This is a genomic window from Bacillus sp. EAC (genome assembly GCF_002156875.1).
In the GTDB taxonomy this organism is placed as follows: domain Bacteria; phylum Bacillota; class Bacilli; order Bacillales; family Bacillaceae_G; genus Gottfriedia.
This window is the reverse complement of the sequence record NZ_NCSY01000004.1, coordinates 576,715-634,385: the sequence shown is the minus strand read 5'-3', so window position 1 is coordinate 634,385 and position 57,671 is coordinate 576,715. Positions and strand designations below refer to the sequence as shown.

The window sequence follows — 57,671 nt, the reverse complement described above, 5'->3', positions numbered from 1 at the left end:
ATTTTTTCATTTGTACCTACTGGAACCGTACTTTTAATAGCGATAATCGTTTCTGAATTTAAATGTGATGCAATGTTTAATGCAGCGCTCTCTATATAGGATAAATCAGCCGCTCCATCATCACTTTGTGGTGTTCCTACAGCAATAATAATAATTTGAGCATTTTCTAAACCTTCGTTATATGAAGTTGTAAATAATAACCGACCAGCTGATGCATTTTTTATAATTAGATCTTCTAATCCTGGTTCGTAAATTGGTGAAATTCCTGCTCGTAATTTATTAATTTTTTCCTCATTGATATCTAAACATACTACATCATGACCGATTTCAGATAGACAGACACCGGTAGTCAAACCAACATAACCAGTACCTAGAATGGCAATTTTCATATTAATCTACCTCCTGATCATTATCTGGGAGAGTATCATTAATATCTATTTCCTTTAAAAAGGCAATTACTTCTTCTTTTATATCCTCTCTATGAATAGCAAAATCAATGGTTGCCATAATAAAACCAATCTTATCTCCTATATCATAACGTCTTCCTTCAAAGTCAAATGCCATTACTTGTCGCTTCTTATTTAAAACATTTATCGCATCTGTTAATTGCAATTCACACCCTTGTCCAACAGAAAGTACTGATAATATATCAAATATTTCCGGAGTTAGAATGTATCTCCCCATAATTGCATAATTTGAAGGAGCATCTTCTATTTTTGGCTTTTCTACAAGATAATCTACTTGAAAAAGGTCAATTTCTTCATGAGTCGTTTCTTTTGGCTTTATTACACCATACTTGCTTATCACATGATCAGGTACCTTTTGAACTGCAATGACTGGATTTTGAGACTGTTCGAAAACTTCGATAATTTGTTTTAAACACGGAGTTTCTGATAAAACAATGTCGTCGCCTAATAGTACAGCAAAAGGTTCATTTCCAATAAAGCTTTTAGCACATAAAATGGCATCACCTAAACCTCTAGGCTCCTTTTGTCGCACATAAAATATTTTCACCATATTAGATATTTTTTGAATTTCTTCTAGTACTGTAAACTGATTTTTTCTTGATAGTGCTTCTTCCAGTTCATAGGATTTATCAAAGTGATCTTCAATTGATCGTTTACCTCTACCACTAATAATGATTATTTCCTCGATACCTGAAGCAACTGCTTCTTCTACAATATATTGAATAGTTGGCTTATCAACTATTGGTAACATTTCCTTCGGCTGGGCTTTCGTTGCTGGTAAAAAACGCGTCCCAAGACCGGCTGCGGGAATAATAGCCTTTCGGATTTTCACTATGGTTGCCTCCAAATCTTTCTTCAATAATACTGTATATGTAAATTGTCGAAAAAGGTCACCATATAAGCCTATTAATATCCGAAACTTCACTATTTACAAGGTAGATTGTTAACCCTATAAGATAATAACCTATTGGGCTTTTGATATATTGGAACTTTTTAATGAATAAATTTTCAAAGTTGTTACAAACTATACCGAGGTGATTTTTGTGCTTAAAAAGATTTGGCCAACATTTACTATATTAACCTTACTTTTTATTTACTATATGTTTATCATGCCAATCATCATAAAATGGAAGGATTAATGATAAAAAATGCTTTTACTCAATAGAAATGAATAAGTCTATTAAACGTTTCGTTTTATGATTTCCTAATTACAATCAAGAACAAAAAAGAGCAAGTATAAACACAAGCCCTTCATTTGTTATTTTCTAATTCTAATACCTCTCAGTTAATCTTCTTATATTCCCTAATCTCGTCTGACCATTATTGCCTCTTGTTACTTGAGTTTTTGATTCTTGAGCTCTTGTTTCTTGAACTTTCTCTTGAGCATTCATCATCCTAGTTGTAGTAGCTTTTTCAGTTACTTTTCTAAGTGGCTTTAATTTCCTAGGCATATTGGCATTTAAAATTTGTTCTACTATTACATTTTCTTGCTTAACTTTTACAACTTTTTCTTGTTCAAAATTAGCAACTTTTTCTTGTTCGACAGTTACAAGTACTTCTTCAACATGCTTTTTCTCTTTCTTCATTTTCGTTTTATTTTTAGTTTTATCTTTAGTAACATTATTTGTTGTCTTTTCAGTTACTTTCACAGAATCCTTGTTAGAATCTGCCTGTGTCATTTGATCTGTGTTAATGACTACTTTTTTAGGTTCCGCTGTTCTAATTACTAACTTCGATTCGTATGATTCTAATTGTTCTGTAGTAATTGTTGATGAAAATTCAGATTTCTGCCAAACTTCTAATAATTCACTCGCTACTCTGCTAAATAAATATTTTTCATTTGCTAGTTCTCTACCTTTTTTGCCCATGCTATTCATTAATGATTTATTTGATAATATTTGAGTTATCTTAGTTGCGAACTCACTAGGGTCTTCTGGATTTTCAACAATAAAACCATTTTCACCAGAAATGATTACTTCAGCATTTCCACCTCTTGCAGTTGTTACGATTGGAAGCCCTGCTGACATCGCTTCATAATGAACCCTTGCTAAAGGTTCCTGCCATAAAGATGTACAGACAAACAGATCAGCGACTGCAAACCAATTTTGCATTTCAAAAGGAGAAACGAATCCTGTTGTTATAACTGGTACTTGTTGTTTTTTCGAGATAGCTCTAACATATGCCACGTAATCTGTTACATTATTTTGACTAAACCAATTGCTCCCTACTATTACTAATGCTAAATTTTTAAATGAATTCGAAAGTTGTGGTAATGCTCTGATTAATCGGTCTACACCTTTGTTTTCAGATAATCTTCCGGCAAATAATAAAACCGTCTTATTTTCAAGACCAAATTCTTGTCGAAGTGAGTTACGCGTAGCAATCATTTTCGGGTCAGTACCTGGTAAAAAACGGTTGGTGTCTACACCAGAATAAATCGTTCTGATTTTTGAAGCACTCTGAGGATAAAGCTCTTTAATCACATTACCTACATAATCACTAACAGTTACAATACTAGAAACCTCTTCGATAACTAAATTTGCTTCATAGTCATCTATTTTCCCAAAATTGAACATATCATTATGCATACTTAAAGTGATTTTTGCTTTAGGAGCTACTTTTCTGATAGGTAAGACAAGACGTGGTCTGTTAAAAATGTGGATTAGATCAAATTGATTTGATTCGATATATCGAACCACACCATCTCGATATAATTCAAGTACCCTTCCAGGTACACGAATATAATTTACACCATCTATCGTTTCTTCGTCAGGAAGTGATGGATCATTAATTCCTATAATTGTAATATCATGACTTTTGCTTAAATAAGGTAAACTTCCAGAGATATAAGTTTGTATTGCACCACCTAATACTGGAGGTACAGGGAGATTTTCTGTACAAACCATTAATATTTTCATGATTTTCCACTCCAGTCATTTCTAATTTCATTAATAGTTGCCCATTTCGATTGCTCTAAATCAACGATTGATTTAATAAGTTGTGAAGTAGTTAGATCACTTAAAAATAATTCTGGTTCATATAATACTTCTTTAATATTTTTATAAAATTCATTTGGTAAAGATAAATCGATTACTAATATGTCATATAATTCCGCAGATATTGGATTTGCTTCATGATAGGCCATAATCATTTCTCTTACCCAATTTACGTCCCACTGGTATAAATCTGACATCGTTCCAGAAATCAATTTTCGTAAATCACGAATTGGTAGGTCATATGCAACACCATCTAAATCTATGATCCACATACCATTTGGTCCCATTTGACCATTTGACCATCCATAATCTTGATGAACTAACCCCCAACTTGCATTCCCTTCACTGACCATGGAAAAATAATTTGAGTTATTTAATTCATCTATACTTTTTTTGGCTTGTTCCTGAAACATGTCAACAACACTTAATAGATCCTTACTTGCTGGATATTCTTCATATGCAAGTGCAACATTTCGAAACCAATTCATTTTAGAATATATTTTCGCATAGCTTTTTGGCCATTTGTAAAGTCTACTTGCATTTTCTGCTTGACTTGGTGGCTCATACCCTTTACTTAAACGATGAAATTCTCCTAGCGCATAACAGAGAAGTTTTGCTCCTTCTAAATCCTTCGATACAGGAGCAAGTTGTTCAATCCATTCGGCTACAAACCATAGTTTACCGCCAGCCTCTATATATTCCTCACCATTATTTGCTTTAATAATGCCTGGAACTCGTGCTTTTTGTACTTCAACTAAATACTTTTGTGCGCCAAGACTGAACATACTTCTAGTTGGTCTTCTGTGTAAAAGCTTAAAACTTTTTGGGCCTTTATTTGTTTCAATTTTCCAAATGGCCCCCCCTTTATCAGGTTTTGTTGTAACCACTTGCATACTACTGACTTGAAGATCATAATACGTAAGCACTTCAAGTGCTATCTTTTCAATATATTCAGGTACATAAAACTCATGATTAAGTTCATCCTCTAACCATGGTTCAATCAATATATTATCCAATTTCTCCCTCCTACTATTTAGAGCCCATTAAAAAATAAACATTTCATGTTATTGAAATGAATTGAATAACTTTTATTTCGACAACATTTAAAGCTCTAAGTCAGTTTAGACCTAATGTAATAATATGACTTTGTACAAGTATGGTGAGGGCTATAATGTATATCCACTTTAAAAAGAAGAAGATTAAATTTGATGTTAAAAATAATCTAGTTATATGCATATTTATTTTCGTATTCGAACTTTGTTGATTCTAGATACATATGATATTCCAATCATTGTAAGGTAAGGAGGTTTTTATGGAAGATCAACTCACCTCAAATCGTTTTTTTATAACGGGTTGTGCTGGATTTATTGGATTTCATCTATCTCGTCGTCTATTAGAGCAAGGATTTCATGTCTTAGGTATTGATAATATAAATGATTATTATGATCCAAAATTAAAATTTGATAGATTAAATATTTTAAAGAAGTATCCTAATTTTAGTTTTGTGAAAGGTTCAATTGATAATATTGAATTATTAGAGGGTCTATTTAAACAAAACGAGATTGATATTGTTATTAACTTAGCTGCCCAAGCTGGGGTACGGTATAGTCTAGAGAATCCCGGTTCATATATTCAATCAAATCTAGTAGGGTTTGCAAATATACTAGAATGTTGTAAAAACCATCAAATTAAACACCTCATATATGCTTCATCAAGTTCTGTTTATGGAAATAATAAACAGTCTCCTTCTTCAATTAACGATCGTGTCGATCAACCAATTAGTTTATATGCAGCTACGAAAAAAGCAAATGAATTAATGGCATACACATATAGTCACACATTTAATCTGCCTACTACAGGGTTACGCTTTTTTACTGTTTATGGTCCAATGGGTAGACCAGACATGGCCTTATTTAAATTTTCAAACGCTATTATGAATCAAATGCCAATTGATGTTTATAATTATGGACAGATGAAAAGGGACTTTACTTACATTGATGATGTAATCGAATCCGTTGTCCGTATCATAAATAATGGACCGCCTAACGAGTCTACTTCTTTTTATAAACTTTATAATATCGGAAATCATAACCCTGTAAATTTAAACTATTTCATAGAAGTTATAGAAGAACAACTCGGTAAAAAAGCAATAATCAGATTTTCTCCAATGATTGCAGGTGAAGTACTTGAAACATATGCAGATATCGAGGAATTAGTAAAAGATATTCATTATAGGCCAAATACTTCAATTGAAGATGGAATTAGCAAATTCGTAGAATGGTATAAAGAGTATAATAATATTACGTAAACACTCTCTATGAAACGATTTATTCTTAAAGATAACCATTAAGCTATTAAAAAGAGCAACTACGAATTTGTAGTTGCTCTTTTTATATCAATTAGTTTAATCCTAATGCACTTTTTACACTTTCTAATGTTTGTGATTTGTATTTCTTTTTAGGTGTCGGCGCATAATTAATAGTTGGATTTTGCATTAAGTAATTTTCTTCAACAAATGCCATATCTTTTGAGTCTACAACACCATCAAAATTTATATCTGCATCGCGTTTATTTGTTCCCCAATATGTTTGAAGATAAATTGCATCCATTACATCGATTACATCATCTTTATTAACGTCTCCTGCAGTAGCTGGGTTAAGTTTTAAATATAGATTTTGGTAAGTGACTTTTCCATCTTCATGGAATCCAATTGTAAAGTTCTTGTGTACTGTAAAATGTCCTGGCATACTGAATTCAAGTTCGTATTGATCATCAGTTAATGGTAAATTTGGAATTTGGAATAATACTGATGAGCTGCCTGAATTTATTACTCCGTTATAAATTGTACCGCTCGAATTTGTTGCTTTTACTTTAATACCCATTTTTGAATAATCATACGATTGATTTGCATCTCCATTTGGATTCAAAAATGCTTCGGCACTGTTGCTACCACGTGCTAGTGAATAAGTTGGTTCCATATAATAAAGATTAGGATTACCACTCATTGCAGATTTGGTCGTATTATTCATATCTGTATAAGTCACACTTGTCATATAAGCTGCAAACGTTACAGGATATGCAGTGTAATCGTTAGACATTGTAAATGCTAAATCTACTAATGAAAGATCTCCAGATAATGGAGCTACTCCATCCTTTAATGTAACTGTTACAGTCGCTTCATTAAGACTTGAACCTACACTGTATACCTTTTCCGCGACATTTATATTGATCTTATCTGCTAGGCTTGGGTTTGGTGTAACATTCATTGAAGCAACATTCGTGTAATGATAGAACTTATAAACAGCTTGCTTCACGTTATTTACTTTATTTAAAGTTAGCTTCGCATGAACAGTTTCTCCCATTTTTGCAGAACGTTTATCAGCTTGCATATATCCATATGCTGCATCATCACGTGTAACGAAAATGTCTCTACCTTCTTTAAATGTTTTATTTGATGCCGCATCCAATGCATAGAAAGTTAGTAACATTGCTCTTGTAGGGTTTGTTGGAATATTAACAGTGAAAGTACCATCTGGATTTACCGGTACAGATGTTGCCCTACCACCTAAATTATCAAAATAATATAATTTAGTGCTTCCTTGATTAAAATTCATGCCAAGTGCTTGCATTTCTTCAGTTTCTTTATCATAAACCGAACCAGTAAATATCACTGATGTTTGACCATTTTTATATTCAACTACGTCAGGGCTATTAATAGTCACTTTCGGCGCCGAATTATCAAAATAGAAAGGTGCTTCTTGAGAGAATGTACGACCAGCGTCATTTGTACCAATTATTTTAAGTTTATAGTATCCTGGTTTTGCTAAATCAGTGTTATATGCAAATGGCTGTTCAGAGTCACCTGTTGATTTGTAATAAAGACCATCAAAAATATGGGATACCCCATAATTTACATTTTCTTGCATCCCTAAACCATCCATCGTACCAACGAATCCTAACTCTTTACCTGTTTTACCATCTTCAAGAATTACATCAAGTGTACGCATATGAGATTTGATGCTAAAATAAGCATTTGTATAAATTAACTGACCAGCATATGCTGAATCAAACACATGAGTAAATGCTTGTGGACTCATTGTGACAGGATTCATTCCTTCTTCAACTGTTTTAATTGCGAACGGTACTTGGAATGTTTCATCTGGATTTGAATTGTTTGTATACGTTACAAAACCTTCATAAGTTCCAAGTGCAGCAGTTTTTGGAACTGCGATTGCTACAACGGATTTCTTTTTCGAATTAGCTCCTACTTTAATCGACTTATCTGTAACAATCATAACTCCATTTGCATCTGCATCTAATGATCCTCTACGACCTGTTTGGAATGAAACTTTCACATCATACGTTTTTGCTTGACTACTATTACTATAGATTGTAAGTGTACGTTGATCACTTGTATTTGTTCCAGCAGGTGCAAATACTCCAAATGCTAGAGCTCCTGTTAAATCTTTTACTGTTTTAAGATTTCCTTTTTTATCTAAAGTACCTTTTGTTTCATCTGCTACTTCAATTCTTGTTTTAGCATGAATTGCTTCATATGGATCAACCTGTCCTGCACCTGATTCATACACACTGTAATCTCCATTTAATGGATCGGCTGTGTTCATTAAAGTTTCTTTAATTTGAGCTGGCGTTAAATTTGGATTTGCCTGTAATAACAAAGCTGACACACCTGCTACATTAGGTGTAGCCATTGAAGTACCTGATAAATTATCATATGCATATTGATAGTTACCAATTTGATCTGCTCCATGCATATAAGCTGGCACAGTCGAGAAGACAGATACGCCTGGTGCCGTAACTTCAGGTTTAATATCATACGTGATACGAGCCGGACCGCGAGAACTGAAACTTGCTAATTTGCTACCCGCGTCAACTAGTTTTCCCATTTCATCAAATGAAAATGTTGCAGTTCCAGAAGTCGTTTTCGGTTGAATTAACGCTGCTTGCTCAGCTGAAATAGAGAAAGTTGGTATCATTCCATAGCCTGCACTTAAATAGGTTGGAATAAATCCTTCCCCAGCCACATTATTCGCTAAAATTACTGCTTTTGCTCCATGCTTTTGAGCTTCTTTCACTTTATCAACAAGTGCGATTGTCCCTCTATTTACGTATACTATTTTTCCGGCTACATCTTTTCCATTATAATCTGCTGGAGATCCTGTATTTGGAATATATACGATTGGTAGATTTTGTCCTTTTAAGCTTTCAACATTGTCACCGAATCCTAATCCTAATAACTTCAAATCAGCTTGTACATCTGATGTTCCATGCAAAGTTCCTTTAGAAGTAGCGATCTCAGTTTTTGTATCATTTGCTCCAACTGTAAGCGCTAATGCTGAAGCCCCTGGTGCACCAACTGTGTACATTCCGTCTCCAGCATTACCTGCTGCTACGACTGCAGTTACGCCTGAAAGAACAGCATTATTTAGTGCGAGACTTTCAACATTTTGAGGATCATTTGAACTATTACCAAGTGATAAGTTTATTACATCCATGCCATCAGCTATTGACTTATCAATTCCACCTAATACACTTTCAGTTGAACCTGACCCAAATTGTCCCAATACTCGATATACGTATAGGTCAGCATCTGGTGCTACTCCTGTTACTGCATAATCTGTATTATTTTTACCACTTCCAGCAATGATACCCGATACATGTGTACCATGCTCTGTATAGAAAGTTGCTCCTGTATTTGGATCTTTTTCCGATAATCCTGATTTTTTCCAATCGTCGTATGTAGTCTCCATTGGGTCGGCATCATTATCGACAAAATCCCAGCCTTTCACTGAGCTTGGACTAATTGATTTAGGATCGACTCCAGGTTGTGCACGATACCCTTTATATGCGTCCGTTAAATCTGGATGGTTGTAATCAATCCCCGTATCAATTACCCCTACTTTAATCCCCTTACCTGTAAAACCTTCATCATGTAATTTATTGATTCCTGGGAATACTTCTGTTGCTACTTTTTTAGTGTCGCCAGATCCTTCTTGAATAGTAGGTGGTTCAACTTTTATCACATTATTTGGCCAAACAGCTTTAACAGCCTTTGATTGTAATAATGATTTTACTTTATTTGCAGGTAGTTCCATTGAAACTCCATTTAGTGAGCTCTTATACGTGCGTTTAATCTTAAACAATTTATTATTCTCTTTTAAATCATCTTTATAAATAGTTTCTAAATCACTTTTAAATGTATCTTGGGCTTCATTTGCTTTTTGTTCTGCATCCGAAAGTGATAAACTATTTCCATTTGCTGCTTCTTCTAAAACTGCTACTTTTGCTGGTTGTTCTTTAAATTCAACGATTACTGATAGATTATCTGTACTATCTAAATCTACCGAAGATGGTAATTGAAGACCTTCACCACTACTTACTTGTAATTGTTTTAGTGCATTGCGTTGTTCTGGTGAAAGTTTCGCTAGTACTTGCTCAATTGAATCTGTCGTTGTTGCCTTTGCAATTGTTTGGTGACTTTTAATCGGAAATGAGCTGAATAATACTCCTGTACTTAAGGTAAAAATGGCTGTACCTTTTAAAAAACGATTCATCTTTCTCTCCCCTTCTTGCAAGTAATTTCTTTCTAATTTGATTATAAGGAGAGTTGACAGTATTTTATTTTTTAAAAATTCTATCAATTACCAATTTAGTTTTCGATAAATCTCGACAAAAAAAGAGAACCCCTTAGGAGCTCTTAGTAAATTCTTAAAAATTAAAGTGAGGTATTTTATTCGGCCTTAACAAGTGCAAATATTTCTCCTCTAATTCGGGAGTTAAGTATTCTTTATAATGCCAGATAGCCAGTAGACACTGCTTAAACTTTTCAAAAATTCCTACGTTTTTTACTTTATTAGCAACTTCAATTAAATCATTTAAACCTTCAATAAAACTTCTCTCTTCACATTTTAAAAGTGACAGAGCAAAACAATAATCAAAATACAATTGCTGTGTAAATAAATTAGAACTGATCGCCATTTCATTAATTTCTTTTTCATGGTGTTTGATTAATTCTTTCGCATTTTCTATTCTACCTAACTTAACATAAGATTCTAATATTCTCGGTAAACCTACATGTACATCATCACGAGTTTTAAGCCAATTATAATATTCATCAGCATAATGTAATTGACCAAAATCAATTAATGCTACAAAGCGGTTACCAATCGCAATTTCAGCAAAGTATTCATTAATTTTTCCATATCGATTAATTAAGTCTAGTACCTCATCAAGTGAACTTCCTAATCTAGTTAACGCAAACCCCTGATACAAAAGAGCTTTTCCATAATGATCTTCTATTTTCGCAATTTTTTCTAGACGATTAGCATAATGTAATACTTTGTCCCACTGCTTTAGCATATAATAAGTTGCCATAATCCATAAAAATGTTAATTCTTGAAATTCCTCAGGCATATAACTTAAGTAATCTAATACGTGCACAAGTGTAGATGGACCATCTTCTGTTAATCTATTTAAATAGTACTTCCTAAAATAGCTTATTGCTACTTCCTCTGATAAGGAATCTGGCATATTGTTAATTATAATATCATATAAAGGCACTGCTTCACTCTCTTTACCTTCTGTAAAAAGTTGCTCTGCTATTTGAAACAGATTTTGTAAATTTTTAGTACGAATTGTTTTCGATTTTTCCTCCAACATAACAGAAATCATAAAGTGAAGTTCATTTTTATAACCATTAATTGCACATTTATAAATAAAAGCTACACTTCTTCGTTTATCTAGATATCTATTTTGATTAAAACATAGTTGAGTATAATAAGAATAAAAAGTACCCTCAGGTAGACAAAATGCTTTCGTAATAGCATCTAAATAATGTAATGAAAGTGGCTTTTTATTATTAAAAATTCTACTAATATCACTAAAATGAATACCTGAATGTTTAGCTAAATCAGCCTTGTTCCAACTTTTATTAATCAGTAAATTTTGAAATTCATATAGAAGAATCTGATTCATTACTAAACTCTCCTCTCGATGTCTCTAATAGAAAATTGTTGTGCTCTTAAACAATGTTAGTATTTTTTATGGTAATTTCTAGATTTTTCGATCTTGAAGTCTGTACCTTCATCGCCAATCATCTTCTTGAACTAAAATTTGCATTAACAAAGACCTTAATTCCAACAAGCTTAAAGTAAAGAACTTAATAATTAAATTTTATTATAGCAATACATTCCACTATCCTTTTCCTAATTCCTCTTATCATTCTTAAATTTAATCCAGATTTAATAGTCTATTAAAAATCGTAGTTCAAACGTCATTACAATTTAGCAAGAATGCAAATTATTTCAATTTCCTCATAAATAAAGTAATTTATTTTATTAAAGAAAAACGCTCAGAGAATAACACTCTAAGCGTTGTGAAAATGTAAAACTCGTATTAAGCTGTTCGGGCTTTTGAAGATCTTTCAATTTGATTTTGACTTTTTTTGAATCGATACACAAAATATGATATCGATAATATGAAACCGATACAAAAGAAGATTAATAATGATTGAACACTACTTATGAATAAATCATTATCATGGATACTAATAACTGATTTAAATCCAAGAATAGAATAGGTCATTGGAATCCATTGATGCACATTGTTAAAGAATTTTGGTAGCATTTCAATCGGGAATGTTCCTCCAGAAGAAGTTAACTGTAGGACTAAGAAGAACATACAGATGAATCTTCCATAATGACCAAACGCTGATTGAATAAATAAAAATATTGCACCAAAAGTCCAGCTTGTTAAAATCGATAATAAGAAAAATTTTGTCATATGTTCAACGTGAACACCAATGATTAACAATAATATATCTACGATAATGGCTTGTATAACACCTACTCCAAATACTATTGTTAATTTACCTAAGAACCAGCTTACCCCAGTTTTAGATGAGCCAATTTCTAATAATGGAAAGACAGATGTGAATAAAAATAATCCTACATATAAGCCTAAAGTTAAACCGTATGGTGCAAAACCATCCCCATATTTCTTCACATGGTTTATCGGTTTACTATCAAGGCTTACTGGTTTGGATATTGCATCTGCAGCTTTATTAACCGTGAATTGATGTTCCTTAAGCTTATCGTCAACTGTCGTTAAAGCATTAGATAGTTTGCCAGAACCTGATGTTAATTTCTCTAAACCATCCGCTAATTGAGACGTACCATCATTAAGTTTTCCAGCACCATCTGATATTTTTGTTGACGCATCACTTAACTTATTACTTCCAGTTGCTAATTGATTTAGTCCGTTTGAAAGTGATTGATAACCTTCCAGCAACTTATTAGATCCAGTTTGACCAGCAATAATGCCTTCATTTAACCCTTTCATACCTTGAGCAAACTGAGCCTGGCCATCTGAGAATGCACTTGCACCTGCAAGCAATTGTTCTTGACCTGCTTTTAGTTTACCTAAACGATCTGATAAAGATTGTTGTCTAGCACTTAAACTTTGAATCTCATCAATTAAAGAGTCTTTTTTAGTAAGTAAATCTTGAGTTGATCCTTTTTGAGTCTCTTTATTCAATTGGGTTTCAAAGGAATTAAGTAAATCAATCACCTGTTGTTTATCTAAATCATTGTTTTGAATGGATTTTTTCAAGTCTTCGATACTTTTGTTTGTATTCGTTTTATACTCACCAATTTGTTTAGTGGTTTGATCAATTTGATTCGCATAATCAATAACAGATTCATTTAATTGTATAGATTGATCTTGTACTAAAGTATTATCTTGGGTAACTTGATTGAAAAGAGTTGTCGTGCCAATCAACATTTGTTGAATACCATTTTGTAACTCAACTGATTTTTCACTTAACGATTGCGCTCCTTTTGATAGCCGACTACTTCCATTTCCAATTTTGCTTAGTCCTTGATTAAATTTTTCCGAACCAGCAACTAATTGAGAAGAGCCACTTGCAGCAGAATTTGCCCCTCCTGTTAATTTGCTCATTCCTTGGTTAAATTGGATCGTTCCTTTTGCAAATTCTTTAAGACCATTTGAAAGTTTATCCGTTCCGCTTTTTGCGCTACTTAAACCATCTGTAAGCTTAACGCCACCGTCGGCTAATTTAGACATTCCATTGCCTATATCCTTTTGCGCTTTTAATAATGCTTTTGTATAAGCTTTTGTTACATTATCGCCCAATTTTTCTTTTACTTTTTCCAAAATAGAAGACCCAACAGAAGCTGCTGTATTGTTATACCCTTCATTAGCAATATATGAAAGCTGAGCTTTTTCTGGATGTGCATCCATTGCACTCATCGCATTTTCGGAAAAATCGCTAGGGATTTCAATTTCAATATAGTATTTATTATCTTTTAGAGCCTGTTTAGCTTGCTTTTGATTCAATTCCGTAACATTCAAATCCTTGCTTTTCTTTAATTCATTTGCTAAATCATTACCAATTACAATCTCTTTCTCATCGGCTGTTGTACCTTTATCATTATTTACTAAAACTAATGGAACATTTTTGATTCTGCCATACGGATCAAAATAACTATAAACAAAAAATCCAGCGTATAAACAAGGAATTAAAAGGATAATAGCTGACATGATACGTAGATTTTTGTTTTTAAATAATAAACCAAATTCTTTTTTTAATGAATTAATGTAATTCATATAATCCCCCTTAAGCAGTTCCCCCAATTAATAGTTAATTATTTTCTTTATAAAAAAGAAAATTTAGTTCGACTTCTCCAATAATGATCCTCTTTTTTCATAAACAATTAAACAAATTAAATTTTTACATTATAAGTACTTTTATATAATTCATGTTTATTGTCGAAATGCCTGTAAAAAGTTGCCCTATTCACTTTTGCTCGATCTGTTATTTCTTTCACAAAAATCGAATTGATGTCCTTTTCATTTATTAAAGCAACAAATGCATCGATAATAAGTTTTCTCGTTCTTGTCACACGAGGATCTTCATTTTTTTGATTCATGTGTTCCATCTCCTAATAATTGACACCTCCAATATGGCTACTTTCAATTGATTCAACTCCTAAAAGATTATTTGTAAGTACTATTTCATTATAAAATCATAAATACATGATGTATAATACATAATAATCAATGTATACATTCCATTAAGTCTATATATTAAATAAACGAGGTGCTATAAAACGGTGGAATTACTTCAACTAAAATACTTTCAAACAGTCGCAAAACTTGAACATATTACAAAAGCAGCTGAAGAATTACAAATTGCTCAACCATCATTAAGTAAAACAATTACAAGACTTGAAAACGATTTAGGCGTTCCTTTATTCGATCGGCAAAGGAGGCAAATAAAATTAAATAACTTTGGAAAAGCATTTCTTAGTAGAGTAGATAATGCCTTAATGGAGTTGGAAGAAGGAAGAAGAGAATTAGAAGATCTCGCTAGTTTAAAAAAAGGGAGTATTACTTTAGCTTCATCTATATCAAAAATATTACCTGATCTGATGAGTGCTTTTTTATCTGAATATCCAGATGTTCATTTCCGCCAAGTTATTAAACCCATTTCTACAATGAAAAAACAACTTGATGATGGTGAAATTGATTTGTGTATTTCATCAATTCCTTTTGAAGACCCTGATATCGAATGGACCCCCTTAATTACTGAAGATATTTACTTAATTGTTCCTTCTGGGCATTATTTAGCTGGTAAAGAATCTATCCACTTGAGCGAGTTAAAACACGAAACTTTTATCTCATTAAATGCTGGATATGGATTTCGAGAATTAACAGATAAATTTTGTTTGGATGTAGGATTTGTCCCTAATATTTCATTTGAGGTAGATGAACCTTTTGCTATTGTAAGATTAGTAAATCAAGGGTTAGGCGTGGCATTCATGCCAGCATTAGATTGGAATAGAGTTTCAGACGAATTACAAGAGCGTATCCGAATTATCGAACCAACTTGTCAACTTACAATCGGACTTGCTTGGTCAAAAAGTAGGTACCTATCATTAGCCGCACAAAATTTCCAAAAATTCGTAGTCGATTACTTTAAGAAAATCTCTTCTGGTTTAGATGATAATTAAATTCATTTACATAAAAAAACGATTATTCCTTATAAAAGAAATAATCGTTTTTTTATTTTGACACTTTTCTAAAGGCTCTTTCTATAAGATTCTTGTTATTAAAAGATTTATTAAAAAGGATGATATTGAAAAGAAGTTGATTGGAATGGAAGGTGCGAGACTCCTGTGGGAGTAGCGGGACATGTGAGACCCCACAGGCGCATGCCGAGGAGGCTCACCTCACGCCCCACTAAAAAGCGAGTATCCTGGAGTGTAAATCAACTAAGATACTTCATAAATAGCTACATAGTTTACGAAAACAATCTCTATTTTTGATCAATTTGTTCAAAGTTTACATATTAACAATTTGGAAACGGATGAATATCTTGAATCATTTGAAACGAATAATGCTTCATTGCAAATTGAGAATGATACAAGTATTCCATTAAATAAATTTCCCCATTATAAGCATTACATAATACGCCAGTTACTCCCTGTCCGTTCATTAATGAAACCCCTACAGGTTTTCCTATTAAATATTGAATATTTTGCTGCCATGCCATTTTGCATTCCCCCTATTCATCATTTCTAGGCTATGAAAAAAAATATTCAAGGTGCATGAATTGATTAGTAACTTTATCATTCAAAATGGTTAATTTATCCTTAATAGGAAATAATACCTTTATATTTTATTAACTAACTGTAGGTGAGCGCTTTATGTTCGGAAAAATCCTTTCATTTATTCCTGATTATCCAGTTTTTATACAAGCCTTTATTACTTTCATCGTTCCTGTAGGTTTTTGGAAGTTTTTTAAATGGGTTCATCAAATGGAGAAAGAGTGAGTTTACATGAAACGATGGAGATCCATTAAAAACCAAATGGAATCAGAGGATTTAAATTCACAACAATCTACCAACGGAATTGGCCAATTATCTACTGAACTTAATGTAAATCTGGAGCTTATAAAGAATGAAATCGGGCATAATTCTGATGTTAAGTTTCGAGAGTTTGATTTGGGTAAAACCACTGTTGGTCTAGCAATCATTTTTATTGATGGGCTTTCAGATACTGAATTAATTCAAAATCATATTATGAGTGAGTTAATGTCTGGTTTATCTTCAATTGCAGACCAAGAAGAAAAGGAGAAAGAATACTCTTTAAAACCGAAAATGATTAAAGAATATATAAAGAAACAATCATTAACAGTTTGTACGATTAAAGAGAGTAGTTCTTCTAAAGAGATCATAACAAGTATTTTATATGGCTCAATTGCCTTAATAATAGACGGCTCATCAGAATGTTTTTTAATTGGTGATGGCTTAACAAAATCGAGAGATATTACTGAGCCCGATTCAGAGGCAGTTGTTCGTGGCCCAAGAATTGGATTTGTAGAAAGCTTAACTGATAATACTGCAATTTTACGAAGAAGTGGAAAAAATCCAAATTTATCAATTGTCGGGTTTCAGATTGGAGAAGCATCAAAAAAAGATCTTGTCATTGCTTACATGTCAGATTTAGCTGATCCTCAATTAGTAAAAGAAGTTAAACAAAGAATTAAACGGATAAAAATTGATGCTGTACCGGATTCCGGCTATATTGAACAATTAATAGAAGACAATTATTTAAGTCCCTTTCCACAAGTTCAAAGTACAGAACGTCCTGATCGAGTGATGAGTGCATTGATGGAAGGTAGAGTTGCTATTATTTTAGATGGCTCTCCATTTGCATTAATTGCACCTGTTACCTTTCAAATGCTATTACAATCTCCTGAGGATTATTACGAGAGATGGATTGCTTCAACTTTAATTCGAGTATTACGCTATGCAGCTTGTTTTATCGCGTTATTTGGACCATCTATTTATATTGCTTTTATCTCGTTTCATCAAGGATTAATTCCAACAAAGCTTGTTTTCCATATTGCCGCAACTAGAGGTGGCGTACCATTTCCTCCATTAATCGAAGCACTCATTATGGAAGTTTCCATTGAAGTTTTACGAGAAGCAGGGCTTCGTTTACCTAAACCAATCGGGCAATCTCTTGGAATTGTTGGTGGCTTAATAATTGGGCAAGCTGCTGTTGAAGCAGGCATAGTTAGTACAATCATGGTAATCGTTGTTGCCGTTACAGCTATATCCTCATTTACTCTACCACAATATAATGTTGGAATTGCGCTTAGAATGCTTCGCTTCGTTTCCATGCTTTTTGCAAGTGTGTTCGGTCTTTATGGGGTTGTTTTATTCTTCCTTTTACTTTGCAGTCATTTAGTACAGCTTAAAAGCTTTGGCGTACCATATGTTAGCCCTGCCGCACCTTTAAGATTAGGTGATTGGAAGGATTTTGTCATTAGAGCGCCTCTGTTCATGATGAAAACTCGTCCAAAAAGTTTACAATCTAAAAAACCAAATCGAATGAAGTAACTTAATGAAAGGAGGATTATTAATCTAATGAGTTCCAGCCCAATAGATCGCATTTCAACTTCTCAAACAATAATGTTCTTTGTAAATTTCATTCTAGGTGCTGGAATATTAATTTTGCCAAGAGCAATTACTGAAAAAGTTAAAACACCTGATGGTTGGATATCAATCATATTAAGTGGGTTAATAATTATGCTTTTAGTCTTTATGCTCGTTTGGCTTTGTAAACAATATCCAAATGAAACATTTTATCAATTTAATCAAAAAATTATTGGTAAATGGTTAGGTATCTTACTAAGTATCATAATCATAATTTATTATATTGTTTTATCGGCTCTTGAAGTTCGAGCAATGGCTGAAACAACTAGATTGTTTTTACTGCAAGGAACACCTACTTGGGCTATTACAATTCCATATTTGTGGATTGGTCTATATCTAGTCTTAGGTGGTATAAATCCCATGGCAAGAATGCTCGAAATTATCTTTCCTATTACCTTTCTCTTTTTTCTTTTAGTCATTTTTCTAGGATTTGGTATATTTGAAATAGATAATTTACGCCCAGTATTAGGTATGGGCATTAAGCCAGTTCTAAAAGGTATAAAAACTACCTCACTTTCATTTTCGGGTTTTGAAATTATACTGTTTATATTTACGTTTATGCAAGAAAAAAACAAAGTTACTAAAAGTATTATTTTCGGTATAGGGATACCCTTTATCTTCTATACAATAACTGTTATAGCAGTTATTGGGGCTTTCTCCGTCGATGGTGTATTATTACAGACTTGGCCCGTTCTAACATATGTTCGAAGCTATGATATAACAGGTCTATTCACAGAAAGGTTCGATTCATTACTACTTGTTATTTGGATTATGCAAATATTCGCTACATTTATAATTGCCTTTTATATTTCTACTCTTGGTTTGGCTCAAATTTTTAAAAAAAGAAGGATCCATCCATTTATTTTTGGAACGTTACCAGTTATTTATATCATTGCCATGATACCTAAAGATATAAATGAAACAATGAAACTGGCAGATATGATAGGAAATAGTGCATTTTATTTATTTTTTTTATTACCACTTTTATTAATATTAATCACTTTTGTGAGGAAAAAATTCGATGGGAAAATGTAAATCTAAGCGACTTTACCTCATTGTCATCCTAAATATTATTGCACTACTTCTTCTTTCAGGATGTTGGAGTAATAAGCCTATTGAAGATCTTAATATAATTGTAGGTTCAGCACTTGACATAGAACCAAATAGAGAAATAAAGTCTACTCTCCAATATGTTATTCCTGAAGCAATGGAATCTAAAAATGGCGTCTCGAATTCTCAAAAACCATATATTAACGTTGCTGGTAAAGGGATTTCATTGGAACCATCAGGCTGGGAAACAACACTAAGTAGGGAAGGATTTATTTTTGGTTCTCATCAAAAAGTTGTCTTAATTAGTGACGAACTTGCTAGAGAGAGAAAATTACGTGAAATTACAGACTTGTATTATCGAGATATTGATATTAGAGGTAGTACACTTATTTTTATTGCAAAAGGTAATGCAGGACAGGCTTTAGAAACAAAAGAAATTAATGTCATCCCTTCTTTGCGTATAGCTGAAATTGCAAATGAATCTTTAACTTCTGAAATAGTAAATAAATCTTCTTTAATAAAGATTGGAGGATTAATGAATTCTAGTTCAAGCTTCCTCCTTCAACTTCTAGAGTCAACAAAAGAAGGTGTAAGATTTACTGGTGCTGCATTATTCAAAGGAAAAACCAACAAGATGATCGGTACAATTAATACCCAGGAAGTAGAAGGTATAAATTGGATTACTGGTCAAGGAAAGGGTGGTACAGTTAAAGCATTTAAGAATAAATCAGATGGACCAACGTATTATCAAATTGAAGCTATGAAAAGCAAAATTATACCTCATATAAAAGGTGACAAACTATCTTTTGATGTAAAGATAGAATCCGAAGGTAGAGTTGCTGAATATTGGAATCCTCATTTAAGGCCATTATTTAATGAAAAAAATATAAAAAAGATAGAGAAAAATACAGAAAATGTAATACAAAGTCTAGTCGAAGATGTTACGAAAAGAATGCAAAAAGAATTTAAAATTGATGTTGCAGGTTTCGGTAACCAATTAAGAATAAAATACCCTAGAAAATGGAATAAACTAAAAAATAATTGGGATGAAAAATTTACGAAAGCTTCTATTAAATATGATGTTGATATTACAATTAAGGATTATGGAATGATTGGAAAGAAAAAAAATAAATAGAAAAAAAAGCTTAAACCTTTTATTCATTGGATTTAAGCTTTTTTGTATAGAGTAGCTTTACTTTTTAACTTTAGTTGCAGCTATATAAAGACTTTCTAATCGATTTGATACATGCGAAAATCCAAAATTTTTTTCTACAAAAGCTCGCCCAGCTTTTGCAATTTTATCAGCGTCCTGTTTATTTGAAAATAGATAAGTAATAGCCTCTACAAATGCATCTGAGTTAGTATAATCTTCAATTAAATAACCATTTTCTAGATGTTTTATAATTTCCGCATTTCCACCACGTTTCGTAGTAATAATAGGTAATCCTGTGCCCATCGCTTCATAATGGACTCTTGCTAATGGTTCCTGCCATTGCGAACTACATACAAATAAGTCTCCGATTAAAAAATGGGAAGGGATTTCGCTCGGAGCGATAAATCCAGTGAAGACTACCTTGTCTTTACCAAGTTTTCCAGATAACTCATAAAGTTTTATTCCATACTCATCTACACGGTCTTCGCTAAACCACTTGCTACCCACAATGACTAAAACAGAATCATTATACTTCTCAATAATTTGGTGCATCGCTTTAATAAGGATATCTGGACCCTTCACAGCACTTAGTCTTCCTACAAATAAAACGACCCGCTTCTCGTCAACCCCATATTTTTGACGAAGTTCTTTTCTTATTAACTGCACATCATTATCCCAAATTGGCTTATACAGGTCTAAATCAATTCCAGAATAAACTGTTTTTACTTTTCTTTTAGCTGTGGGAAATCTTGTAATCATAGTTTGTTCAATATATTCGCTAATCGTCATAATTTTATCGACCGCCTTAATGACCAAATTACCCATTTCTATGGAGATTTTTCCTTCGTTAAACATTTCATTATGAAGGCTTAAGACAAATCGACTTTCAGGCATACTATTCTTATATACTAATAAATCCCTTGGTCGATTAAACACATGAATCAAATCATAACATTCCATCTTCGCACGTTTTTTTGCTAATTCAATGCCAATATTAAACACATAATTCTCTTTTGGGACCCGTATATACTCAACCCCATTAATTGTTTCTAGTTCGGGTAGTTTATGATGGGTAATGCCAAATATCGTTAACTCATGATTATTACTTAAATGTGATGCTACTCCGTCAATTAACACTTGAATAGCCCCTCCACCTATAGGGGGAACAGGAAACTTTTCTGTGCAAATTAATGCGATTTTTATTGGAGTCATCTCCTTCCTATTGTACTAGTCAAAGTCTCTTAATTATTAGTCCGTTGACCTCCTTTTAATCTATGAATTTGTTCATAATTAGCAACGGCGAATCTACCAAATAGACAATAGAAGGACTAGTAAAATAAGGAAATAGCTGACGTTAATATGATAATAAAAAATAATATATGAATGAATACTAAGTAGAGGTCGAGTCGATCGAGAATTTAAACTAAATAAAAATTGAGTACCCTTCTTGGGTACTCATTTCAGTGTAAATACAGAGTTCAAAAAAATGAGATTCAGACTGATTGAAAACATGATATAATCAATCATTCGTTAAAACTCGAATCTTACTGGTCTTAAAAATAATTCTTCTAACGTTTCCTTTGCATTTTTATTCTCAAATAATATTTCGTATATTGCATGACAGATTGGAAGTTCAACGTCATATTGTAATGATAATTCATTAAGTGCTTTAACGGTTGAAACACCTTCAGCCAATTTTTCAAATCTTTTGCCTTCAACGAAAGCTTGACCAAATTTTCGATTGTGACTATGTTCAGAGAATAATGTTGCTTCATAATCACCGAGATGACTTAAGCCATAAATCGAAAGGTCATTCCCTCCCATTGCCCTAATAAGACGAGAAAGTTCTCTTGTTCCTCTGGCCATTAAGGAACCTTTTAAACTACTATAATTTAATCCATCTAGCATTCCCGCAGCAATTCCCATTACGTTTTTGGTAGCAGCACCAATTTCATTACCGATTAGATCTTGCCCATAATAAAACCTTATTAGATCACTATTAAACTCTTTTACAATTTTTTTTGTCACTTCTATATTATCCGAACCTATCACCATACAGTTTGGTATGTGACGAACAAAATCTTGTACATGACCGGGGCCAACCCATACTGCTACATTAATATGCTTACCAAGCTCTTCACTAAATACTTGGGATAATCGTTTACCACTGGCAGCTTCTAATCCCTTCATACATAAGACAAACGTTTTACCTTGTAGTTCATTTAATGCATTTAATTGGTTTGCAAATGAACGTAATTCTTGCGCACTGATTGAAATGATTACTATATCTGCAAATGCAATCGCATTTTCTAATGAATTGGTTAATTCTATTTCATCAGGAAGGATGAGATAGTCATTTTTTCTATTTTCTTTTAACCCTGTATAATTTTTAGATGATTCTCTTCCCCATAACGTCACATTATGCCCTACTTTATTGACATACCATGCAATAAAAGTTCCCCATCTTCCGCAACCTAAAACTGAAATATTCATATTTTATCTTCCTCTTTATATTATTAGTCTTTATTAAAATACTTTGATGATATTTTCGTATCAACACATTTTGCTGCCATTTATTTAACTATCTCTTCAATTAATTCTATTTATAATCACCTACTTCCTGCAATCTATTTATGCTGTTTATTTTAATTCAAATCATCTATTTCTAATTCCACACTACTTTTCCCACATAACATTCTAATAAAAATTTGAAAAACCGAACATTTTATTATAAATATATAAAAAATGTTCAGTTTTTAATTGTAATAGCAAAATAAGTTTGCTATATTAATAAGGTAATAATCTTATATATCATTACTCGTATATGCTCGGTAATATGGTCCTGAGCGTTTCTACCTGGTTCCCAATGAAAGAACTGGACTACGAGTTAAAGTATATGCTTTTCGGTTTTTTACCGAAGACATTTTATGATTAAGCATTTAATACTTTGCTTTATTCTCTATACTTTAACTTTTGTAGGTCTAGAAGGTAGAAGTCATTCTACATTTTCTAGACTTTTTTCATTGGAACACATCTTCGAGTATAAAATCATCAAGGGGGAATTTACAATGAAGGAGAAATTAGTAATGAAAAATAAAATGGTGAAAGATTTCATTTTATTAGGAGTTATTACTGTCTTGTTATTATCGTTAGTTGTAGGATTTAGTTCAAACTCAAACAAGGCAATTGCAAAAGTAAAATCTAAAAGACCTATTATTATTCAAGGTCCGATGCCAATCGAAGCAGAAGCATTTGCGAAAAAATTAAAACATGTGAAAGAAATAAAATCAGGAAGTTTTATATTTTACAAAGGTACGTTAAATAATTATCCTGTAATTGTTGAAAAGACAGGAAAGGGAATGGAAAATACAGCAGCAGCTACTGCCATTGCTATTGAGAAATATAATCCAATCGCAATTATCAACCAAGGTACATCTGGTGGTCATGACCCTAATTTAAATGTTTTTGATATTGTACTAGGTCAAAGAACGACTAATATTGGATCATTAAAAACAGCAAATAAAGGTGAAGATCAAGGAATCGATCCGACTATTTGGAAACCTATGGACTTAATGGCTTCTGAAGGAAGCGCGGGTGAAGACCCTAACGCTGAAAAACCTCGTTTCTACGAAGGCGATAAAAATTTACTTAAAGCTGCTAATGCAGTTAAAAATAAATATACAAAAGGTAAAGTTGTTGAGGGTACAATCGGTTCTGCAGATGTTTGGAATAATGAAGTTGATCGAATTAAGTGGTTCCACACAAAATATGGTACTTCTGTAGAAGAAATGGAAGGTGCTTCAGCAGCCCAAATTTCTAAAGCTTATAATGTAGCATTTTTAGGAATCCGTGTACTATCTAACAATAAAGTAAATGGTGGGGCATACAATCCAACTACTGCAACAGCATGTCAGGAATATGTATTTGAAGTAGTTAAAAAATATATTTCAATGAACTCTAAATAATTTAAGATGATAAATAAATTTAAGCCTAATCTCTCGAACTTTCACTACCGAGAAATTAGGCTTTTTTTAAGTAGTTTTCGTAAACTTTGTTGCTATTTAATAAAGGAAATTCGTCGATTTCCACTCCATGATGCTCGCTTTCCGTGTCGCGGGCGCTGAGCCTCCTTTAGCGCATACACGCCTGTGGGGTCTCACCTATGCCACTACTCCCACAGAAGTCTCGCACCTTGCGCTCCAATCACTTTCTTGTTTTTATGAGATCTATGAAATTAAGATTCTATTTATGAAGAAAAATTGTCATAGTGTGGCAGAATAGCGTGTACACCTTTAACTCGGTTTACAATTTGAGTAATCTTGAGATCCACACTAACACTTGCCAATGCAACTGCTTCTGTTTTATCAATATGATAGATTTCCTGAATTAACTCTATCATTTCAGTTAACGCTGTTGCTGTTGCTTTATTTAAATCTTCATCGAAACCAAATGTGATCCACCCTGATGGCGTGTTTGCTCGTGGCATTTTTAGTTTAATATCTTCTCTCACTGTTAGTGTAAGGTTCACATGATCAAAAGGAGATTCAATTGCTTGGCCAGATACTTCTCCATCTCCTTGTGCCGCGTGACCGTCACCTGCAGAGAACAATGCACCTTCTACAGCAATTGGAAGATAAAGAGTACTACCCTCAACTAGTTCCTTACAATCTATGTTTCCTCCACAATATCGAGGTGGGATTGTAGAATGAACTCCAGCTTCACTCGGTGCTGTACTCATAACACCTAAAAATGGTCGAAGTGGAATCGAAAATACCTGATCTTTAATGCGTGATCTAGCAGTTTTACTCTCTTCGTCAATTTCCCAATTAATTGTCACTTCAGGCTGTTCCGAGATTCCTAGTATATTATTTTGCCAGTTACTTTTACCACCAGCACAATTCCAACCATACCATCCCGTTTTTAATTCATTTATTTTTACTTCAAGCGTCATTCCTGGTTTAGCATTTTCAATATAAAATGGTCCCACGATTGGATGTCCCCATTCTTTCTCAAGTTCCTTCTCTCTTGATTCAAATCTAGTTCTTTCTCCATCTTCATGAGTAACCCCCCAGCCGATATCAATCGTATCAAACTCGATTGAATCTCCCGAACGAATTGTCAGGATTGGGTGATGCTCCTTGCTAAAAGATGCATGCAAGTGTTGATTGGAAGTTTTAACTTTATATGTTTCTGACATTATTATCTCCTTTTCTGCTCTACAGTTATGTATTTGGTATGAATTCCTTCTACTAACTATTTCTGCATGAAGGATTATTTTCCTTGTTTCATAAATAAACCTACATAAAATTTAAAACTAAGAACTAGTCAATTGGAATTATTTGTAAAAAGCAAGTAAAAAGTTAGGTCTAAAAAATTAAAACGAAATTACAAATATATAGACAACTAGAAAATGTGTACAACGACTTATCCAAATTAACTTATCTGAATTTCCGTATAAAATCTAGTACATAAATTTAGTTGTTGATAAAGTCACTTAATAAGTTTAAATCGGAAGGGGTAAATGTATGAAAAGAAAGAAAAAAAGTTCTTGGTTATCCATTTTTTTCACAACTGCTTTATTGCTCTCCACTTTTTTTGGTAATATGTCTGGACCTCTAGTTGCTAAAGCTGACAGTAATCCAAACTATAAGGTTATTGGGTATTTTCCTTCTTGGGGAATTTATGGTCGGAATTTTCAGGTTGAAAACATTGATGGATCAAAACTGACACATATTAATTATGCATTTGCAGACATTTGTTGGAATGGAATACATGGGAATCCGTCCCCTGATAGCCCAAACAAAGCTACATGGAACTGTAAAGATTCGACTGTTCCTCTACAAAATAAAGACGTACCAAATGGAACGATTGTGCTTGGAGAACCTTGGGCAGATGTAAGTAAATCTTATCCGGGCAAAATTTGGTCTGATTGTGAACAAGCAAAATGCGGAAATATTGGAAAACTGAATGACTTAAAAGTTCAATATCCACATTTAAAAACAATCATTTCAATCGGTGGTTGGACTTGGAGTAATCGTTTCTCTGACGTGGCAGCTGATCCTGCAACTCGTCTTGTTTTTGCAAAATCCGCAGTTGAATTCATCCGTACATACGGATTTGATGGAGTAGATCTTGATTGGGAATATCCAGTTAGTGGAGGACTTTCAGGTAATTCATATCATCCTTCCGATAAGCAAAATTACACTCTTTTACTTCAGGCAATCCGAACTGAATTAAATAAAGCTGAACTTGAAGATGGGAAAGATTATTTATTAACAATCGCATCTGGTGTCAGCGCAAATTATGTAACCAACACTGAACTAGATAAGATTTCACAAACTGTTGATTGGATCAATTTAATGTCCTATGACTTCCATGGTGGATGGGATACGAAAACAAATCACAATGCTGCATTATATCCTGTTCCAAATGATCCTGATAAAAACTTAGGATTTACAATTGATGAAGCTGTCACTCGTTATGCTCAAGCTGGCGTTCCAATGAATAAGCTAGTCATGGGGCTTCCTTTCTATGGGCGTGCTTGGAAAGGTGTTGCAAATGCTAATAATGGTGAATATCAATCAATAACGCCTGGATTTGATGGAACCACTGTACCAATGGGAACTTGGGATGATTATTCTTCGGGGGCTACTGGAGTATTTGATTATGGTGACATCGCAGCAAATTATGTAAATAAAAATGGATTTACTCGATATTGGAATAACACAGCAAAAGTACCGTTCCTATACAATGCCTCCACTGGAGTGTTTATGACTTACGATGACACTGAGTCTTTCGGTTATAAAACTGATTATATAAAATCAAAAGGCCTAGCAGGTGGAATGTTCTGGGAACTAAGTTCTGACTGCCGAACTAGTTCAAAATATACATGTACAGGGCCAAAACTTATCGATAAATTGGCTTCTGATTTATTGGGCGGTGGAGTAAGTATTCCACCAGATACTCAGGCACCAACTGTTGTTTCAAACTTGAACTCTCCAAGTAAAACGTCTAGTAGTATTCAGCTAAGCTGGACTGCTTCTACTGATAATGTAGGTGTCACTAGTTATGAGATTTCTTATGGTTCTACTAAACTAACATCAACCACAACTAGTTTGAATGTGACTGGATTGCAAGCGGATACAAACTATACATTCTCAGTAACCGCTAAAGATGCGGCAGGTAATACGTCTCAGGCAGCTAGTATTACAGTCAAAACAAATGCTCAAAGTACAGACACACAGGCACCAACTGCTGTTACAAACTTGAGCTCACCAAGTAAAACAACTAATAGTGTTCAATTAAGTTGGACTTCTGCAACTGATAATGTAGGTGTCACCGGCTATGAAATATCCTATGGTTCTACGAAACTATCAACTACTGCAACTTCCATTAATGTAACGGGACTGCAAGCCAATACAAATTATACATTTGCAGTAACAGCAAAAGATGCCGCTGGCAACACATCACAACCAACTTCTATTACCGTTCAAACAAATACACAAGGCGGAACGACTTCACAAGTAAATGTAACATTTACAATCTCATCTGATTGGGGAACAGGCTTTAATTATGATTTGAAAATAAAAAACAATGGAACGGCTCCAATAAACAATTGGAGATTGGAATTTGATTACACTGGAAACATTACAACAATATGGGATGCAAAGATTGTAAGTAAAACTGGAAACCATTACGTGATTGAAAGTGCTGGTTGGAATTCTGTCATCGCTGCTGGGGGAACAGTATCGTTCGGCGGTGGTGGAAGCGGTGCTTCTTCTCCTCAGATTCAAAATGCTGTTGTAACGGGGAACTAAAAAATAAGGAAATAAGGGATGTTCATTAGTCAGTTTTATAGACTAATGAACATCCCTTTATTCTTCCAAGGCAGGAGATCTAATTCTAAAAAATTAGATTGAAGCTAAAAAATCCTTCATCTCCTTAATAAGTCGTTTAGGTGATTCAAGCATACTCATATGCCCAGAATCTACTATAATTGACTGCTTTATATTTTCTTTTTTTACAGAAAAGGTTTTCTCAGAAGGAATAATTTGATCTTCCTTACCTGCTAATAATAGGACTGGTAATGTTGTGCTTTCAAGTACATGATTTCGATCCGGTCTATTCCTCATGCTTAATAATGCATTTATTGTCCCATCAACTGAAGTTTTATATCCAATTTCCTTTGCTAATTCAATATCTTGACTATTTTTCTGAAGATGTAATGGTGAAAAAAGCTTTGGTACTAATCCATCTACTACACCTTGCACGCCATCTTTTTTTACTTTTTCAATTGTTGCTAGTCTACCATTCTTCGCCTCTTCAGTGTCCGGTAAAGCAGTAGAATGTATTAGTGCGAAGGCGTTTAAATAATGACTATATTTTTCTGCAAATGCCAGTGTAATATAGCCACCTAGGGAGTGTCCAAACATAGTTGATTGCTTAATGTTCAAGCTATCCAACAAATCCTTAATTAAATCTGAGAAACTTTCGATTGTTGGTTCTTCAGTTATGTTTGCTGAATCACAATGCCCTGGTAGATCAATTGCAACTACACGGAATTCTTCTGCCAAAACTGGTATTACTTTTTTCCAATAAAGATGACTACCCATAAAACCGTGAATCAAAAGTATTGTATTCCCACTACCAATATCTGTATAAGCTATTTTATTATCGATAATTGTTTCAACTCCTATCCATATTCTTATATTTAGATTTAAAACTAATTACTTTTACAATAGCTAAAGTGATGTACCTTCTCAATTTTATCTTTTTGCACTTTAATTTATTCATCATACTATATTGTTTTCTGCCAAAGAGTTCCCCACTCTTTTAATTAATAGACAAAAAAGCTCTTTTTTAAAGCAAACTATAAATAAAGAAGATGATGAACGAATGGTGTGAGACTCTTGTGGGAGTATCCTGACAGATTAGACCTCGGCAGGCAAGCCGAGGAGGCTCATCGCCCTCCCCACTTAAAAGCAAGCATCCTGAAGTGGAAATCGAAAATACTCCATTTATACTACAACAAAGTATATGAAAACAGAAAAAAAAAGACTTAAACCTTTTGGTTTGAGCCTTTTCCTGAAGATAAACACAATTTATTTCTGTATTAAAAAAATTACTGATTTGAAGTTAACTGAGATTTAAACTGTTGGACAATCTCCGGTGAAGCTGGTGCTGCCGGCTTATAATATCCTTTTTCTAATGCGTAATTATACAATGTTCTCTGGCGACCTTCATCTTGGTTTCGCAATTGAATTAAAGTTTGTCTTAGTTCAGAGTTGTTTGATTCATTTATAAATCCCGCGTAACTTGATAAACTAGCATTTATTCCTGCTAAGTAATCATTAACCATATCTTTATCCTGTAACATAGTGTTCCTCCTTAGCTTAGAAAAGTTAATAGTTGTTGCTGTGATTGCCTTGCTGCTTGCGCATCTCTTTGTAACATAGATTTTAATTCTGGATCAGAACATTGCTCTGCATAAGCTTCTAATTTATTCACAATCGTTCCATGTCCTCCGATAATATGACGAAGGTTTTCTAATTCAAGTTCAGTTAATGAATGATTCACTGCTTTTGTCTCCTTTCGTACAAATTACCTTTTTAATTTTCCTAAATACTGTAAAAATATTCGCTTAAATGGGATTAATATATAATTTTAAATAATAAATTTCTAATAAAGTATAGCTATAAATATAAAAGAAGGTATCCCATCCAATGAGATACCTTCATATTATTTATTCTCTACTGAAATCAGCATCTTGTAATCGAACTATTTTTGACTTTTTAATAACTTTATAGCCTAGGTATCCTAGGATGAATAATGGTAGTCCAATATACGAAACCGCGATGCCATACCAGTCAATCTTATCGCCGATAAAAGCCCCGTAATTCGTCCCAAGCATTGCGATTAAACATAAGACTGTTGCCAAAACTGGGCCTAATGGGAACCATTTTGCAACATATGGTAAATCTTTAAAGTCTCTTCCTTGTACACGATATGCTTTTCTGAAACGATAATGAGTAACAGAAATACTTAACCAAGAAAGATAACCAGCTAATCCTGCAGCATTTAGTAACCAAGAATAAACAGTTCCATCTCCAAATAAAGAAGTTAAGAAACATAGCATTCCGATAAGTGTCGTTGCAAATAACGCGTTTACTGGTACGCCACCTTTATTTACTTTTTTCAAGAATTTAGGAGCTTTGCCTTCTTCAGCCAGCACCCATAGAACTCGCGAACCAACATATAAACTTGAATTCCCTGCTGATAAAACAGACGTTAGAATAACTGCATTCATTGCCGCAGCTGCAAAAGCAAGTCCAGCGTGCTTGAATACAAGTGTAAATGGACTTATTGCAATATTTTCAAGATCTCCACCCAGTAGATTCGGATCATTATAACTAATTAAACAGCCAATTACGAATATCGCTAAAACGTAAAATAATAAAATTCTCCAAAAGATTTGCTTGATTGATTTAGGGATATTTTTTTCAGGATTTTCACTTTCTCCCGCTGCTACCCCAACCATTTCAGTCCCTTGGAAAGCAAATCCTACAACCATGAAGACACTAAAGATTGATAAAAATCCGCCTTTAAATGGTGCTTCACCTTTTGTGAAATTTTCAAGTCCTGCAGCTTGACCGTTCATAATGCCAAAAATCATTAATATTCCTACCACAATAAAAATGATGATAGTTGCAACTTTGATAATTGAAAACCAAAATTCAGATTCACCATATCCTTTAACGGATAAGACATTAAGTCCAAAAATTAGAGCAAGGAATATAGCACTCCATAAGATTCCAGGAACATTTGGGAACCAATATTTCATAATCAATGCGGACGCTGAAAGTTCAAGTGCTAAAATGATTGCATTGTTATACCAATAATTCCAGCCGACTGCGAAACCTAGAGCTGGATCTACAAATCTACCTGTATAAGTACTAAAAGAACCTGAAATTGGAATAAATGATGCCATCTCAGCTAAGCTTGTCATTAGGAAATAAACCATAATTCCAGCAATTAAATAAGCTGCAAGGGCTCCACCAGGGCCTGCATCGTGAATGGTTGTTCCACTTGCTAAGAAAAGACCAGTTCCTATTGTTCCACCCATTGCGATCATTGTTAAATGACGCGTTTTTAGCTTTCTTTCTAATTGCTCTTTTTTAGGTTGAGAAGGTCGAAAATTGTTTGATTGACGGTTCGTATTTTGCATATATACACCTCTTTATTCATGAAATATTATTCTATAATTATTATTAAGACGACTATGCTAAATAAAATGCTTGTACATAATATAAGACCGGATGTTTGATGGTGTAATAAAGAAAAACTAACCTCCTTTAAAATTCTACATTTTATGATTGTTTATTCTCCGACCCTTCATGATAGCGTTTTCACGTATTGTTGGGAGCAAATTAAACAAGTTACTACTTTTACCTATCGGCTCTCCTATTCAAGAGTGTTGAAATGCGCTAAAGTACGTGAGACTACTAGAGATTTTATCTAAATTCTCAATTGTATTTCATTTCAACATTAAGCTTTAACAGGGCCTTTCTATAAAAAAGACTATCATAATTTGACAAAAAAAAGAAGGAATATTTATATCATTTAGATTTTTCAGAGTTATTTAGTTCTACTTATTTAGATTGAAATAAGTTAAAAAACTCACTAATGTGCTTCCCTTTTTGAAATTACACATACTTTTGTTAAATAACTTAATTCCGAATTTTAATTTACCTAAACATTATTCATTTCTCAGCTTTATCTTTCGAGGTACAGGATTGTTAGGTACATAAAAATGTTGAAAAAATAACAAGCTAACTCTATTGCATAATTCTGTTTAGACAATGAGGGTATACTACTTATGATCAATCATGAAACAATGAATTTAACATTGCATATAGACAAAAATTTGACGATTCTTCGAGAGTATTTTCATCATTCATCAGACTTGGTTACTCGAACAATTAAATTAGGCCATTACTCAGGTAGTCTACTTTTTATCGATGGCATTGTGAATTTAGACTTTGTTCAAGAATGTATTATCACACCACTCTTAGCATTAAATGAATCCTCAGATCTAAAAAGGGATACTTTTATGGAAGATTTATCTTTTCGCCATATCCGTTCGAGCTTGGTTGAAATCGTGACATCATTTGAATCATGTATCCAAGGCATATTAAAAGGGAAAACACTCGTCTTATTCGATGGTTTTGGATGTGGTATCCTCGCAGAAACAACAGAATGGAAGCAACGTAATGTTGAACAATCCCTGGCACAAAGGACTGCTGTAGGTCCAATGCAAGGATTTGGTGAGCAACTTAAAGTAAACATCAATTTAATTAGAAACATGGTTCAAACTCCTCATCTATGTATAGAAATTTTAAAAGTTGGAACTTTTTCAAAAACAGACATCGCTATTACCTACGTAGATGGAAAAGTCGATCAGGAAGTGTTAGAAGAAACCAAAAAACGAATATCTACTCTTGAAATAGATTATGTACTCGAAGCTAGAATGGTAGAAGATGCAATTGAAGGCAGAAAGAAAACCTTTTTCCCTTTAACTTTTAACACAGAAAGACCCGACACTGTGGCTTCAAACCTATATGAAGGGAAAATCGCCATTTTAGTTAACGGTACACCAAATGCAATGGTTGTTCCCGCTATTTTTTTTCAGCACTTTCAATCTCCAGATGATTATTATTTAAAATCTGGACGTTACTCAAATCGTCTCATTACATTTCTTTCATTCTGTTTTACAATCTTTTTACCAGGGGTGTATTTAGCGATTGAAAGATTCCACACGGATTGGTTTCCTAAAAAATTTGAAAAAAAACTGTTTAATGAGGCAGAATCACTCCCACCTGCAATACTTGAAGTCTTAATCTTTCTTGTAATTTTACAAATGGTTATGATCGCATCTGTTAGAGTTTCAAAAGAAATTGTAGTTACTGTTGCACTTGTAGGAGCAATCGTTCTGAGTGAAACAGCAGTCAATGCAAAACTAATTCACCCTTTAAGTCTCGTTGTCGTAGGTCTAACAATTCTTGCAAATTTTCTTGTCACTGTAAATGGACTTGGTTCAGCATTACATCCATTAAGATTCATATTTTTATTAGTCGGAAACTTTTTTGGTTTTACTGGAATGGGAATTATTTTTGTCCTTTTAATCATTTATATGGCTAAATTACGGTCAGTAGGTGTTCCTTATTTAGCACCTATCATTCCTTTTCGACCACAAGAATTTAAAGATGTTTTTTATCGTGGAAATTTAAAGAAAATGACTAACAGTCCGCACGAATATCCACATGACGATAAGGAGTAAATCAAAGTAATCAATTTGAATATTGTAAAAAAAAAGATCTTCAATTGAAGATCTTTTTTTATTAGTAGACGAGATTCCTAAATGTGTAGTATACGGCTTTAAATTTATATATAGTTTTTACATTACTCGGATTTGTTTTTTCTTATTGAAATGGACTTAAAAACAAATAATTTAAAAGAGTGAAAATTGCGAAAACAATTCCCGTAAACCACTTATTTACTTTCTACCGATGTACGTAAAGCTCTTCTTAAAATTTTACCCGTACTGTTTTTTGGAAGTTCAGTTAAAATTTCAATTTCTCTTGGTTGCTTGTATTTTGCTAATCTTTCTTGTGCAAATAACAAAATCTCTTCTACAGAAACATTTTGATCGTTACATACGACAAATGCCTTCACACTTTCTCCAAAGTTGCTATCAGGAATTCCAATTACAGCTGCTTCTACTACTGCATGATGTTGATATAAAACCTCTTCTACTTCTCTTGGATAAACATTGTAACCACCTACAATGATTAAATCCTTTATACGGTCGATTATATAAAAATAGCCATCCTCGTCCATCTTTGCTAAGTCACCTGTATAAAACCAACCATCTTTTATAGAAGTAAATGTTGCTTCCGGCATTTCTAAATAACCTAGCATGATATTTGGTCCTTGAATAATTAATTCTCCAACTTCCCCGATAGGTACTTCTAAACCATTTGGATCAACAACTTTATTAGTCACATTTGGAATATTTATACCAACTGAACCTGGTTTTCTAATTCCTTTTAGCGGAGTAAATGTAGCGATAGGAGCTGTTTCAGATAAACCGTAGCCCTCTAATATATCGACTTTATATTTTTCTTGGAAACGATTAAGTAATTCAAGTGGTAATGATGCCCCTCCTGAGAAACATGCTCGAATAGAAGAAAAATCTTCAGCTGTTGCATCAGTTACCTGCAACATAAAACTATACATAGTCGGAACACCAGCAAACAAAGTTACTTTATCTCTTCTTATTGTATTAACTACTTCGGTAGGATTAAATTTAGGAATAATAATAATGTGTGCTCCACATTTAATAGGGGTATTGATACAAACCGTCATACAAAATACATGGAACATTGGTAAAGTAGCGATAATTCGATCATCTTGTGTATAACCAAAGAATTCTGCAAAAGTTTCTGCATTCGATCCCATATTTCTATGAGAAAGCATTGCACCTTTTGGATTTCCTGTTGTACCTGATGTGTATAAAACAACCGCAAGATCATTTTCATCGATAGAAGGTTGAACAAACTCATTATCTGAACTTTGGAGTAGCTGATCCCAGCTATTATAAGAATTAAATGAATCAGTGTAGAATGCCATTTGTAAATTTTCTAGCTTATTTACTAACGTTGACAATAATTGACTTAATCCACTACTTGCAATAACTGCCTTTGCTTTACTATTTGATAGGATGTAAGTAATTTCTCGAGGAGTAAAAATCGGATTAATTGGCACGACTGATGCACCAGTGCGTAGAATTCCATAATATGCAATCACAAATTCAGGACAATTTCCAAGTACCAGCGCTACTCGATCGCCTTTTCCTATACCATTTTCATATAATCCTGCTGCAACTTTATCAACCATTACATCTAATTCTTGATATGTTACACTTTGATCTAAAAATGTAAATACCAAACGATCAGGATACAATGTTGCACTATTTTTTAAATTTCCACTTAAATTGTAACTCATAATACCCTCCTCTTATTCTAAAAATAAATGATACTTTTCAGTTTTTAAAACTCATAAAGTCAATTATGAAAATACAAGAATCTTTTTGGTTAACAGTAGCTTATTAAAAACCTATAAAAAAAAATCTTTTATATAAGTCTCTAAAATCTTTAACCCCCCCTTTAATAAAAGGAGGGGTTAACTGATTTTCTATATTAGTCAAAAATTAAAACTTTGTTAAATCCTTAAATTCTGTTCCAGTTGCATCACAATATTGTTTATACATATCAATAGCAGCTATCCAATTTAATTTTAAAATTGAGTTTCCTTCATCGTCTTGGAAGTCTAATAATCCATCTAAAATATTTAAAACAATTACATCTTCTTCACTTAGCATTTGTGGAGTATGCAGTGATCCTGCTGGTTCAAAAATGACATCTCCTGCTTTAGAAACCCAGTTTTCACCTTCATAGTTCCATGCACCTTGAATCGTATAAACAATAACTGTACCATGATGATAATGTGCAGGCATTACTGCACCTTTTGATGCTTGTAATAAAACAAAAAATTGACCATTAATTGGGTTTGCTTTTAATAATTTAAATTGAACGCCTTCCATCCATGGAATCCATGGTAATTCCTCCGGGTTCATGTAAACTGATTCTAATAATGGATATTCTGCCATTTTAATTCCCTCTTTCATTTTCAATTTTTTTTGTTTTTTATACTAGACACCTTTTGAGGTACCATCAGTAACTACTTCATCAATTGCAATTGCTTGTCCCGTGATAAATCTAGCATCAGCTGAACTTTAGTAATCAACAAACAATTCTCCTCTTCCAGCTAGTAAAAACTAATGATATCAATCTCACTACATAAGTTTTTTAAATTTTCTGAAATTACATTACGTAAAAAAGCAATTTCTATGATTCACCTATGCTATCGCGTAAATTAATCTTTTGTATATCACGTAACAGAAGTAAACGATTTCTCTTCTTAGAAATTAATATACATTTCCTACAAGTTAATATAAAGTGTAAAAAAGTGACAGTTAATTGAATTTAATTCACCTAAAGAATTATTGCTAAATAATCGCTAAATTTTCTTAAATCAAAAATCTCCTCAAACATCCACTTTTCCCTCTATTTCCGACCCACCATAAATACACTTTAATCCAGAGTGAGTCTTCTAAACATGGAATCTTTCATTATGATATTTAGATAAGGCATATATTTGTTGGATTAGAAAAGTTCACTTAGTCAATACTGAATACAGTATTTTAGAAGTATTGATTGACTAGAGGTGAAAGAAAAAAATGAACCAAAATGATCCTATAAATTTTACAATTAGCCTTCATAAAAACATTGAAACGATTAAGGACCACTTAAACAACACAACTGAATTAGTCGTCCGGACAATTCGAATCGGTAAACCAAAACCATTAGAAGTATCACTTATCTATCTGGATGATCTTGTAAATGCGGATGTAATTCGAGATTTTCTTATTACGCCATTGTTTTTATTCCAAGACATCAAAGAAATCGGAAAGGAACCACTCATTGACTACTTAGCTACTCGTCATATTCGAGCATCTTCAGTTGAAATAGTGACATCTTTTGAGGATGCACTTAATGGGATCGTCCGAGGAAGAACACTGATTTTAGTCGATGGTTATAATAATGGAATTATCGCAGAAACCACCCAATGGCAACAGCGTTCTGTTGCACCTAGTATTAGAGAGCGTTCTACTAATGGTCCAATGATTGGGTTATCAGAACAATTAAAAGTGAACTTAAATTTAATCCGTAGTTATATTCAATCACCGGATTTATGCGTTGAATCGAAACAAATCGGGCGCTTTGCTAAAACGGACCTTGCAATTGTTTATTTAAAAAATAAAGTAGATAAGCTTGCCTTGGAAGAGGTTCAAACACGTATTGAAAATCTTGATGTCGAATACGTCATAGAGCCTAGAGTTGTTGAAGATGCTTTGGAAGGTAGGAAGAAGCCATTTTTCCCTCTTGTATACAATACTGAGATGCCAGACATAACAGCTAATGCTTTATATGAAGGGCGAATTGCTATTATTATGAATGGTTCACCAGTTGCGTCGATTGCACCTACATTATTTGTACACTATTTGTCGCAACCTACAGAATACTATTCGAAAATTGGAAGGTTTTCGAATCGATTGATTCTCCTTTTTTGTATCTTTTTGACTGTCTACTTACCGGGTATCTATCTTGCAGTAGCTAATTTTCATAGTAATTGGTTCCCAGTAAAATTTGCAAAAAAATATTTTACACATTCCGATACCATACTTTCCTTTCCACTTGAAATTGGTATACTAATATTCGTTTTATACTTAATGAGTTTAGCAGCCTTTCGAATTCCAACCGATTTAATTGTAGTTGCTTCTCTGGTTGGAACAATGGTGGTTAGTACAACATTAGTCGATTCCAAATTAGTCCATTCTCTTAGTTTAATTATTGTAGGAATCACTTTTTTAACCGGTTTACTGTTTATCTCAGGAGGGTTAATCAGTACATTGAATACGTTACGAATTATTTTTTCAATCGTAGGTTGTTTCTTTGGTTTAACCACAATGGGAATATGTTTCCTATTATTTTTTATTTATATGTCTCGTCTACGATCAGTCGGTGTTCCGTATTTAGCACCGATTATTCCATTTCGACCTCAGGAGTTTAAAGATGTGTTTTATCGTGGAGATTTAAAGAAACTACTCAATAGTCCACACAAGTTTCCGCATGACGATAAAGAATAGTTCACACTATCGTTTAATATCGTAATTAAAAAATGATCTTCAATTTTCTTGAAGATCATTTTTAGTGTTAAAGAAAATTCTTCGCTTACGGAAATTTTATTTCTTAAATTTTCCAAAACAAACAAAAGTTAATTCAAAACAGTCTTAATTAAAATTTTGCTTAAAAGCTTTTATAAATTCTTTACTATGCTCAGATAATCTTTTGCGTTTAGATCGAACGATTCCAAAGGAAAATCGATCAGAACTGGGATGTATAAAAGGAATTGTAATAATATCTCCATTTATAATACTAGGAACCTTATTTAAAAATATATTCATTGAAAAAACAATCCCTAAACCTTCTGATACCGCTTCAGAAATAACGTTTACATTGTTTGTTGTTAATAATATATTCATTTCGGGAACATACTTAATTAGTTCATTTACAAAATCCTCCATTAGTGGATCTTCAGAAAGAATGACAGATTGATTAGCTAGATCCTCAACTTGAACATATTCCAAAAAAGATAGTGGAGAATTCTTGCTTACACAAATGACTGTGCCACCTTCTAGAATGGATTCAAATTCTATTTCTGGATGTGTTGCTACCATTTCGTCAGTAAATACTGTGATACCGAAATCAATCTTATCTGTTAAAGCATCATTGAGGATAGCATATGGTTTTTTTTCGAAAATCTCAATTTGACTATAAGGATAATTTTTTTTATATGTTACAAGGGTGCTAGGCACAATAAACATAGCGTTTGTACTAGCGGCTAATGAGATATTAACTTTTTCTGGATTATTATTTTGATGCGCAAAAATAGATATATCTTCGACTTTCAGTAAGATTTCATGTGCTTTACTGACAATAAACTTGCCTTCATCTGTAAGTTCAGCACCTAGTCTTGAACGATTAAATACCTTAATTTGAAGTTCCATTTCTAAATTAGTTATGGCTTTACTAATACCGGACGGAGAAATATGAAGATTCTCAGCAGCATTTATGATTGATTTTGTTTTAGCAACCTCAATTACATACTCCAATTGTAATAAGTTCATCTAATCACCCTTTTTCTTTTGAATGAAAAAAATTCAACTAAGTCTCACTTATTTACACTTTATATTAACTTAAAGGAAAAGTATATTAATTTTAACGTAGTGAAAGCGTTTACTTCTAAGTGTCATCTTAGAATACACCCTTCGCTATAAATATGAACTATCTATTTTTCTAATGGGGGTGCAATTAATCATTTAAATAGATCACTTAAATTTAACAGAATTACATTTAGTACATTAGTACAGATTTTTAAAGACTTTCGCTTTCGATTAACAGTTTTAGATATCCCAATTCTAGGAGGTTTAAAATGAGTCAATATGAATCTATCTTAATTACAGGTGCAGCAAGTGGATTAGGTTTAGGTGTAGCTAAGCATTATAGTAAAAATAAAAATGTACATATTTTTTTAATAGATATAAATCCTACAAACTTAGAAAATGCTAAAAAAGCATGTGTAGAGCTAGGAGCTACCGTCCATACTAAAATAGCGAATATTATGGATGAGAAAGCTATGAAAACTGTCATAAATGAATGCGATGAAATAAAGCCACTCGACTTAATTATTGCGAATGCTGCAGGACAAAGACCTGGAAGTACAAGCAGAACGGAAGATACTCCTGAAGATATCATGTGGGCAACCAAAATTTGTGTAAATGGAGTCGCAAATACGGTTTTTCCAGCTCTAGATTTGATGAAATCCAGAGGAAAAGGACATATTGTCATGACTTCATCTGCGTCTTCTTACATTGGATTATGGGGTTTACCTGGATATGCAGCTGGTAAAATGTGGGTCCGCCGATTAGCAGAAATGTTGCCTACTTCCTACCCTGAGTTAACATTTACTGCCATTGCTCCTGGGCCAGTAAAAACACCATTATGGATTGAATCTAATCTTGATTCAGAAACTGGAGAATTAAAAAAAGGTGGAATGAAATTACAGCCATTAAGTGTTGAAGAAGGTGTCGAGTACTACGTAAAAGGAATTGAGAGCAAAGAAGTATTTTACTGCTTCCCACCAGAACTTGGTGAGCAATTATCAATGGCAGAAAAGCTTTCATATGAAGAAAAAATGAGTTTAATCAAGAGTCATGCCAATTAAGATCACTTTTTTACACAATAAAATATCAGAAAATTTAAAAAATAAATCACTAAAAGGAGCTGGATTAGTATGTTTTCACTAAAAGGAAAAGTTGCTGTAATCACTGGAGGAGGTTCAGGTATTGGACTTGCTACTGTTAAACGCTTTAATCAAGCTGGAGCTACAGTTGTAGTTGCTGATCTTACAGACGAAACAAAACTAGCATTAGAAATTGATGGTTTGTATATCAAAACAGATGTTTCAAATGAAAATGATGTACAAGCTTTACTTGAAAAAACTGTTGAAGCATATGGCCGAATTGATATTCTTTTTAACAATGCTGGAATTGGTAGAGGGTTAACTATGATGTCTGATGCTGTATCAGAAGATTATGAAGCATCTTTTAAAGTAAACACGATGGGTGTATTGTATGGTCTAAAACATGGATCTGTTCACTTAAGTGATGGAGGGGTAATTATTAATTCTGCATCTGTAGCAGGTTTACAAGGTGTGCCAACATATGGACCATATGTTGCATCAAAGCATGCTGTTATCGGACTTACTAAAACTGCTGCACTTGAGTTAAGCCCTCGTAATATTCGTGTAAACTGCATTTGTCCTGGAACAATTGAAACACCAATGTTGCAAAATAGTTCTGCTCCTGAACAAAGAGCAATTAATAACATGGTTACACCTCTTGGTCGTTCTGGTTTACCTGAAGAAGTTGCTTCATTAGTTCATTTCTTAAGCTCGGACGATGCTAAATTTATTACAGGTCAAGCTGTCACTATTGATGGAGGAATTACTGCTGGTACTTCATTGGGAATTTGGTCTGGATTAGCAGCATTAGCAAAATAAACGTATATTAGATTTAATTTTTTCAACAGAAATTAAAAAAGGAACTTCATTTTGAGTTCCTTTTTGTTGCATAAAGAACTAATAGCAAAGTTGGTTCTAAGTAGGAGAAACATTATGTAAGATTTATGTATCCTTCTTTTTTATTATTCACTAAATAGCTGATTAAACGAATTGCCTGTTACATCCATAACTTTTAAAGTGAGTGATTTGAATGGAATTCGAAATAATAAATGATTGCTGTTCTCCAACAAAACCAAAATCAAACTTAACTCAATATAAAGAAATAAGTGCTGTTACTAGTTGTCAAAATCGATCAAACAAAGATATGGTTTACCTCCCTGGCGGAGAATTCCTGATGGGTACAGATGATCCAGATGGATATAATGCTGATGGTGAAGGACCTATACGTAAAATAAAAGTAAATCCATTCTATATAGATACTTGTACGGTTACAAATTCTCAATTTAAAGACTTTGTAAATGATACCGGCTATAAAACTGAAGCTGAAGTTTATGGTTGGTCCTTTGTTTTTCATTCGCTTGTAACTTCTGAAACCAAGAAGAATGTTATACAACATGTTCATCAAACTCCTTGGTGGCTCGTTGTAGATGGAGCAGACTGGCAACATCCTGAAGGACCAGATTCAACGATTGAAAATCGACTTGATCATCCGGTAATTCACGTATCCTGGAATGATGCTTCCGCTTATTGCATTTGGGCTCAGAAAAGGTTGCCAACAGAAGCTGAGTGGGAATATGCGGCTCGGGGTGGTTTAGAACAAAAAAAATATGCTTGGGGCGACGAATTGCACCCAAACGGTGAACATTATGCAAATATTTGGCAAGGACAATTTCCGAATGACAATCAAGCTTTAGACGGATATGAAGGAACAGCCCCTGCTAGGTCGTTTACTCCTAATAATTTTGGCTTATATAATGTTTCAGGAAATATATGGGAATGGTGTTCTGATTGGTTCAGTCCAACTTATCATTTACAAGACACGAGAGAAAATCCAAAAGGTATTCCAAGTGGAACTTCCAAAGTAATTCGTGGCGGCTCCTATCTATGTCACGAATCTTACTGTAATCGTTATCGAGTAGCTGCCCGTAGTTCCAATACGCCAGACAGTTCTACTGGGAATATGGGATTTCGATGTGCTAGAGATGCGTAAAAAAACATGCCAAATAGCTTTGTTTTAACAACCAGTTGACTTCCACTCTTTTAATAATAAATATAAGTTGACAACTTTAATCAATCGTATACTAACGCCATTAATAGATTAGTTAATTTTACTATTTAAAGGAGCTATGAATATGAAAAATAATATCGTATATATTGTACTTGATGATATGGGTTTTTCAGACCTAGGTTGTTACGGTTCAGAAATTATGACGCCAAATATCGATCGTTTAGCTCAAAATGGATTGAGTTATAATAACTTCCATGTTACGCCCCTTTGCTCCCCTACTCGAGCAAGTTTATTAACTGGGCGAAATCACCATTCTGTAGGTATGGGTCTTCTATCAAATTTTGATTTAGGTCCTGATGTCCCGAGCACACGTGGTAAAATAATTCCTTCCGCAGGAACGATAGCTGAAATTCTTAAAGAAAATGATTATAGTACTTTTGCTATAGGAAAATGGCATTTGGCACCTATTTATGAAGAATCAGCTGCTGGCCCTTTTCATAACTGGCCGCTAGGAAAAGGCTTTGATCGATTTTACGGATTTTTAGAAGGCATGACAGATCAATATACACCTAGTTTAGTTTACGATAATCATAGTGTGGAGCCTCCAAAGAAACCTGATTACCATCTTTCAGAGGATCTTGTCGATCATGGGATAAAGTTTATTTCTGACCATGCTTCAATTTATCCAGAGAAACCATTTTTTATGTATCTTGCCTTTGGCGCACAGCATTCACCACATCAAGTTTCCAAGCGTTATATCGATATGTATAAAGGAACATATAACAAAGGTTGGGAGCGAATTCGTGAAGAAAGGCTTGAACGTCAAAAATCATTAGGAATTGTTCCATCTGATACTGTACTTGCTGAACGCAATCCTGGTGTAAAGGAATGGGACAAACTTTCCAATGATGAAAAGCATCTTTTTGAAAGATTCCAAGAAACATATGCGGGATTCCTTACTCACACAGATGAACAGATTGGTAGATTCATTGACTTTCTTGAAGCAATTGGTCAATTGGATAATACGATGATTGTATTTCTATCTGATAATGGTGCAAGCCAAGAAGGCGAATTTGATGGCATTTTGGAACAAAATTCCTACTTCAACGGTGTTCCAACAACTGCTGAAAGTATGAAAGATCGCATTGATGAAATAGGTGGACCAAATACACAACCTAACTATCCTCGTGGCTGGGCACAAGCTAGCAATACACCTTTTAAATATTATAAGCAAACAACTTTTGACGGTGGTATTCATGTTCCGTTGATTTATCATTTCCCAAATCGAATCATGGATAGTGGGAACGTTCGCGATCAGTTCCATCACGTGATTGATGTCACTCCTACTGTTCTAGAATTAGCAGGAATAAGTGCACCTGAAGAAATCAAAGGCGTTAAACAAATGCCGATGCACGGAGTGAGCATGGAGTATACATTTGAAGATCCTGCAGTTCATACAAGACGGGAAACTCAATATTTCCTTATGGCAGGACAGCGTGCGATTTGGCATGATGGCTGGAAGGCGATCTCTTTTCATACAAAAGGAACCCCATTCGAAGAAGACCAATGGTGCTTATTTAACATAAACAAAGATTTTTCTCAAAGTGACGATTTGGCTGCAATGTACCCTGAAAAACTTAAAGAATTACAAGATATCTGGTTCGAAGAAGTAAAAGAATATAATGCGCTTCCGATGATTGATCAAACGATCGAATTATTCGCTTACATCTCCCCTGATGATAAAGTAAGATCTCGTACAGAGTTTACTTTCTTCCCAGGAATGAGTCATAGTCTTGCATCACCACCTATATTAAATCGATCTTACGAGATTTCTGTGCCGATTGATCGTCCAAGCAAAGACTGCGAAGGTGTATTGATTGCACAAGGAAATCAATACAGTGGATATACAATGTATATTCAAAATAATCGTTTATTTTATGAGTATAATTATGTGGGGACAGTCTATAAAATTGAATCCAATCTAGAAGTTCCAATTGGAATATCAACAGTTCATTTTGAATTTTCGAAATCAGGTCTTTTAAAAGGAATAGGGAAGCTATTTATCGATAATCATCAGGTTGGCGAAGTCGAAATGCCAAAAACCTTACCGTTTTTGATTTCAACTGAAGGATTAGATATTGGACGAGATGCTTATTTACCTGTTAGTAAAAACTATGCAGATTTGGAAGACTTTGCGTTTACAGGTAAAATACAAAAAGTCGAGTTTAAATTACAAAACGATTAAGTAGAAGTTAATAGAAAGTATGGTTAGGCCATACTTTCTGACCTATTGTATGAGCAGGAATAGCAAAGGCAATTGAAAAAATTAATTTGTAAGGGAGTGCTTTACATGAAACGCTGGGTAATTCTCATTATGTTGTTAATCGCAACACTTATTAATTTTGCTGATAAATCCTCAACAAGTGTCGCATCTGTTTTTATCATAAAAGATTTTAACCTATCCTATGTACAATATGGTTTACTCGGAAGTATATTTTTCTGGTTTTTTGCTGTATCTGGTGTAGTCGGAGGAGCTTGGTCTGATAAAATTGGTACAAAAAAGATGTTAGGCATTCTCATAATCGCTTGGACACTATTACAATTTGGAACTTTTTTCATAACAAGTTTTAGCTTTCTACTTATCTATCGAATTCTACTTGGTGTATTTGAAGGCCCATTCGGACCTGTGGCAATCAGCCATATAAGCAGAGTATTTCCAGCAGAATCTCGCGGTTTGGCTTTTTCGGTCATTAATGTAGGTGCGATGATTGGTGCAATGGCATTGACACCTGTTTTAGTACACGTAAATCAAACGTATGGCTGGAGAACTTCATTTGTGGCTTTAGGTGTAGCTAGTCTTATTTGGGTACTTATTTGGCCATTTGTTAAAGAGAAATCAAAAACAACTGTTGAAACAACAAATGTAAAATTGCCTGTTGAAAAACTCAAATGGTCCGAATTTAAACCAATTTTATTCTCCCCTACTTTAATTTTTACTTTACTTAATTTATTTGCTAGTTTCGGCTTTGTCGTATGGATTTCAGTATGGCTACCAGTCTATTTGGTAAAAGGTATACATTTAACCCAAACAAAAATGGGACTAGCAGTTTTATCAATTGGCCTTATTAACACGGTAGTGTCCATCAGTGCTTCGATCTGTTCTGATAAGTTATTTAAGAAATCGAATAATATACGTACTTCTCGTGTTTTATATTCAGCCTTACTACAAGTTATTAGTGCCGTATTACTTTTTTCAGCAACACTTGTACAAGCTCCAGTATTATTAATTGCAATTATAGGTGTAGCTCTAGGATTAACAACGAACATGTTAAATGTTGGTCCGATTATCATGATGAGTTTACTTCCAACTAGACGCGGGTTGATGGTAAGTCTCGGTACTTCTTTTCAAAATCTATCAGGTATCATTGGTCCACTTGTTTGCGGTTACCTGATCGACCTGGCAGGAAAAAACACATTACAGGGGTTTAATTACACGATTATGTTTACTGCAGCCGTCATAGTGATCGGTTGCGCTTTATTTGCTAAATTTGCAAAACCTGACTCACCTATAGTACAGAACACTACAGACATCAAGTTTAGAGAACCAAAGGAAATTTAAAATTATTATTAATTTTAACCAAAACCACTCATTGAGTGGTTTTTTGTACGTACATATAAGCCTTTACGACCCTCCCCCTTCTTGTGTGGTTATAATAGCATTTTATTTTATCTCGCATTGGTGAGCATTTACTTACATGTCAATTCTTGCCACTCCTCTTGAATAATTATCATTCAACTTCCAAATCCTACTATTAAAAAGTAAGAGGAAGAACTATGTTCAATAATAATAATAATAATAAAGAAGAAGTATCTTCAAAAAATTGGATGGATGATTTAAAGAATTCCAATGATTTTATTTCATATACAACTACTCCCGATGAAGAGCATTACTATTGTATTTCTTTTTTTCAAACCTTAGTTTCGACGGAAATACAACATAATCAAGTTTTTCCTATATTAACAAAAAATCTAACTTTAGAAGAATTAAAATCTCAAATTCCAATTCAACAACTAATTATTACGACTGATAGTAGCATAATAAAAAGTAAGCTTCTGCAAGGTTTTATGGCTATTCAATATCAAAACAATAAAAATGAATGCCTCCTTGTTAATGTTGAAAACAATTTTTCACGAACAATTGGTCCACCTTTAATGGAATCAACTACTCTAGGTCCACAGGTTGGATTTGTTGAGGATATCGATGTAAACATTAATTTAATTCGAAAAAAACTACCTATTACTGATCTGCATCTGAAGGAATTAACTGTAGGAGAATTATCAAAAACAAGAGTAGCAGTTATGCACTTAAGCGGAATTGCGGACGAAGAAAATTTACATACAGTTACTCAACGGATTAAAGAAATTCAGTATGACCATATTTCGGATAGTTCATATATTTCGACTATGATAGGTGACAATACAAATTCTATTTTTCCTCAATCCATTCCTACTGAACGAATAGATCGCGCGGTTGCTGGTTTAACAGAAGGTAAAATCGTAATCGTTGTGGATGGGTCTCCAAATCTTATTCTTACACCTGCATTAATTGACGAAACAATTATTGCAATGGAAGACTATTATGTTAATTGGGTACTAGCAACTTTTTTCCGTTTGTTGAGAATTTTCGGACTTACGCTTGCAGTGTTTATCACACCACTTTATGTTGCTGTATTAACCTACCATTATGAGTTAATTCCACCGCAATTACTAGAATCACTTGTATCTTCTAGAGCATCTGTTCCTTTTCCACCAATAATTGAAGTGTTATTTTTAGAAATTACCATTGAGCTAGTAAAGGAAGCCGGTCTTCGTTTACCATCGAAAATTGGTCAAACACTAGGGATCGTTGGAGGAATCGTAATTGGTCAAGCGGTTGTTGAAGCAAAGTTAACAAGTAACATTCTTTTAATATTTGTTGGATTAGGTACACTTGCATCCTATACATCAGCAATATATAAATTTAACAATACAATTCGTTTTTTAAGGTTTCCAGTCATCTTAATGTCACAATTTATTGGATTACTAGGTATTTTTATGAGCTTTATTTTTCTAATTGCTCATTTATTAAGATTAACTTCTCTTGGTAGGCCATATTTAGGATCCTACCCTTATCGAAAAACAGCGATATATGACTTATGGATAAGATTGCCTTTTAGTAAACAAATGAAAAATCCTACTAACTTAAGACCGAACAAAAAAATTAGATCAACAAATGATATTAAACGTCCGGGACCACCAAGTGATTTTGACGAATAAATTCTAAGGAGATTATAAATGACGATATATAGAAGACAACAGGTTTCTCCCTATCTCCTATTTTTTATTATTACTAGCTCACAAATAGGGGTCGGTGTCTTAGGATTTCAACGAATTATCGCTAAAGATGCAGGTTATGATGCATGGATCAGTGTGATAATTGCAGGACTATTTGTCCATCTAGTCGTATGGTTAATGTTTAAATTGTTAACTGCTGCAAATGGAGATATTATCGATGCCCATAATCAATTCTTTGGAAAGATTTTCGGGTCAATGCTTAGCTTAGTCATCATGATTTATTATTTGATTGCCTGTATTTCTGTGCTCAGATTATATATTGAAATTGTCCAAGTATGGATGTTTCCGACTTTACCTACATGGGTACTGAGTACTTTAATCTTATTATTATGCTATTACATCGTTTCAGGCGGTTTTCGGGTAGTAACTGGAATTGCTTTTTTATCAGGAATATTTACAGCAATTCTTTACGCACTACTATTTCATTTACCAATAAAATATATTCATATTGATAATTTATTGCCTGTTTTTGACCATTCATTTAAAGAACTTTTATTATCTGCAAAACAATCAATTTACACAATGGCAGGTTTTGAAATTTTGCTAATGGTTTATCCCTTTATCCGGAATGGCAACAAATCTCAAAAATTCGCTCAATATGGTGTAGCTTTTTCCAGTTTGATCTTCACTTTATCTGCATTCACAACGTTTTTACTATTAAGTGAAAAACAAATTGAACATATAATTTGGTCAAGAATCTACATTGCAAAACTAATTCATTTTCCTTTTTTAGAAAGGTTTGAATACATTTTGATTTCTACTTTCTTAATAAAAGTAATTTCAATCATAGCATTACTACTATGGAGTACGAGCAGAGGAATGAAATTAATATTTAAATTCAAGCAAAAATATAATTTAATTTTAATAAGCTTCATCAGCATCATTGTCTGTCAATTACTAGACACGCGTTATATTCTAAATACGTTTGTTGATTTTACTAGTAAAATCTCTCTTTGGCTTTTTTATATTTATATCCCATTATTTTCAATCGTTTACATTTTTACAAAATCGGGGAGATCAACATGAGACAGTATCTTCTTATTTTATTAATTTGTATGACATTTGTTTTAACAAGTTGTTCATTTATCCCTTCTTCAAATGTAAATGAAATAAATATTATTCAAGGAGCTGGTTTTGATCAAGAACAAAACCAGCTCAGAGCAACTGTCACCTTTCCGATCTTTCGAGCAAACGAAACAACTGAATTTGATATCGTATCTGCGAAGGGAGATACCCTCAAAAACACAAGGGAAAAAATAGATAAACAAATCCGTCATCGAATGATGTCTGGTCAACTTCGCCTTGTCGTTTTTAGTTTAGATTTGGCTAAAAAAGGAATATATCCAATAGTTGATACGTTTAATCGAGATCCGGCAATTGGAAATTTATTACAAATGGCTGTAGTGGAAGGAGAAACTTTCGATTTACTATCTTTAAAGGAATATAAACAAGAAAACATCTCATTATACCTTCATGATTTACTGCAACAAAATTCAGAAACAGGTCCGATGCCTAAAAGTGACTTCTCAACCTATTTATATCAATATTTTGAAGAAGGACAGGATCCTTTTTTACCCATGATAAAAAATGATAAAGGTACGATTAAAATTACAGGAATCGCCATATTTAAGGACGACAAGTTCGTTGTAAAGATACCTTGGAATGATGCCTTCGCTTTCAAAACTTTAATGGAATCCTATAAGAAAGGGTTTCATCAATTTAAATTTAAAGGACAGCATATAGCCATAGATAATATTAACTCCAAAATTAAATATAAAATTAAAATGAAAAAAGGTAAACCAGAATTTAATATTCATCTTGATATGAATGCAAGAATTCTAGAATATACAGGTCCAAAGCCAATATTATTACCTAAACATATTAAGGAAATTAGTAAACAAATAAAAAAACAGATTGAAAAAGATCAGATGGAGTTAATAAGTATATTTCAAAAGAATAATGTTGACCCTTTAGGGTTTGGTTCCAAATTAGAAGCCCATAAAAGAAATTTTGATTATAAAAAATGGAAAGAACAATATCCACATGTAAAGGTAAAAATTAAAGTTGATTTAGATATTCTTCATACTGGAATTGTTGAATAAGTGAGCCAAATCGAGGTTTCTACAAAAAGTAAAAAAGCATGAAATTAGTATAATTCCATGCTTTTTTATTTTATTTTCTTAAATGATAAGGAACTGTTGTAATAACAACATCTTTCTGTCTGATTAACCATAATCGAAGTAGCAACGCAGTTTGATTGTGCAACAGATTATGCCACCATTTTTTGGGGATAAATTGTGGAATGACAATTTGAATATGACTATTAGTTCCTCTTCCTTCTACTAATTTAATGAATCTTGAAAGTGGTTCTAATACTGATCTATATTGACTTTTTAGTACAACTAGTCGACAAGGATTCCCCCACTCCTCCCACTTTTCTTCCATCCTCTGAATAGATTCATCATCAAATCCTACATAGACCGCTATCAAATCCTCAGAAATACCTTTTGCGAAAGATAGTGTATTATGAACTACTCGATGAGTACCAGAAACTAACACAATTGTGATGACTTTATTTGCTTCTGGTTTAAAGGTGCTTAAATCAATACGCAATTCTTGTGCGACATTTTGATAATGTTTATAAATTGCTAATGAAAGGAATATGATACTCGGTATGACGACTAAGACAACCCATGCACCATCTATAAATTTTGTAACTGCAAATATGACTGTAACAACAGATGTTACGATTAAACCGACTAAATTAATCGCTAATTTCACTTGCCAATTTGGCCCTTTTACACGTTTCCATCTTCTAGTTAATCCTAATTGTGCAATTGTAAAAGAAAGGAATACACCAATTGCATATAACGGTATTAGTGCATTTGTATGAGCTTGGAATGCAATGATTAATATACTTGCTGCAGCTGCAAGTGCAATAATTCCGTTTGAATAACCTAGACGATCTCCACGATTTGTAAAACCTCTAGGTAAAAATCCATCAGCCGCTACTATAGCTGCTAATTGTGAAAAACCTGTAAATGTTGAATTTGCTGCTAAAATCAGAATGATAAAAGTGAACCAAATGATTACTTGATAAAGAATTCCATGTCCAAAATATACCTGAATCAGTTGTGATAACATTGTATCATTTGGATTTGGTGCTATTCCATTAACATATAAATGATATGCAAAACCTAAAAGTGTTACAGAGGTAATCACACCTAGTGCTATATATGTTTTGATTGCATTTTTTTGTCGTGGTTCTCTAAAAATTGGTACTGCATTTGAAATTGTTTCAATTCCAGTTAAAGCTGAACATGCCGAACTAAATGCTTTTAACACTAATAGGATACTTAAACCTTGAGGAACTGTTCCAAATGACGGTGTATGATGTTGTACAAAACCATTTTGGAATTCATCAAAAAAACCAGTAAATATTAAAAGTAACATACATATCATAAATCCAAATGTCGGCCATGCGAAAATTTTGGCTGATTCTGCTACACCTCGTAAATTAACAACTAATAAGATAAATACGCATAAAATTGCTAAAACAGTTTCATAAGGTGCAACAGTTGGATATGCAGAAGACACTGCCTCAAGCGCTGCGGAAACAGAAACTGCAACTGTTAAAATATAATCCACTAAAAGTGAACTTGAAGCAACTAGTGACACCCATCTTTGCTTAAAATTATCTTTTGCAATTGCATAAGCTCCTCCTCCACTAGGATAAGCTAAAATCCCCATTATATATGAAAGAATTAGAATTCCTAATAGAATAACTGACGCAATCGTTATCGGTATGATATACCATTTTGCTTCTGGACCTAGACCAATCAACTCAGTCATACCTGCTTCTGGTCCATAAGAGACAGATGAATAGAGATCAGCAGCAAGAATTGGTAAAGCAATAAACCAAATCAATTTATTATGCTGTGCATGAACCTCAGCAGTTCTCATTGGTCTACCAATGAAAATTCGTTTTACACTGTTAAAGTTAGAAATGGAGTACCAGATTGCAAAAATTGCTAAAATAAATAATCCAAGCTCCATATAATCAGATGGATGATGCATTTTTTTCTCCCCTTTCTTAAAAAAGCGCACAAAAAAACACTAAGCTTTACTTAGTGTTTGTAAAAAATACTAAATAAACCCCTTCTTTAAATGCTGACGAGGTTAGCTGTCGGATTCGGGATTAAAGAATACCCCTACCTTAACAAAAAGGATTCACCCCAATAAAGAAATGGTTCCCCCGCTCTTTTTAAGATTAAGCAATTTAGGTTATGTACTAGTTCAAATATATAATTTCCAAATGTAACTATATATCGCTATGTCAAATTTGTAAAGATAATTTTTTTTTGACTTATTTTGATAAAAATTTTCACTATCGTAAAGAATACATCTCTCTATTAAAGAAGGAGTGCCTTGTATTCGTAATATAAGGCCTTCATATCTGAAAATTTCATATTAACAGTTATTACGATCAAAATGAAAATTAAATTAAATAAAAAAATGCATTACTTCCTTTAGAAGTAATGCAGCAATTTAAAATAAATTAGTCTTTATAAACCATACATTCATTTATTGTTCAATTTCATTCTTTTCAATTAGATATGAATGCAATGGAAAATGTTTTTGCAAGTAACTTTTATACACTCTAACTGCTTGCTCTACTGTTCTCAATTCTTCTTTTGTTTCTGCTCCATTTATTAGATGATCAATAATTAATGGCCAGCTGACTAAATCAATATCCCTACTGTTCTCAGTTTTAAATTTCATTTCTAATTTTTCGAATTTAATTAGTGCTTTATTAAATTTTATTTTTTTCAAGAACGACATCGCTTTACTCCTATTAATAAATTAAATATATTTTTTCAGAAAATAAAATAATAAATCATGGATTGGATGTTTGATCACCAACTACCAAAACATCTAAATGCCTTAATTCTCTTAATAATTTTTGGACAATTGAGCCCGTTTTTATTTCTTCCCATCTCGTACGAGCAGACTGCCCCATAATAACTTGAGTTGTATTTTTCTCGGTCATTCTTGTAACTAACTCTAAAAAAACATGTCGACGGTCTGTTGCTGCATATACTTCAAATACTCCTCCTAGTCGTTGAGTCAGTTCTTTTATTTTCTTTAAAGAAAGAACTTCTTCTTCAGATAGATCTTCATGATCTTTAACATATGCAACATACCAAGTTGCTTTTAATCTATAGGCAATTCGAAAACCACGGCGAATGAGTCTTTCACTATCAGTTCTTAAATTTACACAAACGAAAATAACTTCTTCTTGCCTCCAAGGACCACGTAATGTTAAGTCTCTTTCCCATGCCTCTAAACGTTCATCTACATCATCTGCAATTTCTCTAAGCGCTAACTCGCGAAGGGCAATTAGATTTCCAGTCTTAAAAAAATTAGTTAGTGACTGTTCGATTTTAATCGGAGCGTAAATTCGGCCTTCTCTCATTCTTTCTCGAAGTGCTTTTGGTGAAATATCAATTAATTCAACTTCATCTGCATTTCTTAGAATATGGTCTGGTACTGTTTCTCTCACTCGTACACCTGTGATTTGTTCCACACTATCATTTAGACTTTCAATATGTTGTATATTCATAGTAGAAATGACAGATATACCCGCTTTTAAAATTTCCTCTACATCCTCATATCTTTTATGAAACTTACTTTCTGTCACATTTGTATGAGCTAACTCATCAATTAAAACGACCTCTGGATTACGCTTGATAATAGCATCCGAATCCATTTCCTCTAGCGTAGTACCCTTATAAGATATCTTTTTTCGAGGTACGATTTCCAAATCACCTATTTTTTCAATTGTTTCTTTTCGACCATGAGTTTCCAATAATCCTATAACGATATCAATACCATTTTTCCTTATTTCATTTGCTTCTCTTAACATTGTATAAGTTTTCCCTACGCCTGGCGCTGCACCAATATATACTTTTAATGAGCCTCGTTTTATCTTATTGATTTCACTAACTAGTTCTTGAGGTGTTAAACGACGATAAGGATCGACAATTTCTTTACTTACTTGTTTGGTAGGTATTACTCTTTCTCCATCTTTTTCCGCTCTGTCTGCAACAATAAAGACATCTATATTTTTTGTTTTTCTTAAAATTTTGTTAATAATAGATCCGTAAACAATTTCTTCAAATCGGGTTCTTTTGGATTGTCCCATTACAATACTAGTAATATTATGTTGGGTTGCATATTGGACAACTTGATCTGCAATTGAATCACTTTTTAGAGGTAATTCTTCAAATTCACCTCCCAATTTTTCTACTAATTTTATGATTGATCTTTTAAAAGTCAATTCATTACTAGTAAATTTTTTGTTAGGCGGTTGAAAACAAACGACATGCAAATCACCACTTAATCTCTTAGAAATTTGTTGTCCCCTTCGAACTAAAATTGATCCATTCCAATGATATTGGACTGTAACTAATATTTTTTCTGAAGCTCCAGATGGTCCAACCATACCATGTTTTTCCCGATATTCATCAAGAGCATCATTTACTTCACCTGCTATAAATCTTAAGGCTAGTTCACGCAGTACAGCAAGATTGCTTTGATGATAAAGTTGAATTCTATTTATATTGTACTCCTCATTAGATTCAATATCCTCATCTTGTGATCTTTTTAAAAGCACTTCAGGAGTTACATCTAATAGCCTAACGTCATCTGCCAAAGCTAGCGTCTCTTCAGGTACAAATAAATTAACTTTTACATTTCCACCTGTTAACTTATCAGCTTCTTCATGAACTTCTTTTATTTCATATATATTCATCGTCGTAATAACACTTATATTTTTACTTACTAAATAATTAATATCATCTAAACGTGTTGGAAAAGTTGCTTTCGGGCGATTTTGGTGAGCTAGTGCATCAACTAACAAGACCTCCGGATTACGAGTCACAATTGCATCTAGATCAAGGTCCTGTTTTAACACTCCATTATCTTCCCATTTAATCGATGGAATTTTTTCCAAACATCCAATTTGTTCAATTGTTTTTTGCCGATTTGTTTCGCTAATTAATCCAATAACTACATCGATTCCACGTTCTTTAAGTACATTTCCTTCTTGAAGCAAGTGATATGTTTTTCCAGAGCCACTTACTGTACCAACGATAATTTTCAATCTACCTTTTCGTATTTTTTGAATCGATAATAGTATTTCTTCAGGTGTCTTTCTTCGGAATTGCTTATCACTCAATTATTCTACCTCCTTTCTTTAATCATAGTGAAAAAGGAGAGAAAAATTCTCCCCTTTTTTATTTCAAATTCTTTAGAGCGATGTTTAACTCCAATACATTTACACGTGGTTCTCCAAATATACCTAATTGACGACCAATTGTATGTTTATTTATTAACGATACTAATTGTTTTTGTGAAATTCCTGTGGCCTTAGATATTCTAGGTACCTGTGCTTTTGCACCTTCAGGCGATAAATCCGGATCAAATCCAGAACCAGATGTAGTTACTAAATCAGCTGGTATGTTTTTTCCTAAGTCATTATTCTCTTTTCTAATTTCATTTATTTTTTCTTTGGTTGCTTTAACATATTCATCTGATGCAACTGCTGCATTCGTTGCGGCAGAAGCAGTTGGATTGTAATTAGCCGCAGAAGCTCTAGAATGGAACCAATCAGGACCTTTAAATTCTTGGGCTAATAATTTTGAACCTTCAATTTTACCATTTGATTTTATTAAACTTCCTTCAGCTTGTTTCGGAAATAGAACTTGTGCAACTCCTGTCGTTGCTAGTGGATAAGCAAATCCACATAATAGCAATAATATGATAGATGCCCTAAGCGCAACCATTAATGATTTCAAGGTGAAATCCTCCATTCTCTTCAATTACACAAATTGTAGTGTTGATACTAATATGTCTATGATTTTTATTCCAACAAACGGTGCAATCACTCCTCCAAGTCCATATATTAATAAGTTCCTTGAAAGAAGTTTATTTGCATCCATTGGCTTATATTTCGCACCCTTCATTGCAACCGGAATCAGGAGCGGTATGATGATAGCGTTAAATATTAAAGCTGATAGAATTGCAGACTTTGGTGAATTCAATCCCATAATATTAAGATATTGAAGCTGCGGTATTGCCATAATAAATAGCGCAGGAATAATCGCGAAGTACTTCGCAATATCATTTGCAATGGAAAAAGTTGTTAATGATCCACGTGTTATTAACAGTTGCTTTCCAATTGCAATAACAGACAATAGTTTCGTCGGATCTGAATCTAAATCAATCATATTAGCTGCTTCTTTTGCTGCCATTGTACCTGAGTTCATCGCTAAACCTACATCTGCTTGAGCTAGAGCTGGAGCATCATTTGTCCCGTCACCTGTCATTGCAACAAGTTTCCCTTCAGCTTGTTCTTTCTTAATTGCCTCAATTTTATCTTCTGGTTTTGCTTCAGCAATAAATTCATCTACCCCTGCTTCTCTTGCAATCGTTGCAGCTGTTAAAGGATTATCACCTGTGCACATAACAGTTTTAATTCCCATTGCTCTTAGTTCATCAAATCGTTCTTTTAGTCCTGGTTTAACGGTATCCTTTAAATATATTACTCCATAAATTTTGTCATTTATCGAAACTGCAAGTGGCGTGCCCCCTGCTTTGGCTACAACATTTGATTTTGCTTCAAGATCAGTAGGAATACTTCCACCTTTAGCAGTTATATATTTTTTAATTGCATCTACTGCACCTTTTCTTATTTCCGTTCCATTTTTTAAATTTAAACCGGACATTCTAGTTTCTGCAGTAAATTCGATTATTTCTGCATCTTTGTATTCAATTTCATCCCAGCTAATCCCAAACTTATGCGCCAATTCAACTACTGAACGACCTTCTGGCGTTTCGTCTTTAACAGAAGATTGTAAAGAAGCCAATCTTACTTCTTTTTCAGTTATTTTCCCTACTGGGATGAACTCACTTGCCATTCGATTTCCAAATGTGATTGTACCTGTTTTATCTAAGATCATCGTATCTATATCACCAGCAGCTTCTACTGCTTTACCTGACATAGCTAATACATTAAATTGTGTAACACGATTCATCCCAGCAATTCCAATAGCAGATAATAATCCACCAATCGTAGTCGGAATTAAACATACTAGCAGAGCAATTAATGTTGCTACATCAATCGAAACATTTAAATAATTAGCTATTGGAACAAGCGTCATAATAACAATCAAAAATACTAATGTTAACACAGCTAATAAAGTTGTTAATGCCACTTCATTTGGTGTTTTTTGACGAGCTGCTCCTTCTACTAACGAAATCATACGATCTATAAATGATTCGCCTGGATCTGTTTGGATTTTTACAATAATATAATCTGAAACTACTCTAGTTCCTCCTGTTACGGAAGAAAAATCTCCTCCAGCTTCTTTTATAACAGGTGCTGATTCACCTGTGATAGCTGATTCATCTATTGATGCAAGACCCTCTATAATTTCACCATCTGAAGGTATAATCTCACCCGTGTCTACTCGAACAATGTCACCTTTTCGTAAAGAAGTCGATGGTGCTTCTTGATAAGAACCATCTTTTTGTCTTACTTTTGCCATCGTTTCTGATTTTGTTTTTCTAAGTGTATCTGCCTGTGCCTTTCCACGTCCTTCTGCTAGTGCTTCAGCAAAATTTGCAAATAACACAGTAAATAAAAGAATTAGAAATACTGCAATATTGTATCCTCTTCCTACAGTACTTATAGCAAAAATATCTGGTTTAATAGAAAGAATTAATGTAATCAAAGTTCCAACTTCAACTACAAACATTACTGGATTTTTAATCATTGCGACCGGATTCAATTTCTTAAATGAATCTACTACTGCTTGAATTTTTATTTCGTTTGATAATGGTTTATTCTCAATTGCCATGAGGTCTCCTCCTTAGTTATTACCGCTCCAAAATATCAAAACATCCCTAAATGCTCTGCTATCGGTCCAAGTGCAAGCGCTGGGAAAAACGTTAATGCACAGACGACTAAAATAATAGCTAATAAGATCACTGTAAACAGTGGTGTATCTG

Annotated in this window: 43 protein-coding genes and 2 riboswitches (2 of these 45 only partly in view); of the genes, 18 read left to right on the top strand and 25 right to left on the bottom strand. The window is 33.4% G+C overall.

What is annotated here, in order from left to right:
- The 4 genes from B7R65_RS10275 to B7R65_RS10260 form a co-directional block, all read right to left on the bottom strand.
- Window positions 1–389, bottom strand: partial view of a UDP-glucose dehydrogenase family protein gene (locus B7R65_RS10275; RefSeq protein WP_088042664.1) — the beginning only. Its footprint begins 934 nt before the window's first position; the window shows 389 of its 1,323 coding nt (coding positions 1–389); it begins with the start codon at window positions 387–389; its stop codon lies off the left edge, out of view.
- A 1-nt stretch (window position 390) separates the two neighbouring features.
- The gene (galU, locus tag B7R65_RS10270; RefSeq protein WP_088042663.1) at window positions 391–1,299 is read right to left on the bottom strand and encodes a UTP--glucose-1-phosphate uridylyltransferase GalU; all 909 of its coding nucleotides are present in this window, start codon (window positions 1,297–1,299) and stop codon (window positions 391–393) included.
- Window positions 1,300–1,738: 439 nt separating this feature from the next.
- Window positions 1,739–3,385 carry a glycosyltransferase family 4 protein gene (locus B7R65_RS10265; RefSeq protein WP_088042662.1) on the bottom strand — a complete coding sequence of 549 codons (1,647 nt, stop codon included), beginning with the start codon at window positions 3,383–3,385 and terminating at the stop codon, window positions 1,739–1,741.
- Window positions 3,382–4,479, bottom strand: coding sequence for a CotS family spore coat protein (locus B7R65_RS10260; protein ID WP_088042661.1), 1,098 nt, complete (start codon window positions 4,477–4,479; stop codon window positions 3,382–3,384). Before B7R65_RS10260 ends, B7R65_RS10265 begins: the two co-directional genes overlap by 4 nt.
- A gap of 296 nt (window positions 4,480–4,775) precedes the next feature.
- Here B7R65_RS10260 and B7R65_RS10255 point away from each other — a divergent pair, with 296 nt between their 5' ends.
- The gene (locus tag B7R65_RS10255) at window positions 4,776–5,771 is read left to right on the top strand and encodes an NAD-dependent epimerase/dehydratase family protein (protein WP_088042660.1); all 996 of its coding nucleotides are present in this window, start codon (window positions 4,776–4,778) and stop codon (window positions 5,769–5,771) included.
- A gap of 91 nt (window positions 5,772–5,862) precedes the next feature.
- On the opposite strand, the gene B7R65_RS10250 is transcribed toward B7R65_RS10255, so the two are convergent.
- The 4 genes from B7R65_RS10250 to B7R65_RS10235 form a co-directional block, all read right to left on the bottom strand.
- A complete protein-coding gene (locus B7R65_RS10250; RefSeq protein ID WP_088042659.1) occupies window positions 5,863–10,038 on the bottom strand; it encodes a S8 family serine peptidase in 4,176 nt (1,391 codons plus the stop codon).
- A gap of 154 nt (window positions 10,039–10,192) precedes the next feature.
- Window positions 10,193–11,458 carry a helix-turn-helix domain-containing protein gene (locus B7R65_RS10245; protein WP_088042658.1) on the bottom strand — a complete coding sequence of 422 codons (1,266 nt, stop codon included), beginning with the start codon at window positions 11,456–11,458 and terminating at the stop codon, window positions 10,193–10,195.
- 420 nt (window positions 11,459–11,878) lie between these two features.
- Window positions 11,879–14,110 (bottom strand): YhgE/Pip domain-containing protein, encoded by a 2,232-nt coding sequence (locus B7R65_RS10240; protein WP_088042657.1) that lies wholly within the window; start codon window positions 14,108–14,110, stop codon window positions 11,879–11,881.
- Window positions 14,111–14,226: 116 nt separating this feature from the next.
- A complete protein-coding gene (locus B7R65_RS10235; RefSeq protein WP_088042656.1) occupies window positions 14,227–14,433 on the bottom strand; it encodes a TetR/AcrR family transcriptional regulator in 207 nt (68 codons plus the stop codon).
- 183 nt (window positions 14,434–14,616) lie between these two features.
- Here B7R65_RS10235 and B7R65_RS10230 point away from each other — a divergent pair, with 183 nt between their 5' ends.
- Window positions 14,617–15,516, top strand: a complete 900-nt coding sequence (locus tag B7R65_RS10230) for a LysR family transcriptional regulator (RefSeq protein WP_088042655.1) — start codon at window positions 14,617–14,619, stop codon at window positions 15,514–15,516.
- Window positions 15,517–15,854: 338 nt separating this feature from the next.
- Here the strand turns inward: B7R65_RS10230 and B7R65_RS10225 are convergent, their stop codons facing one another.
- Window positions 15,855–16,058, bottom strand: a complete 204-nt coding sequence (locus tag B7R65_RS10225; protein ID WP_088042654.1) for a hypothetical protein — start codon at window positions 16,056–16,058, stop codon at window positions 15,855–15,857.
- 154 nt (window positions 16,059–16,212) lie between these two features.
- On the opposite strand from B7R65_RS10225, the gene B7R65_RS21735 reads away from it, so the two are divergent.
- Genes B7R65_RS21735 through B7R65_RS10205 form a run of 4 tightly spaced genes read left to right on the top strand, consistent with a single transcriptional unit; the run spans window position 16,213 to window position 20,194 of the window.
- Complete coding sequence (locus tag B7R65_RS21735) at window positions 16,213–16,338, top strand: hypothetical protein (RefSeq protein WP_088042653.1); 126 nt, start codon at window positions 16,213–16,215, stop codon at window positions 16,336–16,338.
- A gap of 6 nt (window positions 16,339–16,344) precedes the next feature.
- A complete protein-coding gene (locus B7R65_RS10215; protein ID WP_088042652.1) occupies window positions 16,345–17,913 on the top strand; it encodes a spore germination protein in 1,569 nt (522 codons plus the stop codon).
- Between the two features lie 27 nt (window positions 17,914–17,940).
- Window positions 17,941–19,044, top strand: coding sequence for a GerAB/ArcD/ProY family transporter (locus tag B7R65_RS10210; protein WP_088042651.1), 1,104 nt, complete (start codon window positions 17,941–17,943; stop codon window positions 19,042–19,044).
- Window positions 19,031–20,194 (top strand): Ger(x)C family spore germination protein, encoded by a 1,164-nt coding sequence (locus B7R65_RS10205; protein ID WP_088042650.1) that lies wholly within the window; start codon window positions 19,031–19,033, stop codon window positions 20,192–20,194. Before B7R65_RS10210 ends, B7R65_RS10205 begins: the two co-directional genes overlap by 14 nt.
- A gap of 57 nt (window positions 20,195–20,251) precedes the next feature.
- On the opposite strand, the gene B7R65_RS10200 is transcribed toward B7R65_RS10205, so the two are convergent.
- Both B7R65_RS10200 and B7R65_RS10195 read right to left on the bottom strand, forming a co-directional pair.
- Window positions 20,252–21,349 carry a glycosyltransferase family 4 protein gene (locus tag B7R65_RS10200; protein ID WP_088042698.1) on the bottom strand — a complete coding sequence of 366 codons (1,098 nt, stop codon included), beginning with the start codon at window positions 21,347–21,349 and terminating at the stop codon, window positions 20,252–20,254.
- A 393-nt stretch (window positions 21,350–21,742) separates the two neighbouring features.
- Entirely contained in the window at window positions 21,743–22,705 is a 963-nt protein-coding gene (locus B7R65_RS10195; RefSeq protein ID WP_088042649.1) for an NAD(P)H-dependent glycerol-3-phosphate dehydrogenase, read from the bottom strand.
- Between the two features lie 305 nt (window positions 22,706–23,010).
- Window positions 23,011–23,115, top strand: a riboswitch (purine riboswitch).
- Window positions 23,116–23,298: 183 nt separating this feature from the next.
- Here B7R65_RS10195 and B7R65_RS10190 point away from each other — a divergent pair.
- Complete coding sequence (locus B7R65_RS10190) at window positions 23,299–24,177, top strand: 5'-methylthioadenosine/S-adenosylhomocysteine nucleosidase (protein WP_088042697.1); 879 nt, start codon at window positions 23,299–23,301, stop codon at window positions 24,175–24,177.
- Between the two features lie 281 nt (window positions 24,178–24,458).
- On the opposite strand, the gene B7R65_RS10185 is transcribed toward B7R65_RS10190, so the two are convergent.
- A complete protein-coding gene (locus B7R65_RS10185; protein ID WP_088042648.1) occupies window positions 24,459–25,409 on the bottom strand; it encodes an acetamidase/formamidase family protein in 951 nt (316 codons plus the stop codon).
- Window positions 25,410–25,737: 328 nt separating this feature from the next.
- On the opposite strand from B7R65_RS10185, the gene B7R65_RS10180 reads away from it, so the two are divergent.
- Entirely contained in the window at window positions 25,738–28,029 is a 2,292-nt protein-coding gene (locus B7R65_RS10180) for a glycosyl hydrolase family 18 protein (RefSeq protein WP_088042647.1), read from the top strand.
- Between the two features lie 93 nt (window positions 28,030–28,122).
- On the opposite strand, the gene B7R65_RS10175 is transcribed toward B7R65_RS10180, so the two are convergent.
- The 4 genes from B7R65_RS10175 to B7R65_RS10160 all read right to left on the bottom strand — a co-directional run bounded on the left by B7R65_RS10175 (window position 28,123) and on the right by B7R65_RS10160 (window position 31,436).
- Window positions 28,123–28,863 (bottom strand): alpha/beta fold hydrolase, encoded by a 741-nt coding sequence (locus B7R65_RS10175; protein ID WP_256941255.1) that lies wholly within the window; start codon window positions 28,861–28,863, stop codon window positions 28,123–28,125.
- Window positions 28,864–29,333: 470 nt separating this feature from the next.
- Window positions 29,334–29,588 carry a spore coat protein gene (locus B7R65_RS10170; protein WP_088042645.1) on the bottom strand — a complete coding sequence of 85 codons (255 nt, stop codon included), beginning with the start codon at window positions 29,586–29,588 and terminating at the stop codon, window positions 29,334–29,336.
- Window positions 29,589–29,599: 11 nt separating this feature from the next.
- A complete protein-coding gene (locus B7R65_RS10165; RefSeq protein WP_088042644.1) occupies window positions 29,600–29,788 on the bottom strand; it encodes a DUF305 domain-containing protein in 189 nt (62 codons plus the stop codon).
- A 166-nt stretch (window positions 29,789–29,954) separates the two neighbouring features.
- Entirely contained in the window at window positions 29,955–31,436 is a 1,482-nt protein-coding gene (locus tag B7R65_RS10160; protein ID WP_088042643.1) for an amino acid permease, read from the bottom strand.
- A gap of 651 nt (window positions 31,437–32,087) precedes the next feature.
- Here B7R65_RS10160 and B7R65_RS10155 point away from each other — a divergent pair.
- Window positions 32,088–33,548: a spore germination protein gene (locus B7R65_RS10155; RefSeq protein WP_088042642.1), complete on the top strand. Its 1,461-nt coding sequence runs from the start codon at window positions 32,088–32,090 to the stop codon at window positions 33,546–33,548.
- A gap of 212 nt (window positions 33,549–33,760) precedes the next feature.
- On the opposite strand, the gene B7R65_RS10150 is transcribed toward B7R65_RS10155, so the two are convergent.
- Window positions 33,761–35,275 (bottom strand): long-chain-fatty-acid--CoA ligase, encoded by a 1,515-nt coding sequence (locus B7R65_RS10150; RefSeq protein ID WP_088042641.1) that lies wholly within the window; start codon window positions 35,273–35,275, stop codon window positions 33,761–33,763.
- Window positions 35,276–35,480: 205 nt separating this feature from the next.
- A complete protein-coding gene (locus B7R65_RS10145) occupies window positions 35,481–35,939 on the bottom strand; it encodes a 2,4'-dihydroxyacetophenone dioxygenase family protein (RefSeq protein ID WP_256941249.1) in 459 nt (152 codons plus the stop codon).
- A gap of 630 nt (window positions 35,940–36,569) precedes the next feature.
- Between B7R65_RS10145 and B7R65_RS10140 the strand changes: the two genes are divergently transcribed.
- Window positions 36,570–38,039, top strand: a complete 1,470-nt coding sequence (locus tag B7R65_RS10140) for a spore germination protein (RefSeq protein ID WP_088042639.1) — start codon at window positions 36,570–36,572, stop codon at window positions 38,037–38,039.
- A gap of 144 nt (window positions 38,040–38,183) precedes the next feature.
- On the opposite strand, the gene B7R65_RS10135 is transcribed toward B7R65_RS10140, so the two are convergent.
- Complete coding sequence (locus B7R65_RS10135; protein ID WP_088042638.1) at window positions 38,184–39,080, bottom strand: LysR family transcriptional regulator; 897 nt, start codon at window positions 39,078–39,080, stop codon at window positions 38,184–38,186.
- A 305-nt stretch (window positions 39,081–39,385) separates the two neighbouring features.
- Between B7R65_RS10135 and B7R65_RS10130 the strand changes: the two genes are divergently transcribed.
- The 8 genes from B7R65_RS10130 to B7R65_RS10095 all read left to right on the top strand — a co-directional run bounded on the left by B7R65_RS10130 (window position 39,386) and on the right by B7R65_RS10095 (window position 49,699).
- On the top strand, window positions 39,386–40,177 hold the full coding sequence (locus B7R65_RS10130; protein ID WP_088042637.1) for an SDR family NAD(P)-dependent oxidoreductase: 792 nt from the start codon (window positions 39,386–39,388) through the stop codon (window positions 40,175–40,177).
- A 69-nt stretch (window positions 40,178–40,246) separates the two neighbouring features.
- Entirely contained in the window at window positions 40,247–41,014 is a 768-nt protein-coding gene (locus B7R65_RS10125; RefSeq protein WP_088042636.1) for an SDR family NAD(P)-dependent oxidoreductase, read from the top strand.
- 211 nt (window positions 41,015–41,225) lie between these two features.
- Window positions 41,226–42,185, top strand: a complete 960-nt coding sequence (locus B7R65_RS10120) for a formylglycine-generating enzyme family protein (protein WP_088042635.1) — start codon at window positions 41,226–41,228, stop codon at window positions 42,183–42,185.
- Between the two features lie 142 nt (window positions 42,186–42,327).
- The gene (locus B7R65_RS10115; RefSeq protein WP_179194830.1) at window positions 42,328–44,448 is read left to right on the top strand and encodes an arylsulfatase; all 2,121 of its coding nucleotides are present in this window, start codon (window positions 42,328–42,330) and stop codon (window positions 44,446–44,448) included.
- A gap of 105 nt (window positions 44,449–44,553) precedes the next feature.
- Window positions 44,554–45,822 (top strand): MFS transporter, encoded by a 1,269-nt coding sequence (locus B7R65_RS10110; RefSeq protein WP_088042633.1) that lies wholly within the window; start codon window positions 44,554–44,556, stop codon window positions 45,820–45,822.
- Window positions 45,823–46,037: 215 nt separating this feature from the next.
- Window positions 46,038–47,519: a spore germination protein gene (locus tag B7R65_RS10105; protein WP_088042632.1), complete on the top strand. Its 1,482-nt coding sequence runs from the start codon at window positions 46,038–46,040 to the stop codon at window positions 47,517–47,519.
- Window positions 47,520–47,537: 18 nt separating this feature from the next.
- Window positions 47,538–48,623 (top strand): GerAB/ArcD/ProY family transporter, encoded by a 1,086-nt coding sequence (locus B7R65_RS10100; protein ID WP_088042631.1) that lies wholly within the window; start codon window positions 47,538–47,540, stop codon window positions 48,621–48,623.
- Window positions 48,620–49,699: a Ger(x)C family spore germination protein gene (locus tag B7R65_RS10095; protein WP_088042630.1), complete on the top strand. Its 1,080-nt coding sequence runs from the start codon at window positions 48,620–48,622 to the stop codon at window positions 49,697–49,699. Before B7R65_RS10100 ends, B7R65_RS10095 begins: the two co-directional genes overlap by 4 nt.
- 70 nt (window positions 49,700–49,769) lie before the next feature.
- Here the strand turns inward: B7R65_RS10095 and B7R65_RS10090 are convergent, their stop codons facing one another.
- The 6 genes from B7R65_RS10090 to kdpA all read right to left on the bottom strand — a co-directional run.
- A complete protein-coding gene (locus B7R65_RS10090) occupies window positions 49,770–51,674 on the bottom strand; it encodes an APC family permease (protein ID WP_088042629.1) in 1,905 nt (634 codons plus the stop codon).
- 76 nt (window positions 51,675–51,750) lie between these two features.
- Window positions 51,751–51,884: riboswitch (cyclic di-AMP (ydaO/yuaA leader) on the bottom strand.
- Between the two features lie 297 nt (window positions 51,885–52,181).
- Complete coding sequence (locus tag B7R65_RS10085) at window positions 52,182–52,439, bottom strand: hypothetical protein (protein WP_088042628.1); 258 nt, start codon at window positions 52,437–52,439, stop codon at window positions 52,182–52,184.
- A gap of 55 nt (window positions 52,440–52,494) precedes the next feature.
- Window positions 52,495–54,837 carry a universal stress protein gene (locus tag B7R65_RS21900; protein WP_088042627.1) on the bottom strand — a complete coding sequence of 781 codons (2,343 nt, stop codon included), beginning with the start codon at window positions 54,835–54,837 and terminating at the stop codon, window positions 52,495–52,497.
- Between the two features lie 58 nt (window positions 54,838–54,895).
- Window positions 54,896–55,456 (bottom strand): potassium-transporting ATPase subunit KdpC, encoded by a 561-nt coding sequence (gene kdpC / locus B7R65_RS10075; protein WP_088042626.1) that lies wholly within the window; start codon window positions 55,454–55,456, stop codon window positions 54,896–54,898.
- Between the two features lie 24 nt (window positions 55,457–55,480).
- A complete protein-coding gene (gene kdpB / locus B7R65_RS10070) occupies window positions 55,481–57,520 on the bottom strand; it encodes a potassium-transporting ATPase subunit KdpB (RefSeq protein WP_088042625.1) in 2,040 nt (679 codons plus the stop codon).
- A gap of 35 nt (window positions 57,521–57,555) precedes the next feature.
- Window positions 57,556–57,671, bottom strand: the final stretch of a protein-coding gene (kdpA, locus tag B7R65_RS10065; RefSeq protein ID WP_088042696.1) for a potassium-transporting ATPase subunit KdpA. The gene runs 1,555 nt beyond the window's last position; 116 of the gene's 1,671 nt are visible here — the last part of the coding sequence; its start codon lies beyond the right edge, outside the window; the stop codon is at window positions 57,556–57,558.

Excerpts from the sequence above, each read along its gene's own strand:
- B7R65_RS10265 (WP_088042662.1), bottom strand. The coding sequence starts at position 3,385 with ATGAAAATATTAATGGTTTGTACAGAAAATCTCCCTGTACCTCCAGTA.
- B7R65_RS10255 (WP_088042660.1), top strand. The coding sequence starts at position 4,776 with ATGGAAGATCAACTCACCTCAAATCGTTTTTTTATAACGGGTTGTGCT.
- B7R65_RS10250 (WP_088042659.1), bottom strand. The coding sequence starts at position 10,038 with ATGAATCGTTTTTTAAAAGGTACAGCCATTTTTACCTTAAGTACAGGA.
- B7R65_RS10245 (WP_088042658.1), bottom strand. The coding sequence starts at position 11,458 with ATGAATCAGATTCTTCTATATGAATTTCAAAATTTACTGATTAATAAA.
- B7R65_RS10240 (WP_088042657.1), bottom strand. The coding sequence starts at position 14,110 with ATGAATTACATTAATTCATTAAAAAAAGAATTTGGTTTATTATTTAAA.
- B7R65_RS10235 (WP_088042656.1), bottom strand. The coding sequence starts at position 14,433 with ATGAATCAAAAAAATGAAGATCCTCGTGTGACAAGAACGAGAAAACTT.
- B7R65_RS10225 (WP_088042654.1), bottom strand. The coding sequence starts at position 16,058 with ATGGCATGGCAGCAAAATATTCAATATTTAATAGGAAAACCTGTAGGG.
- B7R65_RS21735 (WP_088042653.1), top strand. The coding sequence starts at position 16,213 with ATGTTCGGAAAAATCCTTTCATTTATTCCTGATTATCCAGTTTTTATA.
- B7R65_RS10215 (WP_088042652.1), top strand. The coding sequence starts at position 16,345 with ATGAAACGATGGAGATCCATTAAAAACCAAATGGAATCAGAGGATTTA.
- B7R65_RS10210 (WP_088042651.1), top strand. The coding sequence starts at position 17,941 with ATGAGTTCCAGCCCAATAGATCGCATTTCAACTTCTCAAACAATAATG.
- B7R65_RS10205 (WP_088042650.1), top strand. The coding sequence starts at position 19,031 with ATGGGAAAATGTAAATCTAAGCGACTTTACCTCATTGTCATCCTAAAT.
- B7R65_RS10195 (WP_088042649.1), bottom strand. The coding sequence starts at position 22,705 with ATGAATATTTCAGTTTTAGGTTGCGGAAGATGGGGAACTTTTATTGCA.
- B7R65_RS10190 (WP_088042697.1), top strand. The coding sequence starts at position 23,299 with ATGAAAAATAAAATGGTGAAAGATTTCATTTTATTAGGAGTTATTACT.
- B7R65_RS10185 (WP_088042648.1), bottom strand. The coding sequence starts at position 25,409 with ATGTCAGAAACATATAAAGTTAAAACTTCCAATCAACACTTGCATGCA.
- B7R65_RS10180 (WP_088042647.1), top strand. The coding sequence starts at position 25,738 with ATGAAAAGAAAGAAAAAAAGTTCTTGGTTATCCATTTTTTTCACAACT.
- B7R65_RS10170 (WP_088042645.1), bottom strand. The coding sequence starts at position 29,588 with ATGTTACAGGATAAAGATATGGTTAATGATTACTTAGCAGGAATAAAT.
- B7R65_RS10160 (WP_088042643.1), bottom strand. The coding sequence starts at position 31,436 with ATGCAAAATACGAACCGTCAATCAAACAATTTTCGACCTTCTCAACCT.
- B7R65_RS10155 (WP_088042642.1), top strand. The coding sequence starts at position 32,088 with ATGATCAATCATGAAACAATGAATTTAACATTGCATATAGACAAAAAT.
- B7R65_RS10150 (WP_088042641.1), bottom strand. The coding sequence starts at position 35,275 with ATGAGTTACAATTTAAGTGGAAATTTAAAAAATAGTGCAACATTGTAT.
- B7R65_RS10145 (WP_256941249.1), bottom strand. The coding sequence starts at position 35,939 with ATGGCAGAATATCCATTATTAGAATCAGTTTACATGAACCCGGAGGAA.
- B7R65_RS10140 (WP_088042639.1), top strand. The coding sequence starts at position 36,570 with ATGAACCAAAATGATCCTATAAATTTTACAATTAGCCTTCATAAAAAC.
- B7R65_RS10135 (WP_088042638.1), bottom strand. The coding sequence starts at position 39,080 with ATGAACTTATTACAATTGGAGTATGTAATTGAGGTTGCTAAAACAAAA.
- B7R65_RS10130 (WP_088042637.1), top strand. The coding sequence starts at position 39,386 with ATGAGTCAATATGAATCTATCTTAATTACAGGTGCAGCAAGTGGATTA.
- B7R65_RS10125 (WP_088042636.1), top strand. The coding sequence starts at position 40,247 with ATGTTTTCACTAAAAGGAAAAGTTGCTGTAATCACTGGAGGAGGTTCA.
- B7R65_RS10120 (WP_088042635.1), top strand. The coding sequence starts at position 41,226 with ATGGAATTCGAAATAATAAATGATTGCTGTTCTCCAACAAAACCAAAA.
- B7R65_RS10115 (WP_179194830.1), top strand. The coding sequence starts at position 42,328 with ATGAAAAATAATATCGTATATATTGTACTTGATGATATGGGTTTTTCA.
- B7R65_RS10110 (WP_088042633.1), top strand. The coding sequence starts at position 44,554 with ATGAAACGCTGGGTAATTCTCATTATGTTGTTAATCGCAACACTTATT.
- B7R65_RS10105 (WP_088042632.1), top strand. The coding sequence starts at position 46,038 with ATGTTCAATAATAATAATAATAATAAAGAAGAAGTATCTTCAAAAAAT.
- B7R65_RS10100 (WP_088042631.1), top strand. The coding sequence starts at position 47,538 with ATGACGATATATAGAAGACAACAGGTTTCTCCCTATCTCCTATTTTTT.
- B7R65_RS10095 (WP_088042630.1), top strand. The coding sequence starts at position 48,620 with ATGAGACAGTATCTTCTTATTTTATTAATTTGTATGACATTTGTTTTA.
- B7R65_RS10090 (WP_088042629.1), bottom strand. The coding sequence starts at position 51,674 with ATGCATCATCCATCTGATTATATGGAGCTTGGATTATTTATTTTAGCA.
- B7R65_RS10085 (WP_088042628.1), bottom strand. The coding sequence starts at position 52,439 with ATGTCGTTCTTGAAAAAAATAAAATTTAATAAAGCACTAATTAAATTC.
- kdpB (WP_088042625.1), bottom strand. The coding sequence starts at position 57,520 with ATGGCAATTGAGAATAAACCATTATCAAACGAAATAAAAATTCAAGCA.